Here is a 57,671-nt window from a genome sequence, read left to right on the forward strand (position 1 = left end):
TGATGCCCTTCTCTAGGAGAATTACGCGAGTAATTAACCTAATACTTTAGCAACAACGCCCGCACCTACTGTACGGCCACCTTCACGGATAGCGAAACGTAAACCGTCGTCCATCGCGATTGGGTGAATCAGTTCAACGATCATGTTGATGTTGTCACCTGGCATTACCATTTCTACGCCTTCTGGTAATTCGATAGTACCAGTTACGTCAGTTGTACGGAAGTAGAACTGTGGACGGTAGCCTTTGAAGAATGGAGTATGACGACCACCTTCATCTTTGCTCAGAATATATACTTCTGATTCGAATTTAGTGTGTGGCTTGATTGAACCTGGTTTAGCCAGTACTTGTCCACGTTCGATTTCTTCACGTTTAGTACCACGCAGCAGAACACCAACGTTCTCACCTGCACGACCTTCGTCAAGTAATTTACGGAACATTTCAACGCCAGTACAAGTTGTTTTAACTGTTGGTTTGATACCAACGATTTCAACTTCTTCACCAACTTTGATTACACCACGCTCAACACGACCAGTTACTACTGTACCACGGCCTGAGATTGAGAATACGTCTTCGATTGGTAACAGGAATGGTTTGTCAATTGCACGCTCTGGTTCTGGGATGTATGAATCCAGTGCTTCTGCTAATTCAACAATTTTTGCTTCCCACTCTGCTTCGCCTTCCAGTGCTTTCAGCGCTGAACCACGGATTACTGGAGTGTCGTCACCTGGGAAATCGTACTGAGACAGAAGTTCACGAACTTCCATTTCAACTAATTCCAGTAACTCTTCATCATCTACCATGTCACATTTGTTCAGGAATACGATGATGTAAGGAACACCAACCTGACGACCTAACAGGATGTGCTCACGAGTTTGTGGCATTGGGCCATCAGTCGCAGCAACTACCAGGATCGCTCCGTCCATTTGCGCAGCACCAGTGATCATGTTTTTAACATAGTCGGCGTGACCTGGGCAGTCTACGTGTGCGTAGTGACGAGTTGGAGTGTCGTATTCTACGTGTGAAGTAGAGATGGTGATACCACGAGCTTTTTCTTCTGGTGCGTTATCGATTTGATCGAATGCACGAGCAGCACCACCGTAAGTTTTAGCTAAAACTGTAGTGATTGCAGCAGTCAGAGTTGTTTTACCGTGGTCAACGTGGCCGATAGTACCAACGTTAACGTGCGGTTTTGAACGTTCAAATTTTTCTTTAGACACGACTATATTCCTTAATATCGCTCCCTCTTATTAGAGGGAGCGTAAACTAAATTGAACTCGAAAGGATCTTATTTCGCTTTACGAGCTTCGATAATAGCCTGAGCGACGTTGCTAGGCGCTTCGTTGTACTTCAAGAACTCCATAGAGTATGAAGCACGACCCTGAGTTTGTGAACGCAGGTCAGTTGCATAACCGAACATTTCAGCCAGTGGTACTTGAGCACGGATGATCTTACCGGTAGGCAGATCGTCCATACCTTCAACCATACCACGACGACGGTTTAAGTCACCGATAACGTCGCCCATGTAATCTTCTGGCGTTTCAATCTCAACTTTCATGACTGGCTCAAGCAGAATTGGCTTAGCTTTCATGAAGCCGTCTTTAAATGCCATTGATGCGGCAATTTTAAACGCGATTTCTGAGGAGTCAACATCATGGTAAGAACCGTAATGTAAACGAGCCTGAATATCCACAACAGGGTAACCTGCTAATGGACCAGATTTCAGCTGTTCTTGAATACCTTTATCAACAGCTGGGATGAATTCTTTAGGAATTACACCACCAACGATATCGTTGATAAATACGTAGTTCTCTTCACCACCTGCTGGTAATGGAGACAGATCGATAACAACATGACCGTACTGACCACGACCACCAGATTGTTTCGCGTGCTTACCTTCGATATCAGTTACTGTATCACGAATAGTTTCACGGTAAGCAACCTGTGGTTTACCTACGTTCGCTTCAACTTTAAATTCACGACGCATACGGTCAACTAACACGTCTAAGTGCAGTTCACCCATACCAGCAATGATAGTTTGACCAGTTTCTTCGTCGCTTGATACGCGGAAAGATGGATCTTCTTGAGCCAGACGGTTCAGAGCGATACCCATTTTTTCTTGGTCAGCTTTAGTCTTAGGTTCGATAGCAACAGAGATTACTGGCTCTGGGAATTCCATACGTTCTAAGATGATTGGTGCATCAATTGCACATAAAGTATCACCTGTAGTTACGTCTTTCAGACCGATAGCAGCAGCGATGTCGCCCGCACGAACTTCTTTAATTTCTTCACGCTTGTTAGCATGCATCTGAACAATACGGCCAAAACGTTCTTTTTTGTCTTTAACCGGGTTCAGAACAGTGTCACCTGAGTTTACAACACCAGAGTACACACGGAAGAATGTTAAGTTACCAACAAATGGGTCAGTTGCGATTTTGAATGCCAGAGATGAGAATGGCTCTTCGTCGCTTGAGTGACGTTCTGCTGGAGTATCTTTACCGTCTGGTAACATACCGTTGATAGCAGGTACATCTGTTGGTGCTGGCAGGTATTCAATTACCGCATCCAGCATTGCCTGAACACCTTTGTTCTTAAAGGCAGAACCACAGGTAACCAGGATAATTTCGTTATCTAGAACGCGTTTACGCAGAGCAGCTTTGATTTCTGCTTCTGACAGTTCTTCACCGCCCAGATATTTGTCCATCAGTTCTTCTGATGCTTCAGCTGCAGATTCAACCAGGTTATTGTGCCATTCTTCAGCTAAATCTTGCAGATTTGCAGGAATGTCTTCGTATTCGAAGGTAACACCTTGGTCTTCTTCATTCCAACGGATTGCTTTCATTTTGATTAAATCAACAACACCGGTGAAATTTTCTTCAGCACCAACTGGGATTTGCAGTGGAACTGGGTTTGCTGCCAGACGTGTTTTGATTTGTTCAACAACACGCAGGAAGTTAGCACCCATACGGTCCATTTTATTAACGAACGCGATACGTGGTACATGATATTTGTTAGCCTGGCGCCATACTGTTTCTGACTGAGGCTGAACACCACCAACTGCACAGTAAACCATAACCGCGCCATCAAGAACACGCATAGAACGTTCTACTTCGATTGTGAAGTCAACGTGTCCTGGGGTGTCGATGATGTTTACACGGTGAGGCTCGAACTGTTTAGCCATACCAGACCAGAATGCAGTAGTTGCTGCGGATGTGATAGTAATACCACGCTCCTGCTCCTGCTCCATCCAGTCCATTGTTGCTGAACCTTCGTGAGTTTCACCAATTTTATGGTTTACACCGGTATAAAACAGAATACGTTCACTTGTAGTGGTTTTACCGGCATCGATGTGCGCACTGATACCGATATTACGGTAGCGTGCTATGGGGGTTTGACGAGCCATTTTTTCCTCTCTCGTGGGCGTTCAATTCAGGTAAAGGACAGCATAGCTGTCCTGAAAAGAGTTGCTACAACTACTTCGTGGATTACCAACGGTAGTGTGCGAACGCCTTGTTTGCATCTGCCATACGGTGAACGTCTTCACGTTTCTTAACAGCAGCGCCTTTGTTTTCAGCCGCATCAGATAATTCATTTGCCAGGCGAAGAGCCATGGATTTATCACCGCGTTTACGAGCAGCTTCAACAATCCAACGCATTGCTAATGCATTACGACGAACTGGGCGTACTTCAACTGGAACTTGGTAAGTTGAACCACCAACACGGCGGGATTTAACTTCCACAGTAGGACGTACGTTATCTAATGCGATTTCGAACGCTTCCAGTTCAGTTTTGCCTGAACGCTGAGCCAGGGTCTCAAGCGCATTATATACAATTGATTCCGCAGTAGATTTTTTACCGTCTACCATCAGAATGTTTACAAATTTAGCCAGCAGTTCTGATCCGAACTTAGGATCTGGCAGAATTTTACGTTGACCAATTACACGACGACGTGGCATGGAAATACTCCGTTTAAAATTCAGGGTTGTCCAAAACTCAATGAGTTTATTTTGACATTATTTGTGAAAAAATGTTTGGCCTTACTTAACGGAGAACCATTAAGCCTTTGGCTTCTTCACACCGTACTTAGAACGAGCTTGTTTACGGTCTTTAACACCAGAACAGTCCAGCGCGCCGCGAACAGTGTGGTAACGCACACCTGGTAAGTCTTTAACACGACCACCACGGATTAAGATTACGGAGTGCTCCTGCAAGTTGTGGCCTTCACCACCGATGTAGGAAGAAACTTCGAAACCGTTAGTCAAACGCACACGGCATACTTTACGCAGTGCTGAGTTTGGTTTTTTTGGAGTGGTAGTATATACACGAGTACATACGCCACGTTTTTGCGGGCAAGCTTCCAGAGCTGGAACGTTGCTTTTAACAACTTTCGAGCTACGAGATTTGCGTACCAGCTGATTAATAGTTGCCATTTAAAAAAAGCTCCTGGTTTTTGCTTCGTAAACACGGATTTGAACTCTGTCTTGTCAACAAGACAAAACATGAGGACGCAGAATTTTATTGCTGACAGGCTCATGTGTCAAGAATTATACAGCAATTCTACGCTCCCCAATGAATTTGTTGAGGGTGTTTTACCGTTAAATCGACAAAATCACCATAACTAATGAGTTTAATATGATGAGATACTTGATCTTTTAAGCCTCTCGCTAAAACATCATCAATTAATGCGTAAACTGAAATTTGCTGTTGAAGACAATATTTTAATAAGGGATTCTCTTCAAGAACTGCCAGTACACCATCTTGAATTAACAACACGTCATCTTGTTTTGTTAATAAAGATAAAAAAGCCTCTAAATCACTTTGGTAAATAGAGACGGAGTAAGTATACAACATAACCGTTCAACCTTCCTGCCTAACTTCTGTATTAAAAGCGCAATACCACCCCATATTCACTCAATTTTTGAGCAATATCTTGATGAGATATCACCTGTGCATCCAGCACAAAAGCAGTTTGAGAGGACAATCCACGATGAGTCATATCTTGATGTGATATATAGACGTTTGTTACATCATACAAGGGAAGCACTTTAAAAGTTGCAGCGTGATGGCGAGATAACACACCTTCAGGCTGTTGATTTTCAACTAATTGGAACACGCCATCTGATATAAAAAAAACACCTATCTCTTCCGTTAATGCAGAGGTTGCGAGTAAAGCATCCAAACCTTCCCGTCCAGCACTATTACCGTGAGGTGCTTGTGTAAAAAGAAAGGCAATTGAATTCATTTTTTTCATTAAAATTGCACCACACGTGAACACGTCAACATCGCTTGAGCAAGTGAACCTAGGCCACTAAGTTCAAATTCCGTTGCCATATTATGATTATCAATTCCTTGCTCTTTGGCTTGTTGTTCATCAATGATCCCTCGACGTAATGCAGCAGCAACACAAACATGTAAAGGAATTTGGTGTCTTTTCGCCAATGTTATCCACGCTTTGGGAAGATCAAATTCATCATTTGCTGGTAACACCAATCTGTTGGCATTTACCACCCCTTCCCGATAGAAGAAAATTTGCGCAATTTGATGCCCTTTCTCAAGAAGGGCATTTGCAAATAAATAGGCACTTGAAGCTTGTTCAGTTCCATAATGAGGCCCTGTTACCACTAAACAATATGTCAAGGAACTCATAATGTGGCTCTATTCTCCATTTTTAAACTGGCGAATATAGAGATAGACCGTATGTTTTGAGATATTCAGTCGATCAGCAACTTGGTTAATGGCGTCTTTAATATCAAAAATACCTTTTTCATAAAGGCTTAACACAACTTGTTTATTTTTTGCGTTATTGGCAACTTCACGATCATTATTCACTTCCTCAATGGTGAACTCTAATGTTTGGGCCACGAGATCATCAACAGATGAGGCAAAGTTAACATCAGAAGCAACTTCATGTGTTTCTTCAGGAATAAAGGTTTTGATTATTTCAGAGAATGGAACATCAAGGTTCATATTAATACACAATAAACCGATAACACGACGTTCGCGATTACGAATCGCAATCGTGATCGATTTCATCAATGCACCACTTTTCGCTCTAGTAAAATAAGCCTTTGAAAAACTTGAATCTTCATCTGTAATATCATGTAACATTTGTAATGCCAAATCGGTAATTGGAGAACCAATCTTACGACCAGTATGTTCTCCATTCGCGATTTTAACCGCTGAACATTTCAAATCTTCCAGAGAGTGCAATACGATTTCACAATGGTTGCCAATGAGTATAGCTAAACCTTCTACGGCAGCCTCATAGGACTTCAATATTTCGTGATCAGTTTGAGTAAAAGGTCGGCTATCTAGTTTTTCAAACTCGCTGCTGTCACCATTAAATAACGGGCTAGACATTTGATTATATAATCCTTAAAGGCTTTAATTATGATAATGACTTGAGGTTCTATTTTTTATAACGGTTCGTCACTGCGGATCAATTTAATATTAAAAAATTTAAATATAAAAACTGAATTAGGCACAATTCTGACGTTAGATCGTCAGACGATCTACGTCAAGTGTCTTAGAATAAGAGCTTTGTCATAGGTCACAGCTTTTTTCGTTTTTTTAATCTTTTCGTATCAACGCCCTCTTTATTTTTAAAAATTTCACCTTTAAAGATAGGAGGGATAAAGATTGACACTCTTGAAGAGATTACCTATATTCCAAATTATTATTTTAGCGTGTAATTAATCCCTTGAATATACTGATGATATGCCAATCTCAGCAACTTTCATCAACAGTAGGGTTAATGTCTGTTGCTTCTATGCCTATTAAAATTCCCTCTTCACCACTTCCGTCTGTCAAAGTGGTTGTCGTCAATACAACGGTTGTTGTTGCAACTGACATTGCTTAATTTATTAGTTCGACTTAATTGCGTATGAACCAACATACTATAATTGAAGTGTTATTTACGTTTATTTGTTAATGTTTTCTCAATTGCCAACTATTACTAAAAATAGTCAAGCCATCTTACTGCTCATTTTACAGGTATATCGTCATGTATTTACGTCAATATTGGGCGAAATTCGGTCCAACGACATTATTCGTTTTATTATGGAGTAGCGGGGCTATTTTTTCGCGTTGGGGTTTAGATAATGGTAGCTCATTTGCTATTTTAACTTGGCGTTTTATTATCGCGTTAGCATTTCTTTCTTTTTTGTGTATTCAGCGTCATCGTTTTTTGCCTCCGAAAGGAAGTCGATTAAAAACAGCATGGGTAGGTTTGTTAATTATCGGCGGTTATTCTATTTGTTATCTTTTGGCGCTTGCTAATAGCATAACACCCGGAATGCTGGCCACAATAATGGGTGTACAACCGATTATTACATTATGGATAATTGAACGTAATTTTACCGCAACTCGATTGTTAGGACTTCTAATCGCATTAGCAGGGCTAGTGTTGGTAGTTGCACAAAGTGTATTTAATACAGCCCTTTCATTAACAGGGATGATTTATGCATTAATTGCCCTACTTTGCATGAGTGTTGGTGCAATTTCACAAAAAAAACTGCAATTAGCTCCCATGGACGCCTTGCCACTGCAATATGTTGTTAGTCTCGTATTGTGCTTGTTATTTGTGCCATTTAAACCTTTTGATGCCTCATTCGATATTGGCTTTATCATTCCTGTTCTTTGGCTAGCTATTATTATTTCTGTTGTTGCTCAGCTACTGTTATATCGTTTACTCACAACAGGTAATTTAGTTAATGTCACGAGCTTATTTTATTTAGTACCGGGAGTGACGGCATTCATGGATTACATCTTCTTGGGTAATAAGATGTCTTTACTCACTTTAATAGGGATGGGGGCAATCATTATTGGCTTGCTGTTTGTTTTTAAAAAAACCAAAGCTATTATTATCGAAGAGACTGTAGACTAACGCTATACGTTAATAAATGATGTACGATACATTAGAAATAAAAATGCTGGCATTTATGCCAGCATTTTTTAGTGATATTGAGTGATAAGTGAATTACTTATCGCTTTCAACACTCAGTAATTCAACTTCAAAGACTAAGGTTGAGTTAGCTGGAATACCACTTGTTGCGCGTTGGCCATAGCCTAATTCTGGTGGAATAACTAACTTGATTTTGCCACCTTCTTTGATGTATTTCATGCCTTCAGTCCAGCCAGGAATAACACTCTTTAGGCTAATTGTCAGTGGCTCATTACGATCATAAGAACTATCAAATTGTTTACCATCAATCAGCATACCTTTGTAGTGTACAGTCACACGATCAGCATCTGTTGGGGTTTTACCTTTACCTGGATTTTCAACTAAATACAATAGACCTGATTTTGTTTTTACGACACCTTTTTCAGCTGCAAATTCTGTACGGAATTTATCACCCGCGGCTTTGTTTTCTGTGGCTTCTTTTTCCATTTTCGCGGTTGCAGCAGTACGGACTTGATCTTCAAACGCCGCTAAGGTTAATTCAATCTCAGCATCTGATAATTTGGATTTACTGTTAAATGCATCCTGAACCCCTGCCAACAGTTGTTTAGAATCTAAAGTAATACCAATATTTTTTTGCTCTTGTAATGCAGCTTCCATATAGCGACCCATCGACGCGCCTAACGCATAGGCATTTTGCTCATTTTGAGTTTTAAATGCACTATTTAATGTTGGCACTTTAGCTGCTTCTTCAGCAAATGCTTGAGGTGCGCTGAATGCGAAAGCTAAACTGGTTGCCAGCAACGTCGTTTTTAATAAAGATTTCATCCCATTCTCCAGTATATGTTAGTGAGTCGCTACGTTTTAAAAATGATCATCATAGATCTTCACTAAAACGTTTTGCATCACATCTTGCTGTCGTTGCGGTATAGATCTCATCCGCGGGTAGCAATTTTATATGAATTAAAAAAATTTGCCGACACTCATAACAGTTAATGTTAGGATTTTTGTCAGCACAGAGTGTTATCACATTAACAAAATAGTCTTTTATCTCAAACCAGATTTATGTCTTCCTGTGTATATATCAGTAAATAAGATTAAATTTCACGAGTTCGTTAGTCACATTCGTCGTAATTCGACATTTCAAAGGAGGAAAAACACAATGGATATTAAGGAAGTAGAACTATTGCTCATTCAATTAGAAAGCAAAGTTGCTTTCCAAGATGCGACTATTGAAGAGTTAAATCAGGTGGTTACACAGCAACAAATTGAAATTAGTCGCTTTAAAGAAGCATTAAAGATTGTCACTGAGCGCTTAAAAACATCTCAATCCTCAATAATTGCAAGACCCGAGGATGAAACACCTCCCCCACACTATTAAGTGATGACTTTCCTTTTAACGTAATCAAAAAAACAAAAAGGAGCGTTTAAACGCTCCTTTTGATCTTTCTTTAGACAGATTAGTGTTGGCAACCGCAACCGCCATGACCGTGGCCGTGACCACCGTTGCCATGACCTTCGCCACCGCAGCATCCACCTTCTTCACCGTGAGAATGGCCATGACCATGACCACCGCCACAACATCCACCGTCTTCACCGTGACCGTGGCCACCACAACATTCGTGCTCTTCTTCTTCACCGTGCACGTGGCCGTGTGCTAATTCTTCTTCTGTCGCTTCACGAATAGCAACGATTTCAACATGAAACTTCAGGTTTTGGCCTGCTAACATGTGGTTACCATCAACGATAACTTCGTCACCTTCAATACCTGTAATTTCTACTGGTACAGGACCTTGATCGGTATCCGCAAGAAAACGCATGCCAACTTCTAACTCATCAACACCAACAAAAACATCTTTTGGAACGCGTTGAACTAAGTTTTCATCGTATTGGCCATAAGCATCATCAGAAGCCACTTCTACGTCGAATTTCTCACCGACTTCGCGACCTGTTAATGCATTTTCTAAACCACTGATTAAAGAACCACGGCCATGCAGATAGTCTAACGGTGCGCTCACCGTGGACTCATCAACTAAAACACCGTCTTCTGATCTTACTTGATAAGCCAGACTAACTACCAAGTCGTTTGCTACTTTCATGACATCTCCTACATACCCGTGGGCAAAATTTTCCCGATTGTAACGAAAAATAAATCTTCTGTATCGGGTTATATCAAAAAAACCTACAATTATTGTGGTGTAAAGATCCCAATGACCTGTTCATTTTCACGAACAAGTGAATTAACTTCACCCTCTGTTTGTCGTTGCTGATGGCCACATTGAGCACATTCGACAATATCAACTTTATCTTCGCGCCACATTTTGAGTGTGTCTTGAGCTTGACAGTGTGGGCACACAGCTCCTGCGATAAAGCGTTTACGGGTTGCAGACATGGGGTCAGTTCTCCTGTTTATCAATAGATCTTTTTTCTTTACTTATTTGAGGAATGTCCTCTGTTAAAGATTCATCCCAAATATCAGGTTGATGATGCTCTTGGCGAATTTCTTCATTAAAGAGTTCTTCAAGCTCTCGCCTTGCTTCTTTTACGCGAGATACGTTGGAAACCTCTTCTGGTGATTCATCCACCAGCTTTCTGAGTAATTGCATATCCAAACGGCGAAAATGCTGTTGCGCTCGATAAGCTTGATGAGGATGCATACCCAATTCAATTAATGTCTTACGGCCTAACTCTAAAGCACTAGAAAATGTTTCTCGACTAAAATCTGTTACACCCGCTTTAAGCAATTCATGAGCCTCAACACGCCCTCTTGCTCTTGCAATAATATGCAAATTAGGAAAGTGACGCTGACAGAGGTGAACAATTTCCATCGTTGCTTCAGATTCATTACTCGTGATAACAATCGTTTTTGCGTATTCCGCACCTGCCGCTCGTAATAAATTAAGATCCGTTGCATCACCATAATAAACTTTATAACCGTATTTACGCATGGTACTTAAACTTCCCACATCATGCTCTAGTACGGTGATGTTAATCTTGTTGGCCATCAACAAGCGTCCTACAACTTGCCCCATTCGACCAAAACCAACAAGAATGACTTCTGGATGATTATTTTCAACAAAAGGCTGTTCGTCTGTTTTGGCCTCATTATAACGGCGAGATAACACAGCGTCTGTCATTTGCATCACAAGTGGTGTAGTCATCATAGAAAGCGTGACAACCACCAGCAATAATGCCATTTGCTGACTATCTAATACCCCCATCGCCATTGATGTTGAAAAAACAACGAAGGCAAATTCACCACCTTGACTTAATACTGATGAAAACTGTAAACGTGTAGAAAAGCGCAATCCAGCTAGCCATGCAATGCCATAAAGTATTAGTCCCTTAGTTATCACGAGAATAAGCACACCCAGTAAAACCTCAGGTAAATAGCGCCATAAAATACCAATATCTAAAGACATGCCGACAGAAATAAAAAATAGCCCTAATAATAACCCTTTAAACGGTTCAATAGAGATTTCTAATTCATGCCTATACTCTGAATCTGCTAATAACACGCCAGCAATGAAGGTTCCCATTGCCATTGAAAAACCGAGAGTTTCCATAAAAATGGCGGCTCCCAGCACGACTAATAGTGCTGCGACTGTAAAGACTTCTCTTACACCCGATTTCACCACTAAACGAAACAGAGGTCGTAATAAATAACGCCCACAAATCAACAATGCCGCAAAAGAAACAATTTTTAATCCAATGCGATACCAATCACTACTAGCTGTTTCTCCTGCAAGTAATGGAATAACAGCAAGAATAGGGATCACAGCCATATCTTGAAATAACAGCACCGCAAAACCTAACTGCCCTCCCTCGTTATGATTCATCCCTTTTTCATTCATAAGCTGTAGTGCCATAGCCGTTGAAGACATTGCAATACCCAATCCACCAATAACCGCCGCTTGCCATGAAAAAGAGGTTAAAACGAGAATAAGTCCTGAAAAAATAGAAGCGGTGAAAACTACCTGCATGGAACCCACACCAAATATAGCGCGTCTTAATTCCCATAGCTTAGCTGGGTTTAATTCCAATCCAATCAAGAACATTAGGAAAACCACACCTAATTCAGAAAAATGTAAGATGTCATCAACATCTTTAAATAACCCAAGCCCCCAAGGTCCAATAACAATACCTGCTATCAAATACCCTAATACCGCCCCAATTTTAAGACGTTGTGCAATAGGCACCATGACCACCGCAGCACAAAGGAAAAAGAGCACCGCTTTAATCATCCAATTATCTTCCATCAGACATGCTCCCCTTCAAGTGGCGCACCTAACCAATGGCGATAAGCCTCTCCAATATGCGTCAATGTTGTTTTAGACTGTTGCCTTGCTGAATACACAATCATAGGCGATAACCAACGCATACCACACATTTCTGCCATTAATTCGAAAGGACGTAATAATTCAGTGAGTGTGTAGCGATTCTTTCCGTTATGTTGGTAAGCATATTCAGGTTCGCCTGTGGTCACAACACAGCGAAATGATTTCCCTTTTAAATGTGACCTTCCACTTTGATTTGCAAAAGGACGTGTTAGTACTCTATCTTGCCACTCTTTTAATAATGCTGGGCAACTATATGTTTGTAGTGGAAATTGAAAAACAATCACTTGATGCTGACACAGCAAGGATTGCTCATGATGTATATCAATAAAAAAATCAGGATAAGTAGCATATAAGTCATGGATAGTTATATTCTCTAGATCCCTCACCGCATTTAGTAACGCTTTATTAGCAATTGATTGGCGCGGCTCGGGATGGACATACACCAGTAATACATTTGATGCGTTTAACATCATTCCTCCTTACAAAACGTGTCAGAAACCATTTTTTCCGTTACCATGCACGCATTGTGACCAACTGTTACGAACAACTTACTCTATATATTAATTTACATACTCCTAATAGACGATATTTATGATTGTTTTTTCTTCTTTGCAAATTCGCCGTGGTGTCAGAGTGTTACTGGATAATGCCAGTGCAACTATTAATCCAGGGCAAAAGATTGGTCTAGTCGGCAAAAATGGTTGTGGTAAAACCACATTACTCTCTTTATTAAAAGGTGAGCTTCAAGCTGAAGCGGGAAATGTGACCTTTCCCAGTACTTGGGCAATGGCGTGGGTTAATCAAGAAACACCTGCACTTGATGTACCAGCAATTGATTATGTCATTGATGGTGATAGAGAATATCGCCAACTAGAACAACGATTACAAAAAGCCAACGAGATCAATGACGGCCACGCTATTGCGCTTATTCATGGGCAATTAGATGCCATTAATGCATGGACAATACAATCTCGTGCTGCAACCTTACTTAATGGCTTGGGTTTTAGCCAACAGCAACTTAATGAACCTGTAAAATCATTTTCAGGCGGTTGGAGAATGCGTTTAAACTTGGCGCAAGCGTTAATTTGTCGTTCTGATTTACTATTACTTGATGAGCCTACCAACCACTTAGATTTAGATGCCGTTATTTGGCTTGAGAAATGGCTGAAAAGCTATACTGGTACCTTAATTTTAATTTCCCATGACCGTGATTTTCTTGATCCGATCGTGGATAAAATATTGCATATTGAACAAGAGAAAATCTTTGAATATTCAGGTAACTACTCTTCATTTGAAATGCAACGGGCAACAAAACTCGCTCAGCAACAAGCCTTGTTTGAAAACCAGCAATCAAAAATTGCACACTTACAAAATTTTATCGATAGGTTTAAAGCAAAAGCCACTAAGGCTAAACAAGCACAAAGTCGAGTGAAAATGCTTGAGCGAATGGAGCGCGTTGCACCAGCTCATACCGATAACCCATTCCAATTTAGTTTCCGTCAACCTGAAAGCTTACCTAATCCATTACTCTCGATGGAAAAAGTCAGTGCTGGTTATGGTGAAAAAATTATTCTTAATGATATTAAGCTGAATTTAATCCCTGGCTCACGTATTGGGTTATTAGGGCGAAATGGTGCAGGTAAATCGACGCTAATTAAATTACTTGCGGGTGAGCTTGAACCACTACAAGGAAAAATGGCTCTCTCAAAAGGCATTAAACTAGGTTACTTTGCACAGCATCAATTAGAGTTTTTACGCTCAGATGAATCAGCGCTACAACACCTAACTCGTTTAGCGCCTAAAGAGACTGAACAGAAATTACGTGACTATCTTGGTGGCTTTGGTTTCCATGGTGATAAGGTTACCGATGCTTGTGGTCAATTTTCTGGGGGTGAAAAAGCACGTTTAGTGTTATCCCTTTTAGTCTGGCAACGCCCTAATTTGCTGTTAATGGATGAACCAACTAACCACCTCGATTTAGATATGCGCCAAGCGCTAACTCAAGCTTTAATTAGCTTTGAAGGCGCGATTGTTGTGGTATCGCATGATAGGCATTTACTGCGATCAACAACCGACGTTCTCTATCTTGTTCATGATGGTCAAGTTGAACCTTTTGATGGCGATCTTGATGATTATCAGCAGTGGTTAGTTGATCAAAACCGCCAAGAAACACAAGCCAATAAAAACCAACAAGATAAAGACAATATCGCGACAACAAATTTAAGTGCGCAAGACAAAAAAGAGCAAAAACGCAAAGAAGCCGAGTTTAGGCAACAAACCCAACCTCTGCGTAAAAAGCTGACGATATTAGAAAGTAAAATGGATAAACTCAGCCAAGAGTTGACACTTATGGAAACGGCGCTTTCTGACAGTGGTATTTACGATGTCAGCCGTAAAAATGAGCTTTCTGATTGTTTAAACCGACAAGGTATCGCAAAGTCAGCGCTTGAAGAAGTTGAAATGGAATGGATGGAATTACAAGAAACATTGGAAGAGATGACAAATACATTTGGATCTCAGTAATTACCTATCATTCATTAAAAAAGGAACTGTTTTAAGTAAAATAGTTCCTTTACCTTTATCTCATTATTCATTCTTAAAATTTATACAATTCATTTCACTTACGGTATTTATATCATTTTATAGTAGCACTATTTACACAAAATATAATCTTACCCTATCTGGTAATACCCCAGTAAAAATAACAAGCTAACATTTATTTTCTGACTATTCAGATTAAGTAAGGGAAATAAATTCTTTCACACTAAAGTTTCTAACATTCCAGCCGAATTAATCATTCTGCTAAGTGGACCTCCCACTTACCGACGAAAAGATAAAGCTAATAGGTAGGGTTATGTTAAAACGAATTAAAATCTCTCAAGGTTTAATGTGTGTCCTGACGCTGTTTTGTATTATTCAGATTATTTCTGGAGTACAAAGTATTCACGATGCCTACCAGACTCAGAATAAACTCAAGAAAATTTCATACAGTTTCGACCAACTACGCACAATGGATAATACTTATGCGGAGTTGAATACATTACGTACTGATATTATTGCACAAGCATTTAGCTATATTTCAAATCCTCAGGCTGAAGATGCAAACATCACTGCATTTATGCAAACTATGCCAGCGCGTAAAGCACAAGTTGATACTCTGATGAATGAGTATGTTGATTTATCCGCTCAAACAGGATTTGATCAACAGCGTATGGCGCAGATCAAACAGCTTTATCAAAAAAGCCGCGCTGATCTTGATTTGTTAGCACAATATTTAAATGAGCGAAATACCAATGCTGTTCGATTGATCTTAAAAAGCCCAGCCAATACTGATTTTACCAACTCACTGTATGAAGCCACAGATTTTATTACAGATGACGTGGTCAATCCGTCAGTGGCTGAAGCGGAAAAGAACTACTACAGTATGTTATGGATAGCCTCTACCTTTATGGGTATTTTCCTTATCTTCACCACATTAGTTCTTATTTGGATCCGCAAATACATCATTGCTCGTATTAATCAAATGATCACCTATCAGGAAACTATCGCTAAAGGCGATTTAGTCAGTCGTATAGATAGTGATGTTTCGGGTAATACTGAAATAGACCAGCTTATGCTGGGCTTACAACAAATGCGAGCACAATTAAAAGAGATGGTGAGCGCTATTCGAAATAGTAGTGCCACCATTTATACCGGTGTACAAGAGATTGTGGCAGGAAATAATGACTTATCCAGCCGAACAGAAGAGCAAGCCAGCGCATTAGAAGAAACCGCATCCAGTATGGAGCAGATGACAGCAACTATCCGTAATAATACCGATAGCGCTCGTGAGGTCACAGAACTGGTGATGAGTACCGCTGATATCGCTGTTCAAGGTGGAGAACATAGTAACAAGATGGTCATGACGATGACAGATATTGCCGATCGCTCACAAAAGATTGGTGAAATCACGGCTGTTATTGATGATATTGCATTCCAAACAAATATCTTAGCTCTCAACGCAGCGGTTGAAGCCGCAAGAGCGGGCGAACAAGGCCGAGGATTTTCTGTAGTTGCAAGTGAAGTGCGCAACTTAGCACAGCGAAGTGCCGAAGCAGCGAAAGAGATCAAAGAGCTTATCGAATCAACAATCTTACGTGTTAGACAAGGTAATGATCTGGTTGAACAAGTCAGTTTATCAATGGGTGAAATTGTCACATCCGTCAATCATGTTTCAGGTTCAATGAAAGAAATTTTATCTGCATCAGAAGAGCAAACTCGTGGTATTGCACAAATTAGTCTTGCTGTTAATGAAATGGATAAAGCAACTCAACAAAATGCAGCCATGGTTGAACAATCAACCGCTGCGTCTACCACACTAAGTGAACAAGCCAGTATGTTAGATATTATCGTAAATACATTTAAAGTAGAGAACGAAAAACCAGCACTGACTAAGTTACCCACCTTTTCAGCTCAATCACAAGAAAAAGAGGTGATTAAAACATCAACAATAAAAACGAATCATCATGAAACCGATGATAACTGGGAAAGTTTTTAAGTTCCCAAAAAAGTGAAAGCTAGGTGCAATAAATAGTCTATTACATTACATATAACAAAACCTCTACCTACCATACTCCCAGCCATTTTTCTGGGAGTATGTCTAACCCACGATACATTGACATATTAAAAACGATCGTTTTTATACGAAAAAACATATTTTTTAAGAAAATTAAACGCATTCATCAAGACGATGTATCTATTTCACTTATCATAAAATAAAACGAACACTAAAAATAAAACACAGCTACAATCGCTTTATTATTCAGCAAAGACATTATTAAATCTTAATATTAGCAAATAAACATAAAAAATTAGTAAGATAATATACCTATAGTCTTTTATATAAATCATTAGAATATTTTAGCTATTAGCTGGTAATTAAAACTAAAAAAAGAAATATAAATCATCTTTACCATTAAATAGAGTAGAAAAGGTAAAGTTTTTAGATATTAAGCCGAATAAGTTTAATTGATGAATGTTTATCGCTCCTTGCTGTGTGTCCTACAAATCAATTAAATAGGTAAGGCTATGCTGAAACGAATAAAAATATCTAATGGCTTAATGTTTATCTTAATACTGTTTTGCACCATTCAACTTTTCTCTGGTGCAATGAGTATCCGTGACGCGAGTTTAACAAATAAGCGGATCTCACAATTAGCAAATGGCTTTGAACAGATAAAAACGATGGATTATGGTTATGCTGAGTTAAATAAATTACGTGAAGATATGCTTAATGTTATGTTTGACGCTCATCTCACGCCCGACATTGCAGAAGATAAAATTACCCACTTTCTATCCACCTATCCACAACGCAAACAAGAAGTTACCCATATTATTAGTGCCTATTTTTCTTCCGCTCAAAATGCCAATTTTGATCCCGAAAAAATAGAAAAAATGAAAAAACTATTTAACCGAGTACTTTACGATCTCGATCAGCTTGCATCATGTTTAGAAATTCATGATTACTACGGCTTTCAATCCCTTTATGCACATAATACCAATGAACGATTCACTCAATCCCTCTATGAAGCAACAGATTATCTCAGTGATAACGTGGTGACCCACGCAAGAGAAGCCGCACAAGGTAATTACGAACGCACATTAATTTTAGCGTTTGTTTTTATGTTTATTTTTATTCTTTTTACAGTTCTTGTTGTACTTTGGATACGTCGAAATATTGTTTTACGTATCAATCAAATCGTGGATTATATGTCAGAAATTTCTCAAGGAAATTTATTAGAAAATAAAGACATCACAGCAAAAGGGAATAATGAAATTGACCAATTAATTACGGGTATTCAGTATATGCGCACTGAACTCTCATTAATTGTAAATGCTATTCGAGGAACAAGTCATCATATTTACACGGGTGTTCAAGAGTTATCAGCAGGCAATACCGATCTTTCTTGCCGTACTGAAGAGCAAGCAAGCGCATTAGAAGAAACCGCATCTAGTATGGAACAACTCACAGCAACAGTGAGAAACAATACAGAAAGCGCTCGTGAAGTTTCACATCTCATTAATCAAACATCAAATATTGCCAGTAAAGGGGGAGATGTCACGAATAGAATGGTTAAAACTATGACGGATATTGCCGAAAGTTCGCAAAAAATTGGTGAAATTACCACCGTTATTAATAGCATTGCTTTTCAAACTAATATTCTCTCATTAAATGCGGCCGTTGAAGCAGCTAGAGCGGGTGAGCAAGGACGAGGTTTTTCGGTGGTGGCGACTGAAGTGAGGGAATTAGCACAGCGTAGTGCAGAAGCTGCGAAGGAAATAAAAGAATTAATTGATGCTTCAATTAGCCGAGTTCGCCATGGTAATGATCTTGTTGAGCAAGTTAGCATGTCTATGGGTGAAATACTGACCTCTGTCAAACATGTTGAAGACTCAATGACAGAAATTTTATCCGCATCTGAAGAACAAACTCGTGGTATTACTCAAGTCTCTCTGGCCGTTACAGAAATGGATAAAGCAACCCAACAAAATGCCGCTATGGTTGAACAATCCTCCTCTGTAGCAAGTTTATTGACTGAAGAAGCGGGTAATCTTGAACAGATCGTTGAGCAGTTTAAAACAACGGAAAGTAAGCAGTACGATAAAAAATCACATCATAACGTCATTGAAATACCGTTCTCTTCTGAAAAGTTATCACAGAAAAAAGGGGAAAAAATAAAAAACACCGTCAAGGATGAAATAAAAGAGAGAAATTCCACAAAAGAAACATCCATCAAAAATGATGAAGACGATGATTGGACAAGCTTTTAATTCACTTATTATATGATGATAAAACAGTGAGTTAGGTACAAAGACACCTATTTTTAGTAGGTGTCTTTAACTTCTTAATAATTACAAATTAGTGGAATACATTAATTGCACTGACTAAGTAATTCGTTTGTACCTTCATTTCACCTGAAATCATCGAAGCCTTAGAAACATAGTTGGCATTTTCATGCGTAATCAATTCCAGTTTTTCAACTGCTCGACCTAATTCTTTTAGACCCGCACTTTGTTCTGAAGACGCTAGGCTAATTTCACCAATTAAATCTGTCACATTTTTGACATGTACAACAATATCCTCCATTGTACCGACCGTCTCATTGACTTGTTTTGAACCCACTTTGATATTGCTACTTGAATCACCAATCAATTTTTTAATCTCTTTGGCGGCTTCTGCACTACGCTGTGCTAATTCCCTCACTTCAGTCGCCACCACCGAAAAACCTCGTCCTTGTTCACCGGCTCTGGCAGCTTCTACTGAAGCATTCAATGCAAGAATATTGGTTTGAAAAGCAATGCTGTCGATAACACCAATAATATTACTAATACGCTCTGAACTCTTTGCGATATCATTCATTGTATTCGCGATATTATCCATGGCATTACCTCCCTTTATCGCCGCATCACAGGTGATATTAGAAAGGTTATTTGCCTGACCCGCAGTTTCACTATTATTACTTACTGCCGTAGTAAGCTCATTCATCGTCGATGCTGTTGCTTCAACATTACTGGCTGTTTGTTCCGTTCTTACATATAAATCACGATTACCAGCAGCTAATTGATCACAAGAAATATCGACTTGATGAATTTGATGACTTACATCATTAACTAACCAACGAAACATTCGCCCTAACTGATTAACTGAGCGCTGTGTCATCCCAATTTCATCAATCCGATTAAGATAAGCAACGTTATGTTCATCTCCTGTCGCAACACGATTAGCCTGTTCATTTAATCGAATTATTGGCTTTACAATTTGAAAATAAAGAATGCGTTCATTAGCTATTAGCAATAACAGCAATACAACGACATGCATCAAAAGGACATAACCAGATAAACCAGCAAACCATGCACTTAATAGCATAAATGGTAATGGTAGTAGAATAAAAAAGCGAAGGCGTTTCTTTAATGAAATAGTTTGATTCCATGAGCGCCAACGTTGCCACCCTTTATAAACAAAAGCACCTTTTAAAAAGGTGTGAGAGGGATATTTACCTTGATTAAATGCATCATAAAGCGCTGAAGCTTGAGCTATTTCTTCTTTTTTTGCATAGGTTCTTACTGACATAAAACTTTGAATTTTACCTTGACGAATAATAGGGGTGATATTGGCCCTTACCCAATAGTGATCGCCATTTTTACGTCTATTTTTAACGATCCCAGTCCAAACCTCGCCTTGTTTTAAGGTTTTCCACATATCCTTAAAGACTTCTGAAGGGATATCAGGATGTCGGACAATATTATGGGGTTTTCCCACCAGCTCTTCGACTGAAAACCCACTGGCCTCGACGAAATCCTCGTTGGCATAAATAATATTGCCATCAAGATCTGTCGTCGACATCAGTGTTGCGTTTTCAGAGACCGGGTATTCTCGCTGTGTCACCGGTTGATTGTTACGCATTAGTTACTCTCCTCGATATTGAAATTAGAATATCTCAACAAAAAAACACGACCTAAATAACTAACGTTTCGGCCGTTAGGAGAATAACTTTAGTAATAAGTGTAAATACCTAAATTTAAATATTAATTTTTTGAATCAGTTCAAATTTTTTAATTATCCAGGCTATTAATTAATGCTTGTGAACTTAGCACTAATGTCTTTGCACACTCATCACGTTTCTTCAATAACGCCATAAAAATAAGATCTGTGATTGTATTTTGTGCTGTACGCGAAGAAATTGAAGCACTCCGCCACTCACCTTCATCCGCAATTGTTTCTAATATATAATCAGAAATTCTTCCTAATGGAGAGTGCTTTTCTCCTGTAATCGCAATGATTTTAGCTCCTTGTTTTTTAGCCACCGAGGCTGCAACTAGCATATCTTTTCTTTTGCCACTATAAGAAATCACTATCTGTAAATCCTTTGGACTTAACATTTGTGCAACAGATATTTGAACATGATGATCTGTTTCAATCAGAGTTGTTATTCCTATTTTTTGTAATTTATAACTTAAATCTCTTGCGACTAATCCAGAGCCACCAATACCGATAATTTGAACTCGTTGAGCCTCATCAATAAGTTGGATCACCTTTTCGAAATGAAGGTAATTTATTTGACGAGTTGTATCGCTAATTGAATTATTTTTCTCTTGAGCTAACTTTTGTGCAATAACCACTAAGCTATCTTCAGAGCCTATTTGATTATGCAATATGCTAGGGTTTGTCCCTGAATTTGCATTTTTTCGACCCAGCTCTTCACTGATAGCCAGTTTCAAAGAAGGGAAGCCTTTAAATCCTATTTTTTGACTAAATTTAACAATAGCAGATTGGCTAACCCCCATTATTTCAGCAAGCTGTTGTGATGAAAGAGTGACTATTTTTTCTGGATTATCTAAAATATAGTCCGCTATTTTTCGCTGATTTGTAGCCATACCTGGCTTTATCCAGGCTATTTTCGTTAATGTTGGCATAATGACAATATCCACTTCGAGTACTATATCGTGATATATGAGATTGTTCTTGATAAAGAATTTGATGCCTAAAGTTATTTAGATTTTTCAGAATAAACCAAATAAAAATAGAACATAAACAATAGGTTATAAAAGTTAATATTGTTATTATTATAATACTTACTTTTATAATGGTTCTATAATTCTCTTTTCTATCCGTCTTTGTTCATTAACCGCTATATTCTATAATGCTTAATTTATTTTTTTCCAACTTTTAATAATAATTTATTCTTTTTGGTCAATAAGAGAATATAAATTCAATTTATATCTTCAATAATATTGCGTTTTTAAATGCTTCCATTAAGTTAATAACAATTAGAAAACACACTAAAAACGGATGTACAATAAAATTCTCTTTAATTACAAACAGTAAAAGGGAATAAATAATTCCTTTAGAAGATGATTTATTTCTCCATTCTAAGGGATAAATAAAGAGAAATAAAAAATAACATACTTAAAGACTAAAATTTATATATAACCATTGAAAATAACCAAACGCCATTTTATATAATGTGACTATTTTAACATGAATACACACAACAATGGGTGTTCGTAGCTCTCTCTTTTTATAGATGAATACTCTTTTTTTGATACATATCTAAAGAGATCGTTCCAACCAATCTTAAAAAAAACTCATTTTAATAAAAAAAGTTAGGTTACATATTGATTTATAACTATTTTATTGATTTACCCTATCCAGATTAGCGGTACACAGAGCGCGGTTAATAGCCCCATTGAGATATTGAAAATAAACCAAGAACGCCTACTTTGTAAAAACAGACTAATTAGCGTTCCACCTAATATCCAAACAATACCCGCAACAAAATTAACAATAACCATAATAACGCTGATCGCAATAACAGAGCCAAAATAAGCATCACCCGATAAACTAAAACTCCCCACGGCCCCTAATCCCATCATCCACGCTTTTGGATTAAGAAATTGTAATAATCCACCTTGAAACCCACTGACTGCTTGCGATGTTTTTGCTGGAATATCTAAACGCTGATAAGATGATGTTGCTGTTTTCCAAGCAAGCCAAAGTAAGTATGCACTCCCGACTATCTTTAATCCTATATGTAATGCAGGATAAATAATCAGTAATGCAGCAACACCAAATGCTGAGCTAAGTAAAACACATTGCATACCCAGCATAATACCCGCCATAAGCCTTAATGAGCCTTTAAAACCGACATTAGCACCTGATGAAGTAAGCAATAAGTTGTTGGGACCAGGTGTAATAGCGGCAATAAACAGGAAAACCGTTAAAGAAAAAATAAGGCTAATGGTCATGGTGAGAGCTCAAAGATGTGACAGATGTTTTATTTTCACCGAAAATAGCAGTATGTTATTTAGCAAACAAGTGTTAATTCATTTTGATAGACGGAAAATATGTCTCAATACTTTAATCCAATGCGTTGGGCTAAAAATCCACATTTACAAACGCTTTTACCAAGAATAGTGCGTAGAACACCACTATTAACGCCTTATTGGCAACGGCTAAACCTTCCTGATAATGATTTTGTCGATTTGGCATGGAGTGAAGATCCTAAAATGGCACTTGATAAACCACGATTAGTGATCTTTCATGGTTTAGAAGGAAGCTTTAGCAGTCCTTATGTCCATGGCATGTTATCAGCAGCCAAAGAGAGAGGCTGGTTAAGTGTTGTAATGCATTTTAGAGGATGCAGTGGTGAACCCAATAGACAAAAACGCATCTATCACTCAGGTGAAACCGAAGATGCTCGCTATTTTTTAAATTGGCTAAAACAGGAGTTTGGTAAACAACCTACAGCAGCCGTCGGCTACTCTCTTGGCGGTAATATGCTTGCTTATTACCTTGCTGAAAGTGGTGAGAGTGCCGTTGTAGATGCTGCTGTTATTGTATCAGCACCATTAATGCTAGAACCTTGTTCAACCAAAATTGAACATGGGTTTTCCCGTTTTTATCAATGGTATCTATTAAAAGGGCTAAAAAGTAACGCGACACGCAAGCTGATCCGCTACCCAGAATCATTACCGATCAGCTTATTGACGATAAAGTCGATCAAAAAGCTGCGTCAGTTTGACGACCTTATTACATCCAAAATTCACGGATTTAAAGATGCGTTAGATTATTATCGCCAATGCAGTGCATTGCCTTTATTAAATAAAATAAAGAAAACAACGCTTATCATTCATGCTAAAGATGATCCTTTCATGTCTGCGGATGTAATTCCAGATATCACAACACTACCTAATAATATTGAGTATCAACTTACCGAATTTGGTGGGCATGTGGGGTTTGTCAGCGGAAAACTCTCGAAACCAGTGATGTGGCTTGAGAGTCGGATACCTGACTGGTTATCCGCTTATTTGGAGAAAACCCAATGATAATACCTTGGAACGAACTTTCCACAGAGACACTAGATAATCTTATTGAAAGTTTCGTTTTACGAGAAGGCACAGATTATGGTATCCAAGAAAAGACGCTTGAACAAAAAGTCGCCGACGTAAAAAAACAACTTAAATCTGGCGAGGCCGTGTTAGTTTGGTCTGAGCTTCATGAAAGCGTCAATATTATGCCTGCCTCGCAATTTCGCTCTGATTAGTTACCCAGAGCGTAATATCGCCATCAATAAGGGCTAACCTTATTTTGCAAAAGGATAACCTATGTCAGTCAAACATCCTATCATCGCCGTTACGGGCTCAAGTGGTGCAGGAACCACCACAACAAGCCAAGCTTTTCGTAAAATATTCCAACAACTTAGTGCAAATGCCGCATTAATTGATGGAGACAGTTTTCATCGTTATACTCGCCCTGAAATGGATATGGCGATAAGAAAAGCCAAAGAGCAGGGTCGACATATTAGCTATTTTGGCCCTGAAGCAAATGATTTTAGCCTACTGAGTTCCACATTCAGCCACTATAGCGAAACAGGACAAGGTCAATCACGTAAATATTTACACTCTTATGATGAAGCGACCCCCTACAACCAATTACCAGGAACATTTACTCCTTGGGAACCATTACCCGATAATACCGATGTTCTCTTTTATGAAGGGTTACACGGAGGTGTTGTCACCAACGAACATAATGTTGCACAACATGTTGATTTACTGGTTGGTGTTGTCCCTATTGTGAACCTTGAATGGATACAAAAGCTTATCCGAGATACTACTGAACGAGGACACTCACAAGAAGCGGTTCGAGATTCTGTTGTTCGCTCAATGGATGATTATATTAACTACATCATTCCACAATTTTCGCGTACCCACATCAACTTCCAACGAGTGCCTACTGTCGATACATCAAACCCATTTTCAGCTAAAGCTATCCCAACACTCGATGAAAGTTTTATTGTTATTCGTTTTCGAGGCTTAACCGATATTGATTTTCCTTATTTACTCGCGATGTTGCATGGCTCATTTATGTCAACAATCAATACGATTGTCGTGCCTGGTGGGAAATTAGGATTAGCAATGGAATTAATTATGGCGCCATTAGTCAAAAAATTATTAAATGGCGAAAAAATCAGTTAACCAAAATAAAATCTATTTCTATAAAAATAATATCCCCTTAATTAAGGGATATTATTTCTAAATTAAACTTTATTTTAAAATATCAAATTTATTCAGCATCTTTTATTTCAAATGAATGTGTAATATTAGCTGCTTTTCCTAACATTAAAGAAACAGAACAATATTTTTCTGCAGATAATTGAACCGCTCGTTCAACAATTTTATCTGTGAGTTCTTTACCTGAAACGATAAAATGCAAATTGATATCAGTGAATAAACGAGGGGCTTCTTCTCGACGCTCTGAAGTTAATTTCACTTCACAATCAGTCACTTGATGACGACCTTTACGTAAAATACTGACGACATCAATAGCACTACATCCACCCGCAGCAATTAAGACCATTTCCATTGGGCTTGGTGCTTTATCACCAGAGTTTCCATCCATCATAATTTGATGACCCGATGAAGATTCCCCAACAAAAGATAAATCTTCAACCCACTTAACGCGTGCTTCCATTTATTTTCCCCTAAACATGACAGAAACTAAAAGAGTACATTCTCATAATTCAACTAGCAATTAGCAAATAGGTTTATTATGCTGACTGCGTAAAACGAGACTTAATGCACTAATTGTGTTAAAAACAATATCTGCTTGATGATAGTGGTTAAGATCAATGCATTATTTTCTCATTTATTATAATCTACTCCATATTAACTTACCGTGTTCTCAGGAAGTTAATAGGTCAAGATAGGATTTTTAAGCACGCTGTCTCAAAAGGGAGCCTATCCGTTTTGAAAGGCTGCATTTAACGTACAGAGGATAACGCGAATGGTTCTCGGCAAGCCGCAAACAGACCCGACTCTTGAATGGTTTTTGTCACACTGCCATATTCACAAATATCCATCCAAGAGCACGCTGATCCACCAAGGTGAGAAAGCGGAAACACTTTATTATATTGTTAAAGGTTCCGTGGCTGTTCTTATTAAAGATGAAGAAGGAAAAGAAATGATCCTCTCCTACCTAAATCAGGGGGATTTCATCGGTGAACTCGGATTATTTGAAGAAGATCAAGAACGTAGTGCATGGGTTAGAGCAAAAACAGCCTGTGAAGTAGCAGAAATTTCCTATAAAAAATTCCGCCAATTAATTCAGGTTAACCCTGACATTCTGATGCGCCTATCAGCTCAAATGGCGAACAGATTACAAACCACATCAGAAAAAGTAGGTAACCTTGCTTTCCTTGATGTAACAGGCCGTATTGCACAAACCTTATTAAACTTAGCAAAACAACCTGATGCGATGACACACCCTGATGGCATGCAAATTAAAATTACACGTCAGGAAATTGGTCAAATCGTGGGTTGTTCACGCGAAACTGTAGGCCGTATTCTTAAAATGCTAGAAGATCAAAACCTGATCTCAGCACACGGTAAAACTATCGTCGTTTACGGAACTCGCTAATTTTCCCCACCCGAACAAACAATAGCTCTATACAAAAGAGCTATTGATAAAAAGAACGGTATGAACCCCATCCTTGCTGATGGGGTTTTTTAATAACTATACCCCTTCTACAAACGCGGCAATGGCGGCTTTTAATGCGACCATCCCCTCTTGTAATTCTTCTTGGGTAATAATTAATGAGGGTGTAAAACGCATAACATCAGCGCCTGCATTTAACATCATTAATCCCTGCTTTGCAGCCAGCCCTAATAATATTTTTGCTTTGCCTTCATATTGTGGTGCGAGTTGTGCGCCAATCAATAATCCTTGCCCACGGATTTGCGAAAAGACGTTGTAGGTTTGATTTATTGCTGTGAGCTCGTCTACAATCCACTGATAGCGCTTTTCTACTCCCTTAAGTACCTCAGGTGTATTGATTAAATCAAAAGCGACATTGCCCACTGCACACGCTAATGGATTCCCCCCATAAGTTGTACCATGAGTTCCTACCCCCATTACTGACGCTATCTCTTGTGTCGTTAACATCGCACTGAGCGGAAAACCACTTCCGAGTGCCTTTGCCGTGGTAATAATGTCTGGTGTCACATCATAATGCATATAAGCAAAAAGCTTACCTGTACGCCCCATACCTGTTTGTACTTCATCAAGGACAAGTAATGCTTGATGTTTATCGCACAGCTCACGTAGCCCTCTCATAAATTCAGGGGTTGCTGCTGTTACACCACCTTCACCTTGTACTGGCTCTAACACAACGGCACAAGTATGATCATCAATAACGGCTTTCACTGCATCTAAATCATTAAAAGGAATATGTACGATATCAGCAGGTTTTGGGCCAAAACCATCGGCGTATTTAGGTTGTCCTCCAACCGATACTGTAAACAAGGTTCGACCATGGAAGGCATGGTGAAAGGCAATAATTTTGGTTTTATAAGGATGATGGCGGGTGATTGCATAATGGCGAGCGAGTTTAAATGCGGCCTCATTTGCTTCGGCGCCAGAATTAGCAAAAAAGACACGTTCTGCAAATGTGTTATCAATGAGCTTTTGTGCTAAACGCAGTGCAGGCTCATTCGTGAAAATATTACTCACATGCCAAAGTTTTTCACTTTGTTCTTTCAATGCTTGATTGAGAGCAGGATGAGCATGTCCTAATGCCAACACGGCAATACCACCAGCAAAATCAATATAAGATTTTCCTTGCTGATCCCAAACTCGACTTCCCACCCCTTTAACAGGAATAAATTCTGCGGGTGAATAAATTGGCAACATTACTTGATCGTAAGTTGCCCGGTTGATACTTTGTTTTGTCATTACCCCACCTGATCGTTATTCGTCTTTAATATGAAAATATAATCACTAAATATGAATAAAAAATCAAATGTGGTTTTGTATAAAAAGGCGTTATTTTGTTATTTAAATACTATCTTATTAATATTTAAGAAAATTATTTAATAACTCATGGCCTTGTTCACTTAAAATACTTTCTGGGTGAAACTGAACCCCTTCAATTGGAAGTGTACGATGACGAATACCCATAATTTCATCAACATTGCCATCATGTTGGCTCCATGCCGTTACTTCAAAAGGCACTGGTAACGTCGTAGCATCTATCACTAAAGAGTGATAGCGCGTTACACTTAAAGGACGATTAAGTCCTTTAAAAACCCCTTGTTGGTTATGGTGTATCAATGAATTTTTACCATGCATAACTTCTCGTGCTCTGATAACAGATGCACCAAAAGCTTGCCCTATTGCTTGATGTCCAAGACAAACGCCAAGAATAGGGATTTCACCGGCAAACCGCTGTATAGCCTCAAGAGAGATCCCGGCTTCATCAGGAGTACAAGGCCCTGGTGAGATAACAAGATGTGCTGGCATCATCTTTTCTATCTCTTTAAGTCCAATCTCATCGTTACGCTTAACAACAACCTCAGCACCCAATTCACAGAAATATTGATAGAGGTTGTAGGTAAACGAGTCGTAATTATCAATAAGTAACAGCATATTAGCCTATCCGACTGATTTTCTTATCATTATTTATTTTATTACTATTTTAAAGCGAGTATGTCTTTGCCAAAATAGCTCGTTGTTTAACCGACTTGGGTACAACAAAGCCGATTATCATAGCACAGGTATAAAATATGAATAGTAAGCAAGAAAACCTGCTGATTTATTGCGCAATAACAAAAAGGGTGGTAATCGACAATAAATAGAGTGATTAATAACGTAGTTAATACTTATTACAGTAGATCACACGAAAAAAGAGGTAATAAAAAATATTTTTTTCATACTAAAAATCCCGGAATGAACAAGCTCATCCCGGTTTATATGCATTTTATCTTATTAGAATACGTAAATATTCTATCCTAATAATGCGCTTATTCTTTTACAACTTCAGCAGATAAAATAGTGACTGTTTTTACTGGTACATTTTGGTAAGGGCCAATATTACGAGTTTGAGCTTGTGAAATTTTATCCACCACGTCCATACCCTTTACCACTTTACCAAATACGGCATAACCAAAATCACGTTGACCGTGATCTAAAAAGGCATTATCAGCTACATTAATGAAAAATTGGCTGGTTGCACTGTCTTTATCTGATGTGCGTGCCATAGCAATAGAGCCTTTTACATTTCGTAACCCATTATCAGCTTCATTTTTAATGGGCGCTCTAGTTTGCTTTTGTTGTAAATCAGCTGTGAAGCCACCACCTTGAACCATAAAACCTGGGATAACACGATGAAAAGTTGTGCCGTTATAGTATCCATCTTCGACATACTGAATAAAGTTTTTCGTTGTTATTGGGGCTTTTTTATTATCCAGTGCTAATTCAATATTGCCTTCAGAGGTGACTAATTTAACGAAGGTTTCTCCCGTTGCCATTGCAAAAGTCGCTGTTGTTAAAGTGCAAGCGGTAACGAAGGTGACAAGAAAACGTTTTAACATGCAGGGATCCTTTACTTTAATAGTCTACAACTTACTTAATATGCAGCGATTCTAATTCGCTGAGGTAAATAGTGCCAATCATTTACCTTTATTTACGCTCAATAAGTCTTATTACGTCATAACAGAGTAAATTTTAATTTTTAAACGCTGTTATAAGTCATTAAATTGCGCCAAAATAGAGCGAATAAATATTTTAGATATTCATTCTCATGCAGAATTGAAATGAGTATGCATGAGAAGCCGCATTATTTCAGAGAGGTTTATACCATAATGGCCCAATTTAATTACCAAAAAGCACATTTCATCATCAGTGCTCCTGATATCCGCCATTTACCGCCAGATACAGGGATTGAAATTGCCTTTGCGGGTCGCTCTAATGCCGGTAAATCCAGTGCTTTAAATGCATTAACCCAACAAAATGGATTAGCAAGAACCAGTAAAACCCCAGGCCGTACTCAATTAATCAACCTCTTTCAAATTGAAGAAGGTTTACGCTTAGTCGATTTACCAGGCTATGGTTATGCCCAAGTTCCTGAAGAAATGAAGCGTAAATGGCAACGTTCTTTAGGTGAATACTTACAAAAAAGAGAGTGCTTAAAAGGTGTTGTTATTTTAATGGATATTCGTCATCCATTAAAAGATCTCGATATGCAAATGATCGACTGGGCTGTTGAATCTGAACTCCCGACACTCGTTTTACTGACTAAAGCAGATAAACTGGCATCTGGTGCCCGTAAACAACAATTAATGAGTGTACGTGCAGCATTAGCGAATAAAGTCGGTGATATTCGTATTGAATATTTTTCGTCATTGAAAAAAATAGGTATTGATAAACTGCGTAACACACTTAATGAATGGTTTTCAGGCACAGAAAAAGCGCCTGTAAACGACGATAACGCTTAATACCGTCTTTGCCCACCAACACTGACTGATCTTTTATTAATGAGGGGAAAATCACCTTTCCCCTTTCACTTCTAGCACAAATCACTTCAGTAAATTTTAGATAAAAAAATGCCCCAGTCGAAATAAAGTCGACTGGGGCAGCTAATATTCAGCTAAATCCGATTACGTGAAGTAAAAGGTCTGAAAGATAGAACATCTTACCTCTGTACCCTACGAGAGATAATGTACTCTATTTTATTGGTTAATAAAAGCCCTTTTGTAATTTTTTTTCACATGCAGACACGATTCAGCCATGTGTTTATGTATTCAAATCATAAATAAATGTAGTTTAATTACATAATTATGAGACTTTAATCACCCATGTGAATATGATTAAAAATAGAACAAATCACACAAAAGGTGCGGTTTATCGTTGATGATTTTGTGATACGCTTACCGCGAGACCGTAGTACATATGTAATTAGCGATAAAATGAGGTATCCATGGCTGTATTAACGCTCCTGCGTTTTCCTGATGAGCGTCTGCGCAGAGTCGCAGTACCAGTGGAAAAAGTAGATGACGAAATACGCACATTAATCGATGACATGATTGAAACCATGTACGCAGAACGAGGTATTGGCTTAGCGGCACCTCAGGTTAATGTATCTAAACGCATTGTTGTTATTGATGTTTCTGACAATAGAGATCAACCGATTGCCCTAATCAATCCTGAAATTGTCAGCACCGGAGATGAAGTGATGGATATGATGGATGGATGTCTATCTATTCCTGATTCTTTTGCCCCCACAGAGCGTTACCGCTTCTTAAAGGTAAAAGCATTAGATAAAAAGGGTAATGAAATTGAATTTGAAGCCTCTGATCTGTTTGCAGGCTGTATTCAACATGAACTAGATCATCTTGATGGCAAACTCTTTATTGACCATTTGTCTCCATTAAAACGTCAACGCATTGAGAAAAAACAAAAGAAATTAAGCAAACTAATCGATTCACAAGTTGCTTAATTATTCACTTATCTCTTTTTCATATTGTGATAAGTTTTGACATAAAAAAGCTCGGTAAAGCACTGAGCTTTTCTTTTTCCTATCTTAATACTAATAAATTCCCGCTGTTTTTCTCGCCATCTCTTATACAATAAATGTAAAACGTATTAGTACATCAATTGAGGTAAAAATGGAAAACAGTCGATTTATGGATTTATGTGAACAACTCAAAACAGCCGGTGCAACTAACCCTAAATCATGGGCAAATAGTGAATTACAAGAAAATATTCCACAATTTGCACGTTTCCTTGTGTTAAAAGGACTCACCAAAATCTATCGTGACGTTGAAGGAAATATCAATGAAATGGATATTTACTCTGATGAAGCCACCGAAGTATATCAAAAGGTAGCATCTCAATTTGATGAGAAAGCGCTTAAAGAACTGCTCCATTTCTATGGTAAATCAATGATAAGCAAGGTGATTAATATGCTTGATGAAGGCTATCTTTATGATGTTAATGACAACGTAGGTTGGTCTTTGATGGAGCTTAATGACAAAGGCACAACAACAGACAGGCTAATCCAAGGTTTGCACGAAGATTTTCTTGAATTTGAAGAGTCAGAGCTTGCTCCTGATACGAAAGCATAAACAAGACAGGGCATAATTTTGTGCCCTGTCTATTGAAACATAGTATTTAAAAATTAATGTGCTTCATCCCAGTTATTACCTACCCCTACTTCAACTTTTAGTGGAATAGCTAATTCCATACTACCTTCCATCAGTTGGTGGATCATGGCATTTGCTTTCTCTAAATAAGACTCTCGTACTTCAAACACCAATTCATCGTGTACTTGCATGATCATATGAACATCATCAGGACATTCATTACAAATCCAGCTATCTACTGTAATCATCGCTTTTTTGATGATATCAGCAGCGGTACCTTGCATTGGCGCATTGATCGCCTCACGCTCTGAAGCTTTACGGCGGATAGCATTCTTTGAATTGATTTCTGGCAAGTAGAGACGGCGCCCATCTAACGTTTCAACATAACCTTGCTCAGAGGCTTGTTTACGTGTGCGCTCCATATAATCTAATACACCTGGATAACGCTCAAAATAGAGATCCATATAACGTTGCGCTTCCCTTCTTTCAACACCAATTTGTTGAGACAAGCCGAACGCACTCATACCGTAAATTAATCCAAAGTTGATTGCTTTCGCGCTACGACGTTGTTCCGAGGTCACCTCATCTAAAGGAATACCAAAAACTTCAGACGCCGTTGCACGGTGGATATCTTTACCTTGAGCAAAAGCATCTAACAAACCTTTATCTTGCGATAAATGCGCCATGATCCGCAATTCAATCTGTGAATAGTCGGCTGCAACAATTTTAAATCCTTCTCGCGCAATAAATGCTTGGCGAATACGGCGTCCTTCTTCATTTCTTACTGGAATATTTTGAAGATTAGGATCACGTGATGATAAACGACCGGTTGCTGTTACAGCTTGATGATAAGAAGTGTGTACACGCTTCGTTTTACTATTCACCATCAATGGCAATTTATCAGTATACGTAGATTTGAGTTTCGCAAGCCCGCGATGTTCTAAAATCAAGCGCGGTAATTCATGACTATGCGCCAACTCTTCTAATACTTCTTCATTAGTTGATGGTGCCCCTTTCGGGGTTTTCTTGATAACAGGTAATTGCAGTTTATCAAACAGGATTTCTTGTAATTGTTTAGGTGAAGAAAGATTAAATTCTTGCCCAGCTAATGCAAACGTCTCCTTTTCAATTTCCGCTAGACGTTGCGTGATTTCTTGAGATTGAGTGGCTAAAACTTGAGCATCAATTAATACCCCTTTGCGTTCCATTCTAGAAAGAACAGGCACTAATGGTATCTCAATATCACAGTAAACATGTTTAAGAGGCTCAATGGCTTCTATTTGAGGATATAGCGCTTGATGGAGTAATAAAGTGATATCGGCATCTTCCGCCGCATATAACGTCGCTTGTTCCACCTCAATTTGGTTGAAAGTCAGCTGGCCTTTACCTTTACCCGCGATCTCTTCGAATGTTGTGGTTTTATGGTTTAAATGCTTGTCTGCTAGCGTATCCATATCATGTCGATTACTGACACTATTTAATACGTAAGATTCCAACATCGTATCAAAATGAATACCATTTAATTCAACGCCTTCATTTTCCATAATACCGCGGTCAAACTTCAGATTCTGTCCAATTTTCAAGATATTTTTATCTTCTAAAATGGGTTTTAATACCGCGAGAACATCATCCACAGGAAGTTGGTCTGGTGCATCTAAATACTCATGACGTAGTGGGATATAAGCTGCTTTACCGGGTTCAATCGCAAACGACATCCCAATTAAACGCGCATCAATATTATTTAAGCTGTCAGTTTCTGTATCGAATGCAAATACAGGGGCTTTTTTAAGAAGCTCAACCCAACGCGCTAAGCTTTCAGGAGTTACAATTGCTTCATAATTCTCTTGTGTGATGACAGGAAAATTTGCTGATGCAGGGACTTCTTTAGATTGAGTCGCTTCTGAGGTATAAGGCACAGCCACTTTTTGTGTACTGCGTTGTGCTAACCAGCCACCATTTTGGAGATCACTTATCCAACGTTTAAATTCGTAACGTGTAAACATCTCTAATAATTGATCTAGATTTGGCTCATTAACGACTAAATCATCAAACGTTTTATCAAGTTCAACATCCGTCTTAATGGTTGCCAATTTATAAGAAAGCTTTGCCACTTTCTCATGCTCAGCCATTTTCGCACCAAGAGTTTTAGCTCCACGAAAACTCAATGTTGCGATATTATCAAGCTGTTGATAAATTTCGTCTAAACTACCCAAACCTTGTAAAAGGCCCAATGCCGTTTTCTCACCCACACCGGGTACACCAGGGATGTTATCTGATGAATCACCCATTAATGCGAGAAAATCAATAATCAGTTCAGGAGGCACACCATATTTTTCTTTCACTTCATCGGGGCCTAAAATAACGTTAGTCATGGTGTTAATCAGCGTGATCTTTGGTGTCACTAACTGCGCCATATCTTTATCACCAGTGCTTATTAGGACATCACGCCCATCAGCGGCTGCTTTTAATGCCAGTGTTCCAATAACGTCATCCGCTTCCACACCTGAAATAGATAATAAAGGTAAACCCATTGCTTGCACCATTTCATGTAAAGGCGCTATTTGTTCACGTAAATCATCCGGCATTGGTGGACGATTAGATTTATATTCCTCATACAACTCATCACGGAATGTTTTACCTTTAGCGTCAAACACAACCGCAACATGGCTTGGTTTATACTGTATAATCAGGCTACGTAACATGTTCAACACACCATACATCGCACCGGTTGGCTCACCTTGGCTATTGGTTAGCGGTGGAAATGCATGATAGGCGCGGTAAAGATATGAGGAGCCATCTACAAGGATAAAGGGGTTTTCTGCTATCTGGACCATAATCTGTTCATCATTGTTCTGAGGTTCGTTGATATGACTAGAATGCCACATCACAGCCCAATAGACGAATATTACCTGTTCTTAAATGTGGAAATTTGGTTTAAAGACTCCATTATTTATTACTAACCGAACTTAGTAGAAAAGAAAAAGCATTAATGATTACGTTAATATGAGTTAACGTACTTTTTAATCAGACAGGACATCTGTTAATCTAATCCTCATTAAAAATAAAAACTAAAAATCAAATTTATGAGTTTGTTTAAAAATGGTTTAGGATAGTGTCATTAATTCATCATAAATATTAATATTCATATTAGTGTCACCTTTTTTTTATTAAAATTTCAACTATTCAGCAAACACCATAATAACCTGTGGATAACTCTGTGAGTAGTTTTTTTATTCTCTCTATATTAATAAGTTACCTTTCTTTTCAATTTATTAACATAATTAAAAAATCAATCACTTAGCGAATTTGTTAAGATATTATAATTTAATAAATACTTTTTTTATTAATGTGGATAGTTATATTATGACAAATTTATGAAAGCAAAAAAAAATAGCACTCCTATTTAGTGAGTGCCATTTTTCATATAAAAACTATATACTTTTACTTAATCCAGACAAGAAAGAATTTAGTCTATATTATTTTTTCAGCAATAATTGATTCACAATATCTGAATATGTTTTCGCATATTCTTCTGGTGATTTAGCGCTGATACCATCATTCTTCATCTTGTATTTACCACCAATGATCATAGCTGGTACACCATTAATTTGGAAATCAGCAACAGCATTTTGTTGTTGGCTCACTAAAGAATTCACAACAAAGCTATTCATTGCCGCGTCATAGTCTTCACCTTTAACGCCTGCATTAATAAAAGTATTACGGATATCATCAACAGAACGAATAGACTGAGTTTCTTGAATGCCTTTAAACAGAGCAGGAGAAACTTGATCTTCAACGCCTAATGCCATGGCTACAGCCCAAGAACGTGTTAAGTCTTTACCTAAAGGCCCTAAAAAGTCAACATGATAGCGGACAATATTGGTATTTTCTGGCGCATTCTTTTCAACAGTACTATTGACTTTATAGACTTCAGAGAACTGGTAACAATGTGGGCAATAAAAAGAGAAAAACTCCACAACGTCAGGCGCTGCAGTGACAGGTTTGGAAAGATTAGTATATTGTTTTCCTTCAGAAATATCTGCAGCAGACACGCTGAATGCTAACACCATGCTTGCTAACGCCAACCAAATCTTTTTCATTTTTCATCGTCTCCTAAGAATTAATACATTGGACTAAGTTGTAAAGGAGGCTCATTTAATTGCTCCACTTGTCCCTTGAATAAGGCTAATTGTTTAAACCAAAAATCTTGTTCTTGAAACCAAATAAAAGCTCTTGGAAAAGCAGGATCATTCCAGCGTTTTAATACCCACGCGAGATAATGTACCATTCTCATCGCTCTTAGCGGTTCAATTAATGACAATTCTCGTAAATCAAAATCTTGATATTCATAATAAGACTCAAGGATTGTATCTAATTGTATAATTTGCTCTTGCTTTGAACCATTTAATAACATCCAGAAGTCTTGTATTGCTACCCCCATTCGGGAATCATCAAAATCAACCATCACAACTTCATCACGCCACAATATATTACCGGGATGGCAATCTCCATGCAGTCGTAATATTTGCCATGCAGAATCTTCTATTCGAGGATTCACTTCATGAATAAGTTTATCAATTACCTTAATAAACTGAGGTTTGAGGCTATTCGGAATTAATTCACTATTTTCAAACTCTAATTTTGGGGCTATTAGATATTCTTTAATAGAAAGAGTGGGACGATACTGATAACTCTTTTTTCTGCCTATTTGATGAATGCGCCCTAATGTGCGTCCGACTTCTTCTAGTTGAAATAAGTTATCCGTTTCATATGCCCTTCCACCAATACTAGGAAATAGTGCAAAATAAAAACCATCATCAGAAAGATGAACTGTCTCATTATGAATGATTAAAGGAGCGGCAACGGATACTTGAGCCTCCTTTAATGCTAAAACAAATTCATGTTCTTCTTTTATTTGTTCATATGACCAACGCTTAGGGCGATAGAACTTCACCACATAACGCTGTCTATGTTCATCTATAAATTGAAAAACACGATTTTCATAACTATTTAATTCCGTTAACCCTGATTCAGGATAAAAACCGATTTTAACTAGTGCATCCCAAATGTTATCAGGTGAAAGTCCCTGAAAATTAAATGAGGCAGACATTTCCATTTTCTATCCTGAATTTAATCTTTAATCACACCGCGGGCACGTAAAATAGCGGTTTTAAAATCTTCTTCGTAATCTTTTTTTAGTCCTGGGATAACATCTGTCGGTGCTGAGCCACGCATTTTCAGATGGTAAATCAAAATATCATCAGTCAGATCAGATAATTGACCTTTAAAACCCGCTTCATCAGCCAGTTTCTGCAATAATTGAATTAAGTTTAAATCAGAATTCTCTTCCCAAACTGGGTGCAGTAATTCCATAACTTCATTAAGACGGTGACATTTCATACAAAAAATCCTTATTATTAATGACAACAACAAAGTACCAATTATTATCTGATAGAAAAAGGAAACCTCTGTCAATATGCGTAAAGATTACGCTTTTTTGATAAAAATTGCTGTTGCTTTACATGAAATCTCACTGAGTCGAGACTTTTTATTAGTATATCGTCTTTCCCTGATAAAAATCGTTCGTAAATTTTAGCCAATTTATTCACAAATATTGAATATGAAAAAGAAGAATATTACAGGTGGCATACTCGCTGGAGGCCAAGCAACTCGAATGGGTGGCGCAGATAAAGGGCTACAAATTCTACATGGACAACCGTTATACCTCCATATTGCCCAAAAACTAGCACCTCAAGTCAATAGTCTATTGATTAGTGCGAATCGAAATTTAGAACAATATCGCCAGAGCCCATATCCTGTTATTACTGATGAAATAGAGGGATTTTCGGGTCCTTTGGCTGGTATGCTGACACTATTAAAACAAGCATCAACGCCTTGGGTTGCCTTTGTACCTTGTGATGTGCCTTATTTTCCACTCAATTTGGTAGAGACTCTCTATGAACAAAAAGGAGCGTCTTTAGCTGTTTATGTTGATGATGGCGAAAGAGAACATCCTACATTAGCGCTATTGCATCGTAGCATTATACCTATGCTAGAAGCCTATTTAGCACAAGGTGATCGAAAATTAATGCTGTTTATGAAGCAGATAAATGCACACCCCGTTTTATTTGCTGATCAAGCCAGTGCTTTTATTAACTTAAATACCCTTGACGATATTGAAAAAGCCAACAAATTACAAAAATAGGAGTTAATAATATGGCACAGATTGATCTCCCTCTTTTAGGGATCACCGCATGGAGCGGAACCGGAAAAACAACGTTACTAAAACAACTGATCCCACAACTACGCAAAAGAGGGTTCCGTGTGGGGATGATCAAACACACCCACCATAATATGGATGTAGATAAACCTGGCAAAGACAGCTATGAGCTTAGAAAAGCTGGAGCTGACCAAACATTAGTGGCAAGCCAACAACGCTGGGCCTTAATGACCGAAACACCTGAACAATCAGAATTAGATTTGTATTACCTTGCTTCTCGCTTTGATACTCGGCAATTAGATTTGATCTTAGTCGAAGGCTTTAAAGGAGAAACTATTCCTAAAATTGCACTTTATCGCCATATCAATGAACGTAACTTTAATGATTTACTTGATGAGCACGTTATTGCCGTTGCCAGTGATTGTGATTTAAGCGTAGATTTTCCATTACTAGATATCAACGCACCCGAGGCAATCGCAGAATTTATTGTAGATTGGCTGAAGAGAACGAAATAAAATCACAAATAATAAAGCGCCCTATAAAGGCGCTTCATTTTCAATAAAATAGAGGAAATTAAGCAAAAATAATCGCCTGATAAGGTTGAAGAATAAGGTTTCCTTTTGCATCTTCGACAATTGGGCTATTATGCAGGTAAGTCTGTTTTACTTTAAGTGTTAACGTTTTTTTCTCACCACTAAAATTACAGTAAATATTGACTGAATTACCTTCATAAGTACGCTTAAAAGCAATCACATTTTCTGGTGAATCTAATGGAAAAAACCCACCATAAATTAAAATGTCACTAATATCGGAATGTCGTCTTAAAGCAATTAATTGCTGGTAATAAGCAAAAAGAGAGTGCTTATCTTCCATCTGTTGCTTTGCATTAATCTGCGTATAATTAGGATTAACTTTTAACCATGGTTTGCCAGTACTAAAACCGCCATTGATTTTGCCATTCCATTGAAAAGGCGTTCTTGAATTATCACGGCTACGTTCATTAAAATATTCAATCATTTGCTTATCGCTATAACCTAATTTCTTGCCCCACTCATGTAATTTAAACACATGTAAATCGTCATGCTCTTCCAATGTCATCGGGCAATTTGTCATGCCAATTTCTTGCCCTTGATAAATAAAAGGTGTGCCTCTTTGCGTTAATAAAAATGTTGCTAACATTTTGGCACTAATAGGATTAATCGCACCTTTAGGGAGAAATTTATTTAATGAACGAGGTTGATCGTGATTTTCTAAATAAGGTGCTCCCCAACCCACTCGCTGAGTATCTAATTGGCTTTTAATAAAGACCGGTTTTAATCTTTCACCTGTAATTGGGTTAATTGTAAATGGCTTTTCATTGCGAATATCTAAATCCGCAATACTAAAATCAAATACCATAGAAAAATAACCATTCTCTCCCACATAAGCACGTAAATCTTTTTCTGGCACATCGATTTCAGCTACAGTCATGCTATTTGCAGGTCTAAAAGTATTTTCTGTTAACTCAGTTAAAAACTTATCAATGCCGGGTTGATTTAAAACCCAAGGTACTAAAGACGCTGAACCATCGTCTTTATCGGGTTCAAATTGATATTCAGATAATGCTTCAGGGGATTTTTTTAAATTGCCAATGGCATCAATACGAAATCCAGCAACCCCTTTTTTGATCCAGACATTTATCATATCGATAATATCTTTACGTAATTGTGGATTTTCCCAATTTAAATCTGGCTGCTCTGGACCAAACGAATTAAAGTACCATCGATCCGTATTGCCTACACGACTCCACACAGAGCAATCAAAATAAGTACGTAAATTATTAGGTGGCGTCGGTTTATCCCACTGTTTAAAAATATAATAACCCGCATAGGGACTATTAGGATCGTCGAGTGCCGCTTTAAACCAAGGATGTTCATCGGAAGAGTGATTTAATACTAAATCTAATAAAATTTTAATATCTCGTTTTTTAGCTTCACTGATTAGTTTATCTAACGCCTTATTGTCACCAAAAATAGGATCAACAACAGAATAATCAGCAATATCATAACCATTGTCTTTCATCGGCGATTTAAAGATAGGACATAACCAAATAACATTTGTACCTAGCGATTGAATATAATCTAATTTTTCCGTGATCCCCGCTAAATCTCCAATACCATCACCATGACTATCGTAATAACTTTTGGGATAAATTTGATAGACCACCGCTTCTTTCCACCAAGTATTAGACATTTTCACCTCACCGAGACGATCAATAAACATGGAACTGTTCCATGTTTCATATAAGATACTATAGGCACTAAAATAGTGGATAAGGTAATTAACATACTAAAATGTGAAATAGCTCATACTAAAAAAACACAATTACCTCATTAAAGAGGGGTTTGTCTTAATCAGATTAAGATATATTAGTTAATCAACTAATTGAAAGGAGCAACAGCATATTCAATGGCCGGGATCCGTGATGTCGCAAAAAAAGCCAACGTCGCCGCAAGCACTGTTTCAAGAGCACTAAATAACAGTGGCTATGTTTCTCAATCTGCACGAGAGAAAATAAAAAAAGCGGTAGAAGAATTAGATTATATTCCAGATACTTGGCTTAGAAATTTATATCAACAAAAGAGTGCTGTTGTTGGCGTCATTATTAATAGCCTTGAGTATCCTTATTTTGCGACAGTGACCCGTTTTATCGAAAATAAACTCGCCGAGAACGGCTATAGCATGATGTTATGTGCAACACAAAATAGCAAAGTACGTGAACGTATCTTTTTTGATATGCTCAAACGTGGCCAGATTGACGGTATTATTGCAGAGTATCTGCTATTGAATGACAGAGAATATCATCATATTCAAAAGCCTGTGGTAACACTTGACCGCCATCTTCGTGATATTCCATTAGTTTGTTCTGATCACCATACAGGAGGGCAATTAGCGGCTGATCATCTTATTCAAAAAGGTTGCCAAAAAATTCTCTATATCGAAGATAATTCAAGTTATTTATCTTCAACCCCCTCTTATCAAAGCTGTTTAGCCTTTAAGGAAACACTTATTCAAGCAGGTATTACCCCAATTTCCTGTAAAGTAAATTGGAAAGAAGAAGAGAAAGATTACTTCCATACTTTTGCGACAAAAATACTGACACAGCATCCAAATATTGATGCTATTTTTGCTGCTGATATTCCAGCAATGGCCTTGTTTAACGAAGCAACAAGACGAAATATCGCCATTCCAGAACAACTAAAAATTGTCGCTTATGATGGAAGCCCTTGGTTAAACCAAACATTGCGTCAACTCACCTGTATTGAGCAACCCTTTGAACAATTAGCTGAAAAAAGTGTAGAAGTGATTAGTGCATTAATTGAAAATAAGGAAATAACAGATAATGTCTTTGTGATCCCTGTGAAATTTATTCAAGGTGAAAGCAGTTAAAGTTCGTGAGTTTAAAAATGAAATAACACGCGTTTTCCTATTGTCTGTATAACATCAATACTTAATTCACCACCGAATATAGAGGTATAACGCTTTCATGTTGAAAGACGAAGAACATTATCTGGTTGTCTAATTTTGGCTAATGTAGACTTTTACCCCCAATCAAATAAGCTAACTCAGTTTGATAAATATGTAATGCCTCATACAATTGCTCCAGTAATACGTTTTGTCTTAACACAGACTGTTTTTCAACATTTCCTTTTAATTTTCAGTATCTTGTTTTCCATTAATGCAAGCGAAGTAATGTATCAGCAAGATTAATCATATATTTGTGAAATTCTTTTCATTCATACCTATTTTATCACCAGCACATAACACGATTGCTTTACATGTTGGATCGAAAGCAAAAATGCCCTTATTGGCTTTCCGGCATGTTGTACTCTTAACTCTTTCATATTTGCTTACATGTCATTTTTTAATGACTGATTTTGTGTATCAAACCAAGGATCGAAAATATACGTTGCCTCAATATTCCACATCACAACACTCTTATAGCTTAAAGGCTATAAATGAAATGTAACTTTTAATCTATAAATACAATAAAAAAACGCCAAAGAAAGTTACCCTTCTTTGGCGTTTTATTGAATGATATTTTACTTCAACATTGAGTTAAAGCTATCGTTCTTATTTTGCAGGACGAACTGCGATAACTTCAATTTCTACACGCCATGCTGGATTGGCCAGTTTAGCGATTTGGAAAGTCGAACGAGCTGGCAATTGATCAGTTTTCGACGCATCAAAATACTTAGAATAACCGTCCATAAATCCTTTAAAATCCATCTCGCCCTTAGTTTCTTCACCGCCCACTAAGAAGACTTGCATTTTCACAACGTCTTTCATCTCTAAACCAAGCTCATTTAAGTGAGTTTTGATTTGTTCTAATACACTGATAGTTTGTTCTTCAGTGTTACCATAAGACGCTAATACGCCTTCTGGTGCATCTGCTGACTTCTTAGCGGGTACTTTACCACTTAAAAATACGAGGTTATTAGCTGCGCTCACTTCAACAGATTCAGAAATAGGCATACCGTTTAATTTATGGTGCACAACACCCTCCGCGTTCGCGCTTGCTACACCAAAAATAAAAGGTAGGGCAACAAGTAAACTTTTATAGCGCATGAAAACTCCTTAACATGTTTAATTGACAGTAAAACAAGGGGTTATTTACTTCTTAAAGCGATCCATACTAAATGGTGTTGGATCAATAACAGGTTTCTTACCTGTAACGATATCAGCAGTTAATTCACCTGCTGCAGGGCCTTCGGTCATCCCCCATACGGTTGCGGTATTAATAACCAGACCCGGGTACTCTTTGACTTCAGAAATAATAGGTAATTCGTCAAATGTTGGACTAACGACTGCACCCCAACGTTCAACAACTTGTGATTTTTCAAAGACTGGGAACTCAGCTTTCATTCTTTGGAATACCGCATCTAAGTGCTCAGTATTTTGTGTTGCCGTTGCAATGCGATATTGTTCGAACGGTGTTTTTTCATCTAATTTCCAAGATGTTGCCATCTTGAATGAATTAAATAAGTCTTCACCGATAGAGAATTCTAATGGCAATTCACCACCCCCTAATAGGTGCATGAACTTCGGCCCTAACAAGAAGCTATCTTTCACAATAGAACTTGTGAAAATACGTGGCGCGACAGCATAAGTACCATCAGCTTGCTCACGGAAGTGAATTCCGTTTGGTAAATGTACGTTACCACGAGGGGCGCCCGGCACACCTGATACACGTTGTTGTGATAAGTAAACATTCAGCGTTGGAATATCAATGCCCATGTTACCCATAAATAAACGTGACCAAATACCACCAGCAAGCACAACGTGAGATGTTTTAATTGCACCTTTTTCTGTTACAACATCAGAAATTTTACCACCTGCTGTTTCGATGCCTCTTACTGCACAGTTGGTATAGATTTTTACGCCGATTTGTTTAGCATAACGCGCTAATGCTGGTGTGCCTGTTTCTGGATCAACAGAGCCTGAATCTTCTTCAAAAGCAGCAACAGTCCATGGTGTTTGGGCTCCAACAAGGCGGTTTGATAACTCGTCACCTTTAATAATGCGAGTATTCAATGGTGTGTCAAATCCTGCAGATTCTTTTGCTGTTTTGATCCACGCTTGTGCTTTATCAAACGCTTTTTCATCAGCAAGTGCTTCTACACGACCTTGTGTACGATAACTGGTATCAGCACCAATTTTCTCGTTCATTCCACGCCATAAGATTTTCCCGTAATGGTGTAATGGGAAAATTTCTGGTGATGTTTGATAACTAATAATTTGGCTGTATGCACGGCCTGATTGCTCACCCGCAATCTCGCCTTTTTCTAAAATGGTAACACTCATACCACGTTCTGCAAGGTTGATAGCCGTCATGATACCTTGAATACCGCCACCAATAATCACGGCATCAGACTCTTTAGGCAGAGCACCCTCTGTACCTTCGACAAACGATGCTCTAGATTTAGCTTCAACGAATTTACCATCACGGCGAACCATTGGAACTAATGCGGCACCACCGGCTAAAACACCCGCAGCACCAACACCTAAAAGCAGCTTTCTCCTTGAAATTTTCATCTTCTACCTCAGTAATGGATTTACCATTTATATTTATAATGTTATTCATTTATTGCTTTAAAACTGAATATTACCATAGTTCATTATATTGTTAATAAATATAATTATTTGTTAATCATTTACTTCAGCAATAATATCCATGAATACAATATGGTTACTTTAATCGTTTTTTTTCATAAAAAACGGCCACTTAGAGATAGTTATTTTTTGATATAATTGATATTACTTAATGATAAATAAGGATATTATAATAAATAATATGATTACAGATGAAAAATATAATTGTTTATTTTATTAACATTTTGATACAAATCCGCATGTCGTCTTGTAAATAATTGTTTACAAAACCAGCAAAACACACCGCACAATTACACAAAATAAAAAATTGATATTGTCTATGTAATGACCTTCTTTTTCACAAAGTAAGTAATTTTACTTAATAACTGGTTTATTGGTCAGTACACAGACGAATATGCTTTTTGAAAATAAATAGAAAAGAGTGTGTTTGAGTTGGAAACGAAACGAGGATAGGTGCAAATTTTTCAATAAAAAAAGCCAGAGGGTTAACTCTAGCTTTTCATGTAATAATAAAAGTAAGCTGTATTAACGGCTTATCTCATCGTAACAAATTCTTCCGCAGCTGTTGGATGAATGGCCACCGTATCATCAAAGTCTTTTTTCGTTGCACCCATTTTCAGTGCAACCGCAAAACCTTGTAGCATTTCATCCATACCAAAACCAATACCGTGAATACCAACAATTTTTTCATCGGCCCCCACACAAACAAGTTTCATACGACAAGGCTGACGATGACGTGTCACTGCGCTATACATTGCAGTAAATGAAGATTTGTAGACTTTGACCTGATCAGCACCGTATTGCTCAACCGCTTGAGGCTCAGTTAAACCAACAGTGCCAATCGCAGGATGGCTAAAGACAACCGTAGGAATATTCGAATAATCTAGGTGCTCATTCGGTTTATTGTTAAATAAACGCTCTGATAGGCGACGGCCTGCAGCAACCGCAACCGGGGTTAATTCAACCGCACCGGTGTTATCGCCTACCGCATAAATTCCTTTAATATTGGTATTTTGGAATTTATCAACTTTGATATAGCCTTTTTCGTCTAATTCAACACCCGTTGCTGCCAGATTGAGGTTATCCGTTGCAGGCTCACGGCCAATTGCCCAAATTAAAGTATCGACAGTTTGTTCTGTACCATTTTCCAATTGTAGCGTTAAACTGCCATCTGCATTTTTGATAACCGCTTTAGGAATAGCCTGTGTATGTAGCTTAGGCCCTTCACTCTCCATTACTTCTAATAATGTTTCAACGATTAATGGGTCGAAATTACGCAGTGGAGCATGTTTACGTACAAATAGATGCGTTTCGCTCCCTAAGGCATTTAGCACACCTGCCAGTTCTACGGCAATATACCCCGCACCAACAACTGCAACGCGTTTTGGTAACGTCTTTAATTCAAAGAAGCCATCTGAATTAATACCATATTCAGCACCTAGAATAGCAGGCTGAACAGGACGTCCTCCTGTTGCAATCAGAATATTATCAGCCGTGATTTTTTCACCATTGACTTCGATGGTATGAGCATCAACAAAACGAGCAAAACCTTGGATAACATCAACTTTATTATTACCTAAGACACGGTCATAAGATTGGTGAATACGGTCAATATAAGCAGAACGGCTGCTGATAAGGGTATCCCAATCAAAACGGTTAACCGTCGTTTCAAAACCATAATCTGGGCCATATTGATGAATAGCTTCGGCAATTTGTGCTGCATGCCACATCACTTTTTTAGGTACACAACCCACGTTAACACAAGTGCCACCTAATGCTTTCGCTTCAATTAATGCGCATTTCTGACCATACATTGCTGCTCTATTAATTGATGCAATACCGCCACTACCGCCACCAATGGCGATATAATCGTAATGTTTGCTCGTCATTTCTCTGATCCATTTATCTGTAGAAAAATAGGTAACTCACAGGCTAAATCTTTCACGTCATAAAGTCTATTATGACTAAATTTAACACATCGCTCGTCAGATTTTAGCTTTTACAGTGATAGGCAAAAACAATAATAAAAAGACTTATTCAGGTACAACCCATTCAACCAATGTATGACCAATACCTTCAGGAACTAAGGCTTTATGTAACCAAGGTAATATTGATTTCATTTGTGACTCTAGCTTCCAAGGCGGATTAATCACAATCATGCCTGATGCGGTCATACCTAATTGATCACTATCGGGTTTTACTGCTAACTCAATTTGTAAGATTTTACGAATGCCTGTTGCTTCAAGCTCTTTTAGCATACGTTTAATTTGCTGGCGATGAACCACGGGATACCAAATTGCATATGTACCCGTTGCAAAGCGTTTATGACCTTCCACAACACCTTTCACTACAGCGGAATAATCTTGTTTAAGCTCATAAGGAGGATCAATTAATGCGAATCCACGACGACTTGCTGGTGGTAATTTAGATTTCAATTGACCAAAGCCATCTTCACGAAAAACACGAACGCGTGGATCACGAGAAAACTCGGTACGTAATAGAGGAAAATCCGTTGGATGTAATTCAGTTAACACCAGAGAATCTTGTTCTCTTAAGAGTTTTCCAGCTAATAAAGGAGAACCAGGGTAATAACGTAGTTCACCATTTGAGTTTAATTCTCCAACTGCTTCAAGGTAAGGTAAAATAAGCTCCGGCACCTCATCTTGTTGCCATAAGCGAGCAATCCCTTCTAGATATTCGCCGGTGCGAGTCGCATGAGCATTGGTTAATTGATAACGTCCAGCGCCAGCATGAGTATCAAGATAAAGAAATGGTTTTTCTTTATCTTTTAAAGACTCAATGATGAGTGTTTGAACAATATGTTTTAAAACATCGGCGTGGTTGCCAGCATGAAAACTATGGCGATAGCTCAGCATTCTTTATCTTCCGTTAGAAATAAGTATAGCTTAGTAGTGAATTTACTCTGAAAGCTTGATTAAGCTCAGTGTATCAGAAAAAGCCGAACTTCTTCATTGAAAGCGAAAGAAACGTTGTGTCTCAGTGTTCAGTCGCTATGATAAGTCCATATTTCACTTAAGTTTAAATAGGATTGAAAGATGAAAAAATTACTTTTTACTGCCGTAGCCTTAAGCTTACTAACAAGTCACGCTTACGCAGACAGATTAACCAATGGTTGTGAGATAAAAAAACAAAATATCCAAAAACAGATGGAATACGCAAAAGCACATGGTAATCAATACCGTATACAAGGCTTAGAACGAGCATTACAAAATGTTGAACGCTATTGCACACCAGAAAAAGTAGTTGAAAACACGCGCCTTGAATTACGTGAAAAACAACTGGACATTAAAGAGCGTGAGCTCGAATTAAAAGAAGCACAAATTAAAGGTGATCCGGATAAAATCGCCAAACAAGAAAGAAAACTGGCAGAAGAAAAAGCGGAATTAAAAGCTATTGAAGATGAATTAAATCTACTGACAAAATAATTATCACCATAAATTAATGCCTACTCCTTATTTATCTGTGAAATACAGAATAAAACAATAAGTGAGTAGCCATTTCTTATTAAACCAAGGTTATCACATTTTAATAGTGCATCATCTACACTTAAACCAGAACAAGCAATTACATCATCTAAATCAGAGGCTAATTATAATAAGCATAAGGTATGTAATAGAAATTAAGCTATGCTATTTTTGAGTAGAAACTAAAGTAGTGTCACTAATTTATTAAAAATGGACTGATCTAATTAAAGAGGATATATGTCAGAAGAGCAGCAACAAAAAACAGCAAATGAAAAAACTCAACTGACTCAGCCACTCAAAAAGGGGCTGGAAAAAGGGCTCGATGGAGGAAAAAAAGCCATCGGTATTGGGATAAAAATCAGTAATTTTGTAACCCGTATTCCTTTTATTGCGCACCTTATTCGTGCAGCAGAACGCTTCACTGATAGGATGGGAAACCAGTTTGGTGCGGCAATCACTTATTTTTCATTTTTATCATTAATTCCTGTATTAATGCTTTCCTTTGCCTGTGCGGGTTTTATTTTAGCCTCAAATCCTGATTTACTCGCTAAATTAATTACCGGTGTAGCAAATAGTATCGACGATCCAACATTGGCAGCAACCGTTCAACAAAGTATTGATACCGCTGTTCGTCAACGTACAACCGTCGGTTTAACCGGTTTAGCTATTGCTCTTTATTCTGGTGTTAATTGGGTCGGTAACTTGCGTCAGGCCATTTTGGCACAATCACGCCCCGTTTGGGAAAGAAATAAAGAAGAGCAAGAAAAAATCTATTTCCGCTATTTCCGTGATTTATTAGCACTTATTGGCTTACTTTTCGCATTAATTGTAACTATTACGCTGACTTCAGTAGCAGGCTCCGCTCAAAGAATGATTGTTCATACATTGGGGTTAGATGGTATTGAGTGGTTAACGCCTGCATGGACGACCATTGGCTTGACGATCTCCATTACTGCAAATTATTTACTATTCTTATGGATATTGTGGATCTTACCTCGCCATCAACCTAAGCGAATCTCTCTGATCAAAGGTACGCTTATCGCCGCCATCGGTTTTGAAATTTTGAAATCAGTAATGACATGGATGTTACCAAGAATTGCCAGTTCACCTTCAGGTGCCGCATTCGGTTCAGTAATAGGCTTAATGGCTTTCTTCTACTTTTTTGCCCGATTAACCCTCTTTTGTGCAGCATGGATCGCTACCGATGGCCCAAATATGCGCAAAGAACAGTTGGCTGAAACGCAATCAACATCTTAAATTTATGATAAAACAACATGGTTAATTCCCTACATTAACCACCTATTAATAACGTCATAAGGAAAAACAATGCCATACGTTAATATTAAAATTACACGCGAAGGTGCAACCGCAGAGCAAAAAGAGCAACTCATTGCGGGCGCAACACAACTTCTGGTTGATGTGTTAGGTAAAAACCCAGCAACTACCGTTGTCGTCATTGATGAAGTAGAAACAGATAATTGGGGAATAGGCGGTAAAACCGTAACAGAATTACGGGCAACGGCAAAAAATAAATAAAGAATAACTGTGATATTTAAATAAAGGGTGCCAAGTACACCCTTTTTACTGATTATTTTCCTGATAGATAAGGAAGTAACTATGGTTCAATCAATGACTGATGCTTTTCATGCCTTACCCTCAGCGAGTGCTATCTATATTACAGGCGCCGGTGTTCAATACCCTTTTGGTATAGCACATGGATTCTCCGATGAAAGTACTCAGAAGAAATTAACTGTAGATACTCCTTTTCGAATCGCAAGCAATACAAAAACCTTTCTTGCCGCGGCTTTTTTACGCTTATGGGAACAAGATGCGCTGTCTCTTGATGATGATATCACCAAATATCTAAATCCCCGTTATCAACGAACATTATCAGAACTTGGATATGATCTTAACACTATCACATTACGCCATTTATTAAGCCACAGTAGTGGTTTATTTGATCACGCTAATGACGCTTACCTTGTAAAAGTTATTAATAACCCGTCTCATAAATGGACGCGCGAAGAGCAGATAGCGCATTATGCTGAACAAGGTTTTCCTGTTATTCCTGCGGGTAAACGTTTTATTTATTCCGATACTGGCTACATCTTATTAGGCGATATTCTTTCTCAATTTATGAGAAAAAACATGGCTACAGCAGTTCGTGAATTATTGCATTTTCAAGACTTAAACTTACCACAAACGTGGTGGGAGGATTTAGAACCTTCCCCCATCCCCCTAAAAACTCGCGCTAGACAATTTACAGGTGAACATGAAGGCACTTATATTGACGCCTCCATGGATACTTTTGGAGGGGGTGGATTAGTGATGACAACACTTGAGTTAGCTAAATTTACAGCTGATCTTTTTGAAGATAGGGTTTACTCACATCCATCAACTTTAAAAGAGATGAAATGGCAAGGTTCACATACAGGTGCTGCAAATTACCGCTTAGGATTGATGGCTGAAGAAACTAGCCTAGGTACACTTTATTATCACCTAGGTTACTGGGGCTCTGTTGCTTATTATTTACCTGAAAAACAGATTGCTATTGCAGGATTTACAACTCAAAGAAATACTCGTGAAGATTTAATCGCTATTATTAAAGAAGCATTTAAACGTCTTTAATAATAAACAATAAAAAGCCAAAAATGTTATGAATACACTTTTGGCTTTTTATTTTATGACTCATATATATTCAATACTCGCCTATTCTTGTTTTATCACTCTTTCTTTGCTGTCGGTTCCACAGTTATATTTTGCGTAACAGCTGGAGTCGGCGCATTCGCCGTTTCTGGATGAACTTGCTTTTCAAATTGAATACGCAATTCACCTAAATTTACAGTAGGTGTTTCACCACTTTGTGTTAATACAAAAGTAATATCTTCAGATAATACTCTAGATAGCTCCTGATTTAATGTCTCTTTGGTTAAACCCGCTAAAAACGCTTGGCGTAAACGTTGATATTGTTCTGGAGGAATATCAATAATATTACTTTGTTGTGATAACAAACGCTGATTAATTAAAAGAGCAGTACTGGTTTTTGCATAACGAGCAAACAGCTGTGTTAGTTGAAGTTGCTTCTCTTGTTGGAGTTCTTGATACAACTCATCACTAATCCCTTGATTACGCAAACGGCCCAGTTCTTCCCCCACCCATGATGCTAATGCTGGGATATTCGCTGTCGCAGTATCGATATTTAAAGAACAACTTGCGCGCTGATATTGTACTCGACAATCAATGTTAATTTGTGTGCTGTCATTTTCTTTACGTTGTTCAAGGCTACGACCTAAATGCACAAAAATCACTTCGCGAGCTAAGTCGCTTAACCAATATTTATTTAACGTATCAGAGTCTTTTACTGGCGACCAATCTAAATCCCAAATTAACGAAATTTGGTCTTTAGCCCGCATTGATTCTTGTACATATAACGTTTCAGGCTTCATATCTGCAAGCATCGGCACAGGGACAGGAGTGACTCGCTTACCCGATAGAGATGAAAATGCCTGATTAATACTTTCGGTTAATACTCGATTATCAACATTACCTGCAATATAAAGCGTCATCATATCAGGGGTATACCAACGCTGTTGATAATCCGACAATTCTTTCGTATTCACAGATTGATTAACAGGTTTACCTGGATTATGGCCTTTTAGGTTAGAACCTTCAAGGCGTGAGCGCCAGATAGGATCTTCAATATTAAGCGGAAATGTCGCAACAGGAAGTGGTGACTGAATCGCATTACGAACTGCATTTTCAGTATATTGTGCGGGTTTAGTAATACCGGCTAGTAATGCAAAAGCATCTTTTAATAGTTCAGGTTGGTTATTTGGTAGACTTAAATTATAAACCGTAAAATCGTATGAAACGATCATTGGAGGTAACGGGTAATCTGGATCTAATGCATTTTTCCATAAATTATCACGTTTTTCAGGTGTAAGGCCTGTATTTTCCAATACATTGAGTTTAGACACCAAGGATGAAAAACCCGTTTCACTGCTTTTCTCTGATAAAGAACCAGTATTCACTAATAAGCGAATTTGTATTCTATCATTAGGGCGTTGCGGTGTTTGTAAAATTTGCCACTGAAAACCATTTGCTAGTCGCCCTTCTTGCCAAGCGGGATCAGGCTGTAAAGCTTCAGCTTGAACTTGACAAACAACAGCGCCAAACATAACGCTTCCCAATAAAATTCGTGTCATTACACCCTGCATGTGAACCTCTGTTTTATTAATCCTTGGTATTAAACCACTTATGAGGTTTAACAATAAGCGCCAAAAGACATGTGAGATGTTTAATGTCTATTTTTTGTATTATCATTCTTTGTCACCACAGAAACATGAAATGAAATCACTATAGTGATTAGACTCATTATGGCGTAAGAAGGTTCAGACCTTCGGCAATTTTCGATCAGATTTTTGATGATTATATCCTTTAACCAGCAAACCAATCTCATCATCACGATGTGATTCTGGGCAAGATAAAGCTGAAACCTGGCTATCTTTATTAAGAGTAACGGCGATTTGGCGTAAAGGTTTCACCACAATACGATTGATACACCAACTAATAGCAACTGTCAGAATAAGCCCCATCAACAGATATGTTGTTAACATTAATGCGACAGTATTGCTGGCAAAACGATAAAAGCGGTTTGTGTCAGCTTGTAAAATAAGATAGCCAGTATAGGATTTATCATCCGTTGACGTAATGCCTAATGGTTGCAATGGCACAACGGTTTCAACAGGAATGCCAAAAAGCCAACTTGAGAAATCAGAAACTTCCTTTTTGGGTGCAAAATCTAAGCTCATCACTTGAATATTTTCAGGTTGCATGACAATCGCTTTACCGAGAATACCAGTGGCTTTTAACCCAATTATCTGTTTTTTGGCATCATTTAAATCTGATCGTAACAATGCATCAGCGAGTGGCTGTTGGATACTGACACCCGCATTAAAAAGCTGATTTTGATAATCTTCACGACGTTGATCTATCAAATAAATAAGTTGAATACTGATAAAAATAGCAATAGTCACCAACGTAACGCCCGCAACTGCAGCCATCTGTTTTATTGTTAATGAATGTTTAAGATGAGGTTTCATCATTGCTATTTCCAATATACATACTTGAACAGAGTGATTATACTGTATTTTTTAGGTTATGTATCACCCTCAATAAAGAAAATAGCGCGATAAAAACGCCCTATCCATTAAAATGAAAGTAGATAAATATATAATTATTATTATTTGAGTATAGTTGTAAGATAAAAATAGTAAAATGAAAATAGAAGTTCAATTTCACTTTTTAAGTCATAATATTGATATTCTATATTGATGAATAATATAATTCACTAAAAAATATGATACTCTCTAAAATTTAAATCTATAAAAATCTTATTAAGATGTTACAAAACAAAATAAAGTGATGACGTTTTATAATAGGAAGTGTTTTTTATTTTTAATATCAATAGTGTTTTAAAATTTTATATAAAAATAAAATTTAATATTTATTAAATCATAATCAGATTATTCAATCAAAATTAGTTAAATATTATTAATAAAACAGAAGCGCAATATAATATATATATTGCGCCGTTTAATTAGTTACTCTCTTTGTTATTTAAAACACCATATTATCTTGCTCAACAGCGAAGCAAGCAATAAGTTGACCATTATAATCTTTTAAAGTGGGCTGTAATTGACTACATGGACCAAACGCACGACGGCAACGCGCGGCAAAAGCACACCCTATTGGTGGATTTAACGGACTTGGCAATTCCCCTGTGAGTTTGATACGTTCACGTCTTAATTCAGGTGTTAATCTTGGTGTTGCTGATAGTAAGGCTTGTGTATAAGGATGTTGAGGATTTTCAAAAATTTGTGTCTTCGTTCCTTTTTCTACACAACGGCCTAAATACATCACAATCACTTCATCCGCAATATGCTCAACAACGGAAAGATCATGGGAAATAAAGACGTAAGAAAGCCCCATATCCTGTTGAAGATCCATCATTAAATTCAGTACTTGAGCACGCACGGAAACATCGAGAGCTGAAACCGGTTCATCCGCCACCACAATGTCGGGCTCAAGCATTAAACCACGTGCAATAGCAATACGCTGACGTTGACCACCAGAAAACATGTGAGGGTATCGGCTATAATGCTCTGTTTTTAAGCCTACTTTTGCCATCATTGATAATACTTTTTCTTTGCGCTCAGAAGCATTAAGTGTTGTATTGATCAATAGAGGCTCTTCTAAAATTTGTCCGACTTTTTTACGAGGATTTAATGATCCATAAGGATTTTGAAATACAATTTGGATCTTTTGGCGACGTAATTTCTCTGCGGATTTATCTTTAATTAACAGATCTTGCCCACGATAAGAAAGCGCTCCCGAAGTCGGGATTTCAATCATGGTTAATAATCGACCTAACGTCGATTTTCCACATCCTGATTCACCGACAACCGCCAAGGTTTTACCACGTTCTAACTCAAATGAAACACCATCAAGCGCCTTCACCGTTTTCTCTTTTGAAAACAGTCCACCTTTAACACTGTAATATTTGGCTAAATTGACCGCCTTTAATAAGGGCGTCGTGACATTGGGATTAACTTCAGCCATGAGTAGGTCTCCCTGTATTATCTAACGGTGTATGGCATTTCACGCGGTGGTTCCCCAATTCTTTTAGGGCTGGTTCAGTTTTATAGCATTCATCATGAGCATAAGGACAACGGGGATTAAGTAAGCATCCCGTTGGCCTATCATAACGACCAGGCACAACACCCGGCAGTGATGCTAATCGCGCTTTATTATTCGCAAACTCTGGAAGTGCTCTTAATAATGCCTGCGTGTAAGGATGGCGAGGCGATTTGAAAATTTCAGACGCTTTCCCTGATTCCACCACTTGTCCCGCATACATCACAATAATGGTGTCAGCAGCTTCAGCGACTAACGCTAAATCATGCGTAATAAGCACCAGTGCCATATTTTCTTGCTTTTGCAAATCAAGTAGAAGCTCAATGATCTGTGCCTGAATAGTGACATCCAGTGCCGTTGTGGGTTCATCTGCAATCAATAATTTAGGGCGACAAGCAATCGCCATTGCAATCATCACTCGCTGGCTCATACCGCCAGAAAGTTGATGCGGGTATACATCTAAACGAGAAGCGGGATCTGGGATCCCCACCAGCGTTAAAAGGTCAATAGCGCGTTGCTTACGAGTTTTACGGCTTCCACCTTGATGGACTTTTAATGCTTCCATGATTTGATAGCCGACAGTAAAACAGGGGTTTAAACTGGTCATCGGATCTTGGAAAATCATCGCAACATCTGCACCTACAAGGTTTCGACGCTCTGATTCAGAAATTTTCATAAGATCTCGTCCATCAAAATAAAGCTCTTGCGCCGTCACTCGACCTGGAAAATCAATCAGCCCCATAATAGCCAGTGAGCTCACCGATTTACCTGAACCAGACTCTCCAACAATGCCAACAACTTGCCCTTCTTCAACCTGATAGCTAATTCTGTCTACCGCTTTAAACGGAGTATCTTCATCACCGAAGTGAACAGATAATTGATTAATATTTAATAGTGCCATCTTTTTACTCCGTTACTGCTTTAATTTCGGATCAAGCGCATCTCGTAAACCGTCACCCATTAAGTTAAAGGCAAGTACAGTAAACAAAATAGCAAGACCAGGGAACGTCACAACCCACCATGCACTTTGCGTAAACTGCAACACGTCAGATAACATAGTTCCCCACTCAGGAGTTGGTGGCTGAGCGCCCATACCTAAAAAGCCCAATGCTGCCATATCTAAAATTGCATTAGAAAAGCCTAAAGACGCTTGAACAATTAAAGGTGCAAGACAGTTAGGTAAGATATTAATAAACATTTGACGCATTGAACCCGCACCTGCGACGCGAGAAGCAATGACATAGTCACGATTTACTTCAATTAAAACAGCGGCACGTGTTAATCGAACGTAATGAGGTAAAGCAACAAAAGTCAGTGCAATAGACGCATTGACGATTGAAGGTCCAAAGATAGCCACTAGCACTAATGCCAGTAATAAACTTGGTAATGCCAGCATAATATCGACCACTCGCATAATGCCGATATCAACAAGTCCACCAAAATAACCAGCAGCCAATCCTAGAATAATCCCTAAGATCAGTGATAGCACCACCACGATACAGCCAACTAATAATGAAAGGCGAGCACCAAACATCAAGCGAGAAAGAATATCTCGGCCAACATCATCGGTTCCTAAAATAAATTGCCAACTACCTCCCTCTTGCCAAACAGGAGGTGCTAATAAGAAATCACGAAATTGCTCATTCGGTGCGTGAGGTGCAAGGAAGCCCGCAAATAACGCAATCAGCAACATAATTACAATATAAATCAACCCAACAACTGCGCCCTTATTTTGTTTAAAATAGTGCCTAAACTCTTGGAACGGTGTCATAGGTGCCGGTGCATTGATGACCGGTATAACTTTATTTTCAGTCATTATGCATTCCTTATTTTTTATGGCGAATACGCGGATCCACAATGCCATAAAGAACATCAACCAACAGATTGACAAAGATAATCATCGTTGCAATTAAAAGCACACCACCTTGAACAACGGGGTAGTCTCGTCGTTGTAAGGCATCAATTAGCCAGCGACCTAAACCTGGCCATGAGAAAATAGTCTCCGTTAAAATAGCACCAGCTAACATCGTACCGACTTGTAATCCAATAACAGTAACAACAGGCAACATCGCGTTACGCAATGCATGAATAAGAATGACACGAGCACGACTTAAACCTTTTGCTCTTGCCGTTCGAATATAATCTTCACCTAATACTTCAAGCATGGATGAGCGAGTCATACGCACAATAACCGCTAAAGGAATGGTTCCTAATACAATGGCAGGTAAAATAATATGATGGACTGCATCAATGAAATCGCCTTCTTCTCCCCAAATAAAAGTATCAATGAGCATAAAGCCAGTTAATGGATTGCTATCATCTAAAAAGACACTATCAGCAAGTCGCCCTGATACGGGCGTTAAATCTAATTTCACAGACACCAGCATAATAAGCATAATTCCCCACCAGAAAATTGGCATGGAATAGCCTGCTAGTGACACACTAATAGCGGTATGATCAAAAATAGAACCGCGTTTAACCGCCGCTAGAACCCCCACAGGGATGCCGACAGCAATTGCAAAAATCATGGCACAAACGCCAAGTTCTAGTGTCGCTTTAAAACGAGGTAAAAATTCATCCCAAACAGGGATACGGCTTTTTAATGAAATGCCCAAATCACCATGGAAAATTCCATTAAGGTAATTGAGATATTGTTGCCATAAAGGTTTATCTAACCCTAATTCTGCCATTAAATAAGCATGGCGCTCTGGAGATAATCCACGCTCACCCGCCATAATCATGACCGGATCACCCGGAATAAGATGCACGAAAATAAACGTAAGTAATGTAATTCCGATAAACGTAGGGATCACAAGTCCCAAACGTTGAAGGATAAATTGCAGCATATCCTATATTCTCTTTTCAAACATCAGCTAAAAGACAGCGCTGATAAATCAGGGGAAAGTCCCCTGCGCCCACAGTG

General features: G+C 38.3%; 56 protein-coding genes and 1 pseudogene. 20 read left to right on the forward strand and 37 right to left on the reverse strand.

Annotation, left to right across the window (positions count from 1 at the left end; genetic code table 11):
• Positions 1-33: 33 nt before the first annotated feature.
• From tuf to GWI97_RS05300, 8 genes are all read right to left on the reverse strand, one after another.
• On the reverse strand, positions 34-1,218 hold the full coding sequence (gene tuf / locus GWI97_RS05265) for an elongation factor Tu (protein WP_036933947.1): 1,185 nt from the start codon (positions 1,216-1,218) through the stop codon (positions 34-36).
• Between the two features lie 68 nt (positions 1,219-1,286).
• The gene (gene fusA / locus GWI97_RS05270) at positions 1,287-3,401 is read right to left on the reverse strand and encodes an elongation factor G (RefSeq protein ID WP_036933945.1); all 2,115 of its coding nucleotides are present in this window, start codon (positions 3,399-3,401) and stop codon (positions 1,287-1,289) included.
• An 82-nt stretch (positions 3,402-3,483) separates the two neighbouring features.
• The gene (rpsG, locus tag GWI97_RS05275) at positions 3,484-3,954 is read right to left on the reverse strand and encodes a 30S ribosomal protein S7 (RefSeq protein WP_004246897.1); all 471 of its coding nucleotides are present in this window, start codon (positions 3,952-3,954) and stop codon (positions 3,484-3,486) included.
• 99 nt (positions 3,955-4,053) lie between these two features.
• Positions 4,054-4,428: a 30S ribosomal protein S12 gene (gene rpsL / locus GWI97_RS05280; RefSeq protein ID WP_004236497.1), complete on the reverse strand. Its 375-nt coding sequence runs from the start codon at positions 4,426-4,428 to the stop codon at positions 4,054-4,056.
• Positions 4,429-4,555: 127 nt separating this feature from the next.
• Positions 4,556-4,849 carry a sulfurtransferase complex subunit TusB gene (gene tusB, locus GWI97_RS05285; protein ID WP_036933944.1) on the reverse strand — a complete coding sequence of 98 codons (294 nt, stop codon included), beginning with the start codon at positions 4,847-4,849 and terminating at the stop codon, positions 4,556-4,558.
• 31 nt (positions 4,850-4,880) lie between these two features.
• Positions 4,881-5,249 carry a sulfurtransferase complex subunit TusC gene (gene tusC / locus GWI97_RS05290; RefSeq protein WP_082239435.1) on the reverse strand — a complete coding sequence of 123 codons (369 nt, stop codon included), beginning with the start codon at positions 5,247-5,249 and terminating at the stop codon, positions 4,881-4,883.
• Entirely contained in the window at positions 5,249-5,644 is a 396-nt protein-coding gene (tusD, locus tag GWI97_RS05295; RefSeq protein ID WP_036933943.1) for a sulfurtransferase complex subunit TusD, read from the reverse strand. The genes tusC and tusD overlap by 1 nt, the downstream gene beginning before the upstream one ends.
• A gap of 9 nt (positions 5,645-5,653) precedes the next feature.
• Complete coding sequence (locus tag GWI97_RS05300) at positions 5,654-6,358, reverse strand: helix-turn-helix transcriptional regulator (protein ID WP_036933941.1); 705 nt, start codon at positions 6,356-6,358, stop codon at positions 5,654-5,656.
• A 352-nt stretch (positions 6,359-6,710) separates the two neighbouring features.
• On the opposite strand from GWI97_RS05300, the gene GWI97_RS05305 reads away from it, so the two are divergent.
• Together GWI97_RS05305 and GWI97_RS05310 are read left to right on the forward strand one after the other, a co-directional pair.
• Positions 6,711-6,857, forward strand: coding sequence for a hypothetical protein (locus GWI97_RS05305; protein ID WP_158482370.1), 147 nt, complete (start codon positions 6,711-6,713; stop codon positions 6,855-6,857).
• Positions 6,858-7,001: 144 nt separating this feature from the next.
• Positions 7,002-7,883 carry a DMT family transporter gene (locus GWI97_RS05310; RefSeq protein ID WP_161751865.1) on the forward strand — a complete coding sequence of 294 codons (882 nt, stop codon included), beginning with the start codon at positions 7,002-7,004 and terminating at the stop codon, positions 7,881-7,883.
• Positions 7,884-7,976: 93 nt separating this feature from the next.
• On the opposite strand, the gene fkpA is transcribed toward GWI97_RS05310, so the two are convergent.
• Entirely contained in the window at positions 7,977-8,726 is a 750-nt protein-coding gene (gene fkpA, locus GWI97_RS05315; RefSeq protein ID WP_036938758.1) for an FKBP-type peptidyl-prolyl cis-trans isomerase, read from the reverse strand.
• A gap of 334 nt (positions 8,727-9,060) precedes the next feature.
• Between fkpA and GWI97_RS05320 the strand changes: the two genes are divergently transcribed.
• Positions 9,061-9,279 carry a SlyX family protein gene (locus tag GWI97_RS05320; RefSeq protein WP_036933939.1) on the forward strand — a complete coding sequence of 73 codons (219 nt, stop codon included), beginning with the start codon at positions 9,061-9,063 and terminating at the stop codon, positions 9,277-9,279.
• Between the two features lie 79 nt (positions 9,280-9,358).
• Here GWI97_RS05320 and slyD read toward each other — a convergent pair whose 3' ends face one another.
• The 4 genes from slyD to kefG form a co-directional block, all read right to left on the reverse strand.
• Positions 9,359-9,997, reverse strand: coding sequence for a peptidylprolyl isomerase (gene slyD, locus GWI97_RS05325; protein ID WP_036933938.1), 639 nt, complete (start codon positions 9,995-9,997; stop codon positions 9,359-9,361).
• A gap of 89 nt (positions 9,998-10,086) precedes the next feature.
• Positions 10,087-10,290 carry a YheV family putative zinc ribbon protein gene (locus GWI97_RS05330; protein WP_036933937.1) on the reverse strand — a complete coding sequence of 68 codons (204 nt, stop codon included), beginning with the start codon at positions 10,288-10,290 and terminating at the stop codon, positions 10,087-10,089.
• A gap of 4 nt (positions 10,291-10,294) precedes the next feature.
• Positions 10,295-12,157: a glutathione-regulated potassium-efflux system protein KefB gene (kefB, locus tag GWI97_RS05335; protein ID WP_161751866.1), complete on the reverse strand. Its 1,863-nt coding sequence runs from the start codon at positions 12,155-12,157 to the stop codon at positions 10,295-10,297.
• Positions 12,157-12,708 (reverse strand): glutathione-regulated potassium-efflux system ancillary protein KefG, encoded by a 552-nt coding sequence (gene kefG / locus GWI97_RS05340; RefSeq protein WP_161750549.1) that lies wholly within the window; start codon positions 12,706-12,708, stop codon positions 12,157-12,159. Before kefG ends, kefB begins: the two co-directional genes overlap by 1 nt.
• Before the next feature lie 121 nt (positions 12,709-12,829).
• Between kefG and GWI97_RS05345 the strand changes: the two genes are divergently transcribed.
• The 3 genes from GWI97_RS05345 (at position 12,830) to GWI97_RS05355 (ending at position 19,048) form a co-directional block, all read left to right on the forward strand.
• Positions 12,830-14,761: an ABC transporter ATP-binding protein gene (locus tag GWI97_RS05345; RefSeq protein ID WP_161751867.1), complete on the forward strand. Its 1,932-nt coding sequence runs from the start codon at positions 12,830-12,832 to the stop codon at positions 14,759-14,761.
• Positions 14,762-15,092: 331 nt separating this feature from the next.
• The gene (locus GWI97_RS05350) at positions 15,093-16,775 is read left to right on the forward strand and encodes a methyl-accepting chemotaxis protein (protein ID WP_087803683.1); all 1,683 of its coding nucleotides are present in this window, start codon (positions 15,093-15,095) and stop codon (positions 16,773-16,775) included.
• Between the two features lie 530 nt (positions 16,776-17,305).
• Entirely contained in the window at positions 17,306-19,048 is a 1,743-nt protein-coding gene (locus GWI97_RS05355; protein ID WP_036933931.1) for a methyl-accepting chemotaxis protein, read from the forward strand.
• A gap of 88 nt (positions 19,049-19,136) precedes the next feature.
• On the opposite strand, the gene GWI97_RS05360 is transcribed toward GWI97_RS05355, so the two are convergent.
• The 3 genes from GWI97_RS05360 to GWI97_RS05370 all read right to left on the reverse strand — a co-directional run bounded on the left by GWI97_RS05360 (position 19,137) and on the right by GWI97_RS05370 (position 23,023).
• The gene (locus GWI97_RS05360; RefSeq protein ID WP_036933929.1) at positions 19,137-20,681 is read right to left on the reverse strand and encodes a methyl-accepting chemotaxis protein; all 1,545 of its coding nucleotides are present in this window, start codon (positions 20,679-20,681) and stop codon (positions 19,137-19,139) included.
• 149 nt (positions 20,682-20,830) lie between these two features.
• The gene (locus GWI97_RS05365; protein ID WP_036933927.1) at positions 20,831-21,691 is read right to left on the reverse strand and encodes an SIS domain-containing protein; all 861 of its coding nucleotides are present in this window, start codon (positions 21,689-21,691) and stop codon (positions 20,831-20,833) included.
• 726 nt (positions 21,692-22,417) lie between these two features.
• The gene (locus GWI97_RS05370; RefSeq protein WP_036933925.1) at positions 22,418-23,023 is read right to left on the reverse strand and encodes a LysE family translocator; all 606 of its coding nucleotides are present in this window, start codon (positions 23,021-23,023) and stop codon (positions 22,418-22,420) included.
• Positions 23,024-23,122: 99 nt separating this feature from the next.
• Between GWI97_RS05370 and GWI97_RS05375 the strand changes: the two genes are divergently transcribed.
• From GWI97_RS05375 to GWI97_RS05385, 3 genes are all read left to right on the forward strand, one after another.
• Positions 23,123-24,103 carry a hydrolase gene (locus GWI97_RS05375; protein WP_036933923.1) on the forward strand — a complete coding sequence of 327 codons (981 nt, stop codon included), beginning with the start codon at positions 23,123-23,125 and terminating at the stop codon, positions 24,101-24,103.
• Positions 24,100-24,321, forward strand: a complete 222-nt coding sequence (locus tag GWI97_RS05380; RefSeq protein ID WP_036933921.1) for a YheU family protein — start codon at positions 24,100-24,102, stop codon at positions 24,319-24,321. Before GWI97_RS05375 ends, GWI97_RS05380 begins: the two co-directional genes overlap by 4 nt.
• Before the next feature lie 61 nt (positions 24,322-24,382).
• Positions 24,383-25,252: a phosphoribulokinase gene (locus GWI97_RS05385; RefSeq protein WP_036933919.1), complete on the forward strand. Its 870-nt coding sequence runs from the start codon at positions 24,383-24,385 to the stop codon at positions 25,250-25,252.
• Positions 25,253-25,340: 88 nt separating this feature from the next.
• On the opposite strand, the gene GWI97_RS05390 is transcribed toward GWI97_RS05385, so the two are convergent.
• A complete protein-coding gene (locus tag GWI97_RS05390; protein ID WP_036933917.1) occupies positions 25,341-25,748 on the reverse strand; it encodes an OsmC family protein in 408 nt (135 codons plus the stop codon).
• 312 nt (positions 25,749-26,060) lie between these two features.
• Between GWI97_RS05390 and crp the strand changes: the two genes are divergently transcribed.
• Positions 26,061-26,693 carry a cAMP-activated global transcriptional regulator CRP gene (gene crp, locus GWI97_RS05395; protein WP_004246872.1) on the forward strand — a complete coding sequence of 211 codons (633 nt, stop codon included), beginning with the start codon at positions 26,061-26,063 and terminating at the stop codon, positions 26,691-26,693.
• A gap of 96 nt (positions 26,694-26,789) precedes the next feature.
• Here crp and argD read toward each other — a convergent pair whose 3' ends face one another.
• The 3 genes from argD to ppiA form a co-directional block, all read right to left on the reverse strand.
• Positions 26,790-28,007, reverse strand: coding sequence for a bifunctional acetylornithine/succinyldiaminopimelate transaminase (gene argD / locus GWI97_RS05400; RefSeq protein ID WP_036933915.1), 1,218 nt, complete (start codon positions 28,005-28,007; stop codon positions 26,790-26,792).
• 117 nt (positions 28,008-28,124) lie between these two features.
• Positions 28,125-28,700 (reverse strand): aminodeoxychorismate synthase component II, encoded by a 576-nt coding sequence (locus GWI97_RS05405; RefSeq protein ID WP_036933913.1) that lies wholly within the window; start codon positions 28,698-28,700, stop codon positions 28,125-28,127.
• A gap of 374 nt (positions 28,701-29,074) precedes the next feature.
• The gene (gene ppiA / locus GWI97_RS05410) at positions 29,075-29,644 is read right to left on the reverse strand and encodes a peptidylprolyl isomerase A (RefSeq protein WP_036933911.1); all 570 of its coding nucleotides are present in this window, start codon (positions 29,642-29,644) and stop codon (positions 29,075-29,077) included.
• A 270-nt stretch (positions 29,645-29,914) separates the two neighbouring features.
• On the opposite strand from ppiA, the gene yihA reads away from it, so the two are divergent.
• Entirely contained in the window at positions 29,915-30,547 is a 633-nt protein-coding gene (gene yihA / locus GWI97_RS05415; protein WP_036933909.1) for a ribosome biogenesis GTP-binding protein YihA/YsxC, read from the forward strand.
• Between the two features lie 148 nt (positions 30,548-30,695).
• Here yihA and GWI97_RS18575 read toward each other — a convergent pair whose 3' ends face one another.
• Complete coding sequence (locus GWI97_RS18575; protein WP_438361642.1) at positions 30,696-30,743, reverse strand: hypothetical protein; 48 nt, start codon at positions 30,741-30,743, stop codon at positions 30,696-30,698.
• A 286-nt stretch (positions 30,744-31,029) separates the two neighbouring features.
• On the opposite strand from GWI97_RS18575, the gene def reads away from it, so the two are divergent.
• Positions 31,030-31,548 carry a peptide deformylase gene (gene def, locus GWI97_RS05420; protein ID WP_036933906.1) on the forward strand — a complete coding sequence of 173 codons (519 nt, stop codon included), beginning with the start codon at positions 31,030-31,032 and terminating at the stop codon, positions 31,546-31,548.
• A 169-nt stretch (positions 31,549-31,717) separates the two neighbouring features.
• Positions 31,718-32,176 carry a hypothetical protein gene (locus tag GWI97_RS05425; protein WP_036933902.1) on the forward strand — a complete coding sequence of 153 codons (459 nt, stop codon included), beginning with the start codon at positions 31,718-31,720 and terminating at the stop codon, positions 32,174-32,176.
• 53 nt (positions 32,177-32,229) lie between these two features.
• Here the strand turns inward: GWI97_RS05425 and polA are convergent, their stop codons facing one another.
• From polA to GWI97_RS05445, 4 genes are all read right to left on the reverse strand, one after another.
• Positions 32,230-35,028 (reverse strand): DNA polymerase I, encoded by a 2,799-nt coding sequence (gene polA, locus GWI97_RS05430; protein ID WP_087803753.1) that lies wholly within the window; start codon positions 35,026-35,028, stop codon positions 32,230-32,232.
• Between the two features lie 642 nt (positions 35,029-35,670).
• Positions 35,671-36,294: a thiol:disulfide interchange protein DsbA gene (dsbA, locus tag GWI97_RS05435; RefSeq protein ID WP_036933899.1), complete on the reverse strand. Its 624-nt coding sequence runs from the start codon at positions 36,292-36,294 to the stop codon at positions 35,671-35,673.
• Positions 36,295-36,314: 20 nt separating this feature from the next.
• Entirely contained in the window at positions 36,315-37,310 is a 996-nt protein-coding gene (locus GWI97_RS05440; protein ID WP_036933898.1) for a serine/threonine protein kinase, read from the reverse strand.
• 14 nt (positions 37,311-37,324) lie between these two features.
• Positions 37,325-37,594 (reverse strand): YihD family protein, encoded by a 270-nt coding sequence (locus GWI97_RS05445; protein ID WP_023583277.1) that lies wholly within the window; start codon positions 37,592-37,594, stop codon positions 37,325-37,327.
• Positions 37,595-37,814: 220 nt separating this feature from the next.
• Here GWI97_RS05445 and mobA point away from each other — a divergent pair, with 220 nt between their 5' ends.
• Both mobA and mobB read left to right on the forward strand, forming a co-directional pair.
• Positions 37,815-38,399, forward strand: coding sequence for a molybdenum cofactor guanylyltransferase MobA (mobA, locus tag GWI97_RS05450; protein WP_036933894.1), 585 nt, complete (start codon positions 37,815-37,817; stop codon positions 38,397-38,399).
• Positions 38,400-38,410: 11 nt separating this feature from the next.
• Complete coding sequence (gene mobB / locus GWI97_RS05455; RefSeq protein WP_161751868.1) at positions 38,411-38,929, forward strand: molybdopterin-guanine dinucleotide biosynthesis protein MobB; 519 nt, start codon at positions 38,411-38,413, stop codon at positions 38,927-38,929.
• A 58-nt stretch (positions 38,930-38,987) separates the two neighbouring features.
• Here the strand turns inward: mobB and GWI97_RS05460 are convergent, their stop codons facing one another.
• Entirely contained in the window at positions 38,988-40,676 is a 1,689-nt protein-coding gene (locus GWI97_RS05460; RefSeq protein ID WP_224215403.1) for an alpha-glucosidase, read from the reverse strand.
• A gap of 186 nt (positions 40,677-40,862) precedes the next feature.
• On the opposite strand from GWI97_RS05460, the gene GWI97_RS05465 reads away from it, so the two are divergent.
• A complete protein-coding gene (locus GWI97_RS05465) occupies positions 40,863-41,843 on the forward strand; it encodes a LacI family DNA-binding transcriptional regulator (RefSeq protein WP_087803689.1) in 981 nt (326 codons plus the stop codon).
• Positions 41,844-42,129: 286 nt separating this feature from the next.
• Here GWI97_RS05465 and GWI97_RS18335 read toward each other — a convergent pair.
• The 5 genes and pseudogenes from GWI97_RS18335 to GWI97_RS05485 form a co-directional block, all read right to left on the reverse strand.
• A pseudogene (locus GWI97_RS18335) lies at positions 42,130-42,382 on the reverse strand (type II toxin-antitoxin system RelE/ParE family toxin).
• A 145-nt stretch (positions 42,383-42,527) separates the two neighbouring features.
• Entirely contained in the window at positions 42,528-43,022 is a 495-nt protein-coding gene (locus GWI97_RS05470) for a RidA family protein (RefSeq protein ID WP_036933888.1), read from the reverse strand.
• Between the two features lie 45 nt (positions 43,023-43,067).
• Positions 43,068-44,489, reverse strand: a complete 1,422-nt coding sequence (locus tag GWI97_RS05475) for an NAD(P)/FAD-dependent oxidoreductase (protein ID WP_036933886.1) — start codon at positions 44,487-44,489, stop codon at positions 43,068-43,070.
• Positions 44,490-45,100: 611 nt separating this feature from the next.
• Entirely contained in the window at positions 45,101-46,456 is a 1,356-nt protein-coding gene (gene gorA / locus GWI97_RS05480) for a glutathione-disulfide reductase (protein WP_087803691.1), read from the reverse strand.
• Positions 46,457-46,600: 144 nt separating this feature from the next.
• The gene (locus GWI97_RS05485; protein WP_087803693.1) at positions 46,601-47,443 is read right to left on the reverse strand and encodes a 23S rRNA (adenine(2030)-N(6))-methyltransferase RlmJ; all 843 of its coding nucleotides are present in this window, start codon (positions 47,441-47,443) and stop codon (positions 46,601-46,603) included.
• Positions 47,444-47,623: 180 nt separating this feature from the next.
• Here GWI97_RS05485 and GWI97_RS05490 point away from each other — a divergent pair, with 180 nt between their 5' ends.
• From GWI97_RS05490 to GWI97_RS05505, 4 genes are all read left to right on the forward strand, one after another.
• A complete protein-coding gene (locus tag GWI97_RS05490) occupies positions 47,624-48,013 on the forward strand; it encodes a DUF1090 domain-containing protein (protein WP_036933878.1) in 390 nt (129 codons plus the stop codon).
• A 276-nt stretch (positions 48,014-48,289) separates the two neighbouring features.
• Entirely contained in the window at positions 48,290-49,309 is a 1,020-nt protein-coding gene (yhjD, locus tag GWI97_RS05495; protein ID WP_087803695.1) for an inner membrane protein YhjD, read from the forward strand.
• A 69-nt stretch (positions 49,310-49,378) separates the two neighbouring features.
• On the forward strand, positions 49,379-49,588 hold the full coding sequence (locus tag GWI97_RS05500; RefSeq protein WP_036933873.1) for a 2-hydroxymuconate tautomerase family protein: 210 nt from the start codon (positions 49,379-49,381) through the stop codon (positions 49,586-49,588).
• Between the two features lie 81 nt (positions 49,589-49,669).
• Entirely contained in the window at positions 49,670-50,680 is a 1,011-nt protein-coding gene (locus GWI97_RS05505; RefSeq protein WP_087803697.1) for a serine hydrolase domain-containing protein, read from the forward strand.
• Between the two features lie 95 nt (positions 50,681-50,775).
• Here GWI97_RS05505 and GWI97_RS05510 read toward each other — a convergent pair whose 3' ends face one another.
• The 6 genes from GWI97_RS05510 to dppB form a co-directional block, all read right to left on the reverse strand.
• The gene (locus tag GWI97_RS05510; protein WP_036933871.1) at positions 50,776-52,269 is read right to left on the reverse strand and encodes an insulinase family protein; all 1,494 of its coding nucleotides are present in this window, start codon (positions 52,267-52,269) and stop codon (positions 50,776-50,778) included.
• Positions 52,270-52,443: 174 nt separating this feature from the next.
• Positions 52,444-53,154 (reverse strand): HAMP domain-containing protein, encoded by a 711-nt coding sequence (locus GWI97_RS05515; RefSeq protein WP_036938745.1) that lies wholly within the window; start codon positions 53,152-53,154, stop codon positions 52,444-52,446.
• A gap of 517 nt (positions 53,155-53,671) precedes the next feature.
• Positions 53,672-54,673 (reverse strand): dipeptide ABC transporter ATP-binding subunit DppF, encoded by a 1,002-nt coding sequence (gene dppF / locus GWI97_RS05520; RefSeq protein ID WP_036933868.1) that lies wholly within the window; start codon positions 54,671-54,673, stop codon positions 53,672-53,674.
• Positions 54,666-55,649, reverse strand: coding sequence for a dipeptide ABC transporter ATP-binding protein (dppD, locus tag GWI97_RS05525; RefSeq protein WP_036933866.1), 984 nt, complete (start codon positions 55,647-55,649; stop codon positions 54,666-54,668). The genes dppF and dppD overlap by 8 nt, the downstream gene beginning before the upstream one ends.
• Positions 55,650-55,661: 12 nt before the next feature.
• On the reverse strand, positions 55,662-56,564 hold the full coding sequence (gene dppC, locus GWI97_RS05530; protein ID WP_036933864.1) for a dipeptide ABC transporter permease DppC: 903 nt from the start codon (positions 56,562-56,564) through the stop codon (positions 55,662-55,664).
• A gap of 10 nt (positions 56,565-56,574) precedes the next feature.
• Positions 56,575-57,594 carry a dipeptide ABC transporter permease DppB gene (gene dppB / locus GWI97_RS05535; RefSeq protein WP_036933861.1) on the reverse strand — a complete coding sequence of 340 codons (1,020 nt, stop codon included), beginning with the start codon at positions 57,592-57,594 and terminating at the stop codon, positions 56,575-56,577.
• Positions 57,595-57,671: the final 77 nt, after the last annotated feature.

This window comes from Proteus sp. G2300, from assembly GCF_009915965.1.
GTDB classification, from domain to species: Bacteria; Pseudomonadota; Gammaproteobacteria; order Enterobacterales; family Enterobacteriaceae; genus Proteus; species Proteus vulgaris.

Coding starts and splice junctions, on each gene's coding strand:
- fusA (WP_036933945.1), bottom strand. CDS start 3,401: ATGGCTCGTCAAACCCCCATAGCACGCTACCGTAATATCGGTATCAGT.
- rpsG (WP_004246897.1), bottom strand. CDS start 3,954: ATGCCACGTCGTCGTGTAATTGGTCAACGTAAAATTCTGCCAGATCCT.
- rpsL (WP_004236497.1), bottom strand. CDS start 4,428: ATGGCAACTATTAATCAGCTGGTACGCAAATCTCGTAGCTCGAAAGTT.
- tusB (WP_036933944.1), bottom strand. CDS start 4,849: ATGTTGTATACTTACTCCGTCTCTATTTACCAAAGTGATTTAGAGGCT.
- tusC (WP_082239435.1), bottom strand. CDS start 5,249: ATGAAAAAAATGAATTCAATTGCCTTTCTTTTTACACAAGCACCTCAC.
- tusD (WP_036933943.1), bottom strand. CDS start 5,644: ATGAGTTCCTTGACATATTGTTTAGTGGTAACAGGGCCTCATTATGGA.
- GWI97_RS05300 (WP_036933941.1), bottom strand. CDS start 6,358: ATGTCTAGCCCGTTATTTAATGGTGACAGCAGCGAGTTTGAAAAACTA.
- GWI97_RS05305 (WP_158482370.1), top strand. CDS start 6,711: ATGATATGCCAATCTCAGCAACTTTCATCAACAGTAGGGTTAATGTCT.
- GWI97_RS05310 (WP_161751865.1), top strand. CDS start 7,002: ATGTATTTACGTCAATATTGGGCGAAATTCGGTCCAACGACATTATTC.
- fkpA (WP_036938758.1), bottom strand. CDS start 8,726: ATGAAATCTTTATTAAAAACGACGTTGCTGGCAACCAGTTTAGCTTTC.
- GWI97_RS05320 (WP_036933939.1), top strand. CDS start 9,061: ATGGATATTAAGGAAGTAGAACTATTGCTCATTCAATTAGAAAGCAAA.
- slyD (WP_036933938.1), bottom strand. CDS start 9,997: ATGAAAGTAGCAAACGACTTGGTAGTTAGTCTGGCTTATCAAGTAAGA.
- GWI97_RS05330 (WP_036933937.1), bottom strand. CDS start 10,290: ATGTCTGCAACCCGTAAACGCTTTATCGCAGGAGCTGTGTGCCCACAC.
- kefB (WP_161751866.1), bottom strand. CDS start 12,157: ATGGAAGATAATTGGATGATTAAAGCGGTGCTCTTTTTCCTTTGTGCT.
- kefG (WP_161750549.1), bottom strand. CDS start 12,708: ATGTTAAACGCATCAAATGTATTACTGGTGTATGTCCATCCCGAGCCG.
- GWI97_RS05345 (WP_161751867.1), top strand. CDS start 12,830: ATGATTGTTTTTTCTTCTTTGCAAATTCGCCGTGGTGTCAGAGTGTTA.
- GWI97_RS05350 (WP_087803683.1), top strand. CDS start 15,093: ATGTTAAAACGAATTAAAATCTCTCAAGGTTTAATGTGTGTCCTGACG.
- GWI97_RS05355 (WP_036933931.1), top strand. CDS start 17,306: ATGCTGAAACGAATAAAAATATCTAATGGCTTAATGTTTATCTTAATA.
- GWI97_RS05360 (WP_036933929.1), bottom strand. CDS start 20,681: ATGCGTAACAATCAACCGGTGACACAGCGAGAATACCCGGTCTCTGAA.
- GWI97_RS05365 (WP_036933927.1), bottom strand. CDS start 21,691: ATGCCAACATTAACGAAAATAGCCTGGATAAAGCCAGGTATGGCTACA.
- GWI97_RS05370 (WP_036933925.1), bottom strand. CDS start 23,023: ATGACCATTAGCCTTATTTTTTCTTTAACGGTTTTCCTGTTTATTGCC.
- GWI97_RS05375 (WP_036933923.1), top strand. CDS start 23,123: ATGTCTCAATACTTTAATCCAATGCGTTGGGCTAAAAATCCACATTTA.
- GWI97_RS05380 (WP_036933921.1), top strand. CDS start 24,100: ATGATAATACCTTGGAACGAACTTTCCACAGAGACACTAGATAATCTT.
- GWI97_RS05385 (WP_036933919.1), top strand. CDS start 24,383: ATGTCAGTCAAACATCCTATCATCGCCGTTACGGGCTCAAGTGGTGCA.
- GWI97_RS05390 (WP_036933917.1), bottom strand. CDS start 25,748: ATGGAAGCACGCGTTAAGTGGGTTGAAGATTTATCTTTTGTTGGGGAA.
- crp (WP_004246872.1), top strand. CDS start 26,061: ATGGTTCTCGGCAAGCCGCAAACAGACCCGACTCTTGAATGGTTTTTG.
- argD (WP_036933915.1), bottom strand. CDS start 28,007: ATGACAAAACAAAGTATCAACCGGGCAACTTACGATCAAGTAATGTTG.
- GWI97_RS05405 (WP_036933913.1), bottom strand. CDS start 28,700: ATGCTGTTACTTATTGATAATTACGACTCGTTTACCTACAACCTCTAT.
- ppiA (WP_036933911.1), bottom strand. CDS start 29,644: ATGTTAAAACGTTTTCTTGTCACCTTCGTTACCGCTTGCACTTTAACA.
- yihA (WP_036933909.1), top strand. CDS start 29,915: ATGGCCCAATTTAATTACCAAAAAGCACATTTCATCATCAGTGCTCCT.
- def (WP_036933906.1), top strand. CDS start 31,030: ATGGCTGTATTAACGCTCCTGCGTTTTCCTGATGAGCGTCTGCGCAGA.
- GWI97_RS05425 (WP_036933902.1), top strand. CDS start 31,718: ATGGAAAACAGTCGATTTATGGATTTATGTGAACAACTCAAAACAGCC.
- polA (WP_087803753.1), bottom strand. CDS start 35,028: ATGGTCCAGATAGCAGAAAACCCCTTTATCCTTGTAGATGGCTCCTCA.
- dsbA (WP_036933899.1), bottom strand. CDS start 36,294: ATGAAAAAGATTTGGTTGGCGTTAGCAAGCATGGTGTTAGCATTCAGC.
- GWI97_RS05440 (WP_036933898.1), bottom strand. CDS start 37,310: ATGGAAATGTCTGCCTCATTTAATTTTCAGGGACTTTCACCTGATAAC.
- GWI97_RS05445 (WP_023583277.1), bottom strand. CDS start 37,594: ATGAAATGTCACCGTCTTAATGAAGTTATGGAATTACTGCACCCAGTT.
- mobA (WP_036933894.1), top strand. CDS start 37,815: ATGAAAAAGAAGAATATTACAGGTGGCATACTCGCTGGAGGCCAAGCA.
- mobB (WP_161751868.1), top strand. CDS start 38,411: ATGGCACAGATTGATCTCCCTCTTTTAGGGATCACCGCATGGAGCGGA.
- GWI97_RS05460 (WP_224215403.1), bottom strand. CDS start 40,676: ATGTTTATTGATCGTCTCGGTGAGGTGAAAATGTCTAATACTTGGTGG.
- GWI97_RS05465 (WP_087803689.1), top strand. CDS start 40,863: ATGGCCGGGATCCGTGATGTCGCAAAAAAAGCCAACGTCGCCGCAAGC.
- GWI97_RS05470 (WP_036933888.1), bottom strand. CDS start 43,022: ATGCGCTATAAAAGTTTACTTGTTGCCCTACCTTTTATTTTTGGTGTA.
- GWI97_RS05475 (WP_036933886.1), bottom strand. CDS start 44,489: ATGAAAATTTCAAGGAGAAAGCTGCTTTTAGGTGTTGGTGCTGCGGGT.
- gorA (WP_087803691.1), bottom strand. CDS start 46,456: ATGACGAGCAAACATTACGATTATATCGCCATTGGTGGCGGTAGTGGC.
- GWI97_RS05485 (WP_087803693.1), bottom strand. CDS start 47,443: ATGCTGAGCTATCGCCATAGTTTTCATGCTGGCAACCACGCCGATGTT.
- GWI97_RS05490 (WP_036933878.1), top strand. CDS start 47,624: ATGAAAAAATTACTTTTTACTGCCGTAGCCTTAAGCTTACTAACAAGT.
- yhjD (WP_087803695.1), top strand. CDS start 48,290: ATGTCAGAAGAGCAGCAACAAAAAACAGCAAATGAAAAAACTCAACTG.
- GWI97_RS05500 (WP_036933873.1), top strand. CDS start 49,379: ATGCCATACGTTAATATTAAAATTACACGCGAAGGTGCAACCGCAGAG.
- GWI97_RS05505 (WP_087803697.1), top strand. CDS start 49,670: ATGGTTCAATCAATGACTGATGCTTTTCATGCCTTACCCTCAGCGAGT.
- GWI97_RS05510 (WP_036933871.1), bottom strand. CDS start 52,269: ATGCAGGGTGTAATGACACGAATTTTATTGGGAAGCGTTATGTTTGGC.
- GWI97_RS05515 (WP_036938745.1), bottom strand. CDS start 53,154: ATGAAACCTCATCTTAAACATTCATTAACAATAAAACAGATGGCTGCA.
- dppF (WP_036933868.1), bottom strand. CDS start 54,673: ATGGCTGAAGTTAATCCCAATGTCACGACGCCCTTATTAAAGGCGGTC.
- dppD (WP_036933866.1), bottom strand. CDS start 55,649: ATGGCACTATTAAATATTAATCAATTATCTGTTCACTTCGGTGATGAA.
- dppC (WP_036933864.1), bottom strand. CDS start 56,564: ATGACTGAAAATAAAGTTATACCGGTCATCAATGCACCGGCACCTATG.
- dppB (WP_036933861.1), bottom strand. CDS start 57,594: ATGCTGCAATTTATCCTTCAACGTTTGGGACTTGTGATCCCTACGTTT.